General features: G+C 41.5%; 47 protein-coding genes and 1 riboswitch (1 of these 48 running past the window's edge). Of the genes, 16 read left to right on the top strand and 31 right to left on the bottom strand.

The features are described from left to right. Positions 1–58: 58 nt before the first annotated feature. The 4 genes from IZT61_RS01255 (at position 59) to IZT61_RS01240 (ending at position 4,479) form a co-directional block, all read left to right on the top strand. Positions 59–1,078 (top strand): UDP-glucuronic acid decarboxylase family protein, encoded by a 1,020-nt coding sequence (locus IZT61_RS01255; protein ID WP_196099403.1) that lies wholly within the window; start codon positions 59–61, stop codon positions 1,076–1,078. 771 nt (positions 1,079–1,849) lie between these two features. After that, a complete protein-coding gene (locus IZT61_RS01250) occupies positions 1,850–2,590 on the top strand; it encodes a WecB/TagA/CpsF family glycosyltransferase (RefSeq protein WP_196099402.1) in 741 nt (246 codons plus the stop codon). Continuing rightward, positions 2,591–3,595: a Gfo/Idh/MocA family protein gene (locus tag IZT61_RS01245; protein WP_196099401.1), complete on the top strand. Its 1,005-nt coding sequence runs from the start codon at positions 2,591–2,593 to the stop codon at positions 3,593–3,595. A 5-nt stretch (positions 3,596–3,600) separates the two neighbouring features. Next, positions 3,601–4,479, top strand: a complete 879-nt coding sequence (locus tag IZT61_RS01240; RefSeq protein ID WP_196099400.1) for an aldo-keto reductase family protein — start codon at positions 3,601–3,603, stop codon at positions 4,477–4,479. A gap of 286 nt (positions 4,480–4,765) precedes the next feature. On the opposite strand, the gene IZT61_RS01235 is transcribed toward IZT61_RS01240, so the two are convergent. From IZT61_RS01235 to IZT61_RS01165, 15 genes are all read right to left on the bottom strand, one after another. Continuing rightward, on the bottom strand, positions 4,766–5,524 hold the full coding sequence (locus IZT61_RS01235) for a polysaccharide deacetylase family protein (RefSeq protein ID WP_196099399.1): 759 nt from the start codon (positions 5,522–5,524) through the stop codon (positions 4,766–4,768). A gap of 15 nt (positions 5,525–5,539) precedes the next feature. Then, entirely contained in the window at positions 5,540–10,483 is a 4,944-nt protein-coding gene (locus IZT61_RS01230) for a right-handed parallel beta-helix repeat-containing protein (RefSeq protein WP_196099398.1), read from the bottom strand. A gap of 265 nt (positions 10,484–10,748) precedes the next feature. Further along, on the bottom strand, positions 10,749–11,879 hold the full coding sequence (locus tag IZT61_RS01225; protein ID WP_196099397.1) for a glycosyltransferase family 4 protein: 1,131 nt from the start codon (positions 11,877–11,879) through the stop codon (positions 10,749–10,751). Between the two features lie 13 nt (positions 11,880–11,892). Then, positions 11,893–13,011, bottom strand: coding sequence for a glycosyltransferase family 4 protein (locus IZT61_RS01220; RefSeq protein ID WP_196099396.1), 1,119 nt, complete (start codon positions 13,009–13,011; stop codon positions 11,893–11,895). A 13-nt stretch (positions 13,012–13,024) separates the two neighbouring features. Next, positions 13,025–13,888, bottom strand: a complete 864-nt coding sequence (locus tag IZT61_RS01215) for a glycosyltransferase family 2 protein (protein ID WP_196099395.1) — start codon at positions 13,886–13,888, stop codon at positions 13,025–13,027. Next, positions 13,857–15,371 (bottom strand): O-antigen ligase family protein, encoded by a 1,515-nt coding sequence (locus IZT61_RS01210; protein WP_196099394.1) that lies wholly within the window; start codon positions 15,369–15,371, stop codon positions 13,857–13,859. Before IZT61_RS01210 ends, IZT61_RS01215 begins: the two co-directional genes overlap by 32 nt. Further along, on the bottom strand, positions 15,364–16,596 hold the full coding sequence (locus IZT61_RS01205; RefSeq protein WP_196099393.1) for a glycosyltransferase: 1,233 nt from the start codon (positions 16,594–16,596) through the stop codon (positions 15,364–15,366). The genes IZT61_RS01210 and IZT61_RS01205 overlap by 8 nt, the downstream gene beginning before the upstream one ends. 6 nt (positions 16,597–16,602) lie before the next feature. Further along, positions 16,603–17,547 carry a glycosyltransferase family 2 protein gene (locus tag IZT61_RS01200; protein WP_196099392.1) on the bottom strand — a complete coding sequence of 315 codons (945 nt, stop codon included), beginning with the start codon at positions 17,545–17,547 and terminating at the stop codon, positions 16,603–16,605. Positions 17,548–17,556: 9 nt separating this feature from the next. Next, the gene (locus tag IZT61_RS01195; RefSeq protein ID WP_196099391.1) at positions 17,557–18,861 is read right to left on the bottom strand and encodes a lipopolysaccharide biosynthesis protein; all 1,305 of its coding nucleotides are present in this window, start codon (positions 18,859–18,861) and stop codon (positions 17,557–17,559) included. A 6-nt stretch (positions 18,862–18,867) separates the two neighbouring features. Continuing rightward, positions 18,868–19,716, bottom strand: coding sequence for an O-fucosyltransferase family protein (locus tag IZT61_RS01190; RefSeq protein ID WP_196099390.1), 849 nt, complete (start codon positions 19,714–19,716; stop codon positions 18,868–18,870). Positions 19,717–19,749: 33 nt separating this feature from the next. Next, positions 19,750–22,134, bottom strand: coding sequence for a GumC family protein (locus IZT61_RS01185; protein ID WP_196099389.1), 2,385 nt, complete (start codon positions 22,132–22,134; stop codon positions 19,750–19,752). 3 nt (positions 22,135–22,137) lie between these two features. Continuing rightward, entirely contained in the window at positions 22,138–22,890 is a 753-nt protein-coding gene (locus IZT61_RS01180) for a polysaccharide biosynthesis/export family protein (protein ID WP_196099388.1), read from the bottom strand. Between the two features lie 760 nt (positions 22,891–23,650). Beyond that, a complete protein-coding gene (locus IZT61_RS01175; protein ID WP_196099387.1) occupies positions 23,651–24,220 on the bottom strand; it encodes a serine O-acetyltransferase in 570 nt (189 codons plus the stop codon). Positions 24,221–24,255: 35 nt separating this feature from the next. Then, positions 24,256–25,374 (bottom strand): DUF1972 domain-containing protein, encoded by a 1,119-nt coding sequence (locus tag IZT61_RS01170; protein WP_196099386.1) that lies wholly within the window; start codon positions 25,372–25,374, stop codon positions 24,256–24,258. Positions 25,375–25,871: 497 nt separating this feature from the next. Further along, positions 25,872–26,915, bottom strand: a complete 1,044-nt coding sequence (locus IZT61_RS01165; protein WP_196099385.1) for a glycosyltransferase — start codon at positions 26,913–26,915, stop codon at positions 25,872–25,874. A 398-nt stretch (positions 26,916–27,313) separates the two neighbouring features. Here IZT61_RS01165 and IZT61_RS01160 point away from each other — a divergent pair, with 398 nt between their 5' ends. The 6 genes from IZT61_RS01160 to IZT61_RS01135 all read left to right on the top strand — a co-directional run bounded on the left by IZT61_RS01160 (position 27,314) and on the right by IZT61_RS01135 (position 32,719). After that, positions 27,314–27,475 carry a hypothetical protein gene (locus tag IZT61_RS01160; protein ID WP_196099384.1) on the top strand — a complete coding sequence of 54 codons (162 nt, stop codon included), beginning with the start codon at positions 27,314–27,316 and terminating at the stop codon, positions 27,473–27,475. A gap of 126 nt (positions 27,476–27,601) precedes the next feature. Then, positions 27,602–28,429 carry a glucose-1-phosphate cytidylyltransferase gene (rfbF, locus tag IZT61_RS01155; protein ID WP_196099383.1) on the top strand — a complete coding sequence of 276 codons (828 nt, stop codon included), beginning with the start codon at positions 27,602–27,604 and terminating at the stop codon, positions 28,427–28,429. Between the two features lie 34 nt (positions 28,430–28,463). Beyond that, positions 28,464–29,552 carry an NAD-dependent epimerase/dehydratase family protein gene (locus IZT61_RS01150; RefSeq protein ID WP_196099382.1) on the top strand — a complete coding sequence of 363 codons (1,089 nt, stop codon included), beginning with the start codon at positions 28,464–28,466 and terminating at the stop codon, positions 29,550–29,552. Between the two features lie 8 nt (positions 29,553–29,560). Further along, positions 29,561–30,106 (top strand): dTDP-4-dehydrorhamnose 3,5-epimerase, encoded by a 546-nt coding sequence (rfbC, locus tag IZT61_RS01145; RefSeq protein WP_196099381.1) that lies wholly within the window; start codon positions 29,561–29,563, stop codon positions 30,104–30,106. A 32-nt stretch (positions 30,107–30,138) separates the two neighbouring features. Then, a complete protein-coding gene (locus IZT61_RS01140) occupies positions 30,139–31,455 on the top strand; it encodes an NAD(P)H-dependent oxidoreductase (RefSeq protein WP_196099380.1) in 1,317 nt (438 codons plus the stop codon). A gap of 7 nt (positions 31,456–31,462) precedes the next feature. Then, entirely contained in the window at positions 31,463–32,719 is a 1,257-nt protein-coding gene (locus tag IZT61_RS01135) for a class I SAM-dependent methyltransferase (protein ID WP_196099379.1), read from the top strand. 1,365 nt (positions 32,720–34,084) lie between these two features. On the opposite strand, the gene IZT61_RS01130 is transcribed toward IZT61_RS01135, so the two are convergent. The 6 genes from IZT61_RS01130 to IZT61_RS01105 all read right to left on the bottom strand — a co-directional run bounded on the left by IZT61_RS01130 (position 34,085) and on the right by IZT61_RS01105 (position 40,014). After that, on the bottom strand, positions 34,085–34,588 hold the full coding sequence (locus IZT61_RS01130; protein ID WP_196099378.1) for a YMGG-like glycine zipper-containing protein: 504 nt from the start codon (positions 34,586–34,588) through the stop codon (positions 34,085–34,087). A gap of 183 nt (positions 34,589–34,771) precedes the next feature. After that, the gene (locus IZT61_RS01125; RefSeq protein ID WP_196099377.1) at positions 34,772–35,497 is read right to left on the bottom strand and encodes an adenine nucleotide alpha hydrolase; all 726 of its coding nucleotides are present in this window, start codon (positions 35,495–35,497) and stop codon (positions 34,772–34,774) included. Continuing rightward, positions 35,487–36,173 (bottom strand): SIR2 family NAD-dependent protein deacylase, encoded by a 687-nt coding sequence (locus IZT61_RS01120; RefSeq protein WP_196099376.1) that lies wholly within the window; start codon positions 36,171–36,173, stop codon positions 35,487–35,489. Before IZT61_RS01120 ends, IZT61_RS01125 begins: the two co-directional genes overlap by 11 nt. Positions 36,174–36,182: 9 nt before the next feature. Then, a complete protein-coding gene (locus IZT61_RS01115) occupies positions 36,183–37,124 on the bottom strand; it encodes an ABC transporter substrate-binding protein (protein ID WP_196099375.1) in 942 nt (313 codons plus the stop codon). A gap of 397 nt (positions 37,125–37,521) precedes the next feature. Continuing rightward, positions 37,522–38,109, bottom strand: coding sequence for a DUF6580 family putative transport protein (locus IZT61_RS01110; protein ID WP_196099374.1), 588 nt, complete (start codon positions 38,107–38,109; stop codon positions 37,522–37,524). A gap of 36 nt (positions 38,110–38,145) precedes the next feature. Further along, a complete protein-coding gene (locus IZT61_RS01105; protein ID WP_196099373.1) occupies positions 38,146–40,014 on the bottom strand; it encodes a TonB-dependent receptor plug domain-containing protein in 1,869 nt (622 codons plus the stop codon). 97 nt (positions 40,015–40,111) lie between these two features. After that, a riboswitch (cobalamin riboswitch) is annotated at positions 40,112–40,304 on the bottom strand. A 218-nt stretch (positions 40,305–40,522) separates the two neighbouring features. Here IZT61_RS01105 and IZT61_RS01100 point away from each other — a divergent pair. Both IZT61_RS01100 and IZT61_RS01095 read left to right on the top strand, forming a co-directional pair. Continuing rightward, positions 40,523–41,767, top strand: a complete 1,245-nt coding sequence (locus tag IZT61_RS01100) for a serine hydrolase (RefSeq protein ID WP_196099372.1) — start codon at positions 40,523–40,525, stop codon at positions 41,765–41,767. A 113-nt stretch (positions 41,768–41,880) separates the two neighbouring features. After that, positions 41,881–43,290: a sigma-54-dependent transcriptional regulator gene (locus tag IZT61_RS01095; protein WP_196099371.1), complete on the top strand. Its 1,410-nt coding sequence runs from the start codon at positions 41,881–41,883 to the stop codon at positions 43,288–43,290. 355 nt (positions 43,291–43,645) lie between these two features. Here IZT61_RS01095 and IZT61_RS01090 read toward each other — a convergent pair whose 3' ends face one another. The 6 genes from IZT61_RS01090 to IZT61_RS01065 all read right to left on the bottom strand — a co-directional run bounded on the left by IZT61_RS01090 (position 43,646) and on the right by IZT61_RS01065 (position 51,356). Beyond that, positions 43,646–45,433: a chloride channel protein gene (locus IZT61_RS01090; RefSeq protein WP_196099370.1), complete on the bottom strand. Its 1,788-nt coding sequence runs from the start codon at positions 45,431–45,433 to the stop codon at positions 43,646–43,648. Between the two features lie 30 nt (positions 45,434–45,463). After that, positions 45,464–46,186 carry an RluA family pseudouridine synthase gene (locus IZT61_RS01085; protein ID WP_196099369.1) on the bottom strand — a complete coding sequence of 241 codons (723 nt, stop codon included), beginning with the start codon at positions 46,184–46,186 and terminating at the stop codon, positions 45,464–45,466. 514 nt (positions 46,187–46,700) lie between these two features. After that, positions 46,701–47,390, bottom strand: coding sequence for a response regulator transcription factor (locus IZT61_RS01080; RefSeq protein ID WP_090987272.1), 690 nt, complete (start codon positions 47,388–47,390; stop codon positions 46,701–46,703). A gap of 103 nt (positions 47,391–47,493) precedes the next feature. Next, on the bottom strand, positions 47,494–48,606 hold the full coding sequence (locus IZT61_RS01075; protein ID WP_196099368.1) for a TlpA disulfide reductase family protein: 1,113 nt from the start codon (positions 48,604–48,606) through the stop codon (positions 47,494–47,496). Further along, entirely contained in the window at positions 48,606–50,069 is a 1,464-nt protein-coding gene (gatB, locus tag IZT61_RS01070; RefSeq protein WP_196099367.1) for an Asp-tRNA(Asn)/Glu-tRNA(Gln) amidotransferase subunit GatB, read from the bottom strand. Before gatB ends, IZT61_RS01075 begins: the two co-directional genes overlap by 1 nt. Positions 50,070–50,168: 99 nt before the next feature. Further along, positions 50,169–51,356: an ATP-binding protein gene (locus tag IZT61_RS01065; RefSeq protein ID WP_196099366.1), complete on the bottom strand. Its 1,188-nt coding sequence runs from the start codon at positions 51,354–51,356 to the stop codon at positions 50,169–50,171. Positions 51,357–51,520: 164 nt separating this feature from the next. Between IZT61_RS01065 and IZT61_RS01060 the strand changes: the two genes are divergently transcribed. Then, a complete protein-coding gene (locus tag IZT61_RS01060; protein WP_196099365.1) occupies positions 51,521–52,123 on the top strand; it encodes a hypothetical protein in 603 nt (200 codons plus the stop codon). Between the two features lie 135 nt (positions 52,124–52,258). Then, positions 52,259–52,762 (top strand): hypothetical protein, encoded by a 504-nt coding sequence (locus IZT61_RS01055; protein ID WP_196099364.1) that lies wholly within the window; start codon positions 52,259–52,261, stop codon positions 52,760–52,762. 35 nt (positions 52,763–52,797) lie between these two features. On the opposite strand, the gene IZT61_RS01050 is transcribed toward IZT61_RS01055, so the two are convergent. Next, entirely contained in the window at positions 52,798–53,352 is a 555-nt protein-coding gene (locus IZT61_RS01050) for a hypothetical protein (protein ID WP_196099363.1), read from the bottom strand. A gap of 519 nt (positions 53,353–53,871) precedes the next feature. After that, entirely contained in the window at positions 53,872–56,487 is a 2,616-nt protein-coding gene (gene alaS, locus IZT61_RS01045; protein ID WP_196099362.1) for an alanine--tRNA ligase, read from the bottom strand. A gap of 115 nt (positions 56,488–56,602) precedes the next feature. On the opposite strand from alaS, the gene IZT61_RS01040 reads away from it, so the two are divergent. Beyond that, on the top strand, positions 56,603–56,938 hold the full coding sequence (locus IZT61_RS01040; RefSeq protein ID WP_056870367.1) for a MerR family transcriptional regulator: 336 nt from the start codon (positions 56,603–56,605) through the stop codon (positions 56,936–56,938). 73 nt (positions 56,939–57,011) lie between these two features. Here the strand turns inward: IZT61_RS01040 and IZT61_RS01035 are convergent, their stop codons facing one another. After that, positions 57,012–57,281 carry a type II toxin-antitoxin system RelE/ParE family toxin gene (locus tag IZT61_RS01035; protein ID WP_196099361.1) on the bottom strand — a complete coding sequence of 90 codons (270 nt, stop codon included), beginning with the start codon at positions 57,279–57,281 and terminating at the stop codon, positions 57,012–57,014. Then, positions 57,281–57,496 (bottom strand): hypothetical protein, encoded by a 216-nt coding sequence (locus IZT61_RS01030; RefSeq protein ID WP_196099360.1) that lies wholly within the window; start codon positions 57,494–57,496, stop codon positions 57,281–57,283. Before IZT61_RS01030 ends, IZT61_RS01035 begins: the two co-directional genes overlap by 1 nt. 120 nt (positions 57,497–57,616) lie before the next feature. On the opposite strand from IZT61_RS01030, the gene IZT61_RS01025 reads away from it, so the two are divergent. Further along, positions 57,617–57,671, top strand: partial view of a hypothetical protein gene (locus IZT61_RS01025; protein ID WP_196099359.1) — the 5' end (the start) only. The gene runs 746 nt beyond the window's last position; 55 of the gene's 801 nt are visible here — the first part of the coding sequence; it begins with the start codon at positions 57,617–57,619; its stop codon lies off the right edge, out of view.

Genomic DNA, 57,671 nt, shown 5'->3' with positions numbered 1-57,671 from the left:
GACGCTTGCGCCAGATGAGCGCCTAGAGAAAAATTATTATACAGGTTAATAAAAATACATGAACACTGGAATTTCAAATTCCCCATCTGGGGCAAGACGTAAAATATTAATTACCGGAGCGGCCGGCTTTTTGGGGTCTCATCTATGCGATCGCTTCATTAAAGAAAATTACCATGTAATTGGGATGGATAATCTGATTACTGGCGATCTGGCGAACATTGAGCACTTGTTTAGTTTGGAGAATTTCGAGTTTTACAACCACGACGTTTCTAAGTTTGTGCACATTCCGGGCGAGCTCGATTACATTCTTCATTTTGCATCACCCGCGAGTCCGATCGATTATTTAAAAATCCCTATTCAAACGCTAAAGGTTGGTAGCTTAGGTACGCATAACTTGCTGGGACTGGCCCGGGCAAAAGGCGCCAGAATGTTAATTGCATCTACATCAGAAGTTTACGGCGATCCGAATGTCAACCCTCAACCCGAGGAATATTGGGGCAATGTAAACCCCGTTGGGCCAAGGGGCGTTTACGATGAGGCCAAGCGCTTTCAGGAAGCGATTACGATGGCTTACCATACGTTTCATGGCGTAGAGACTCGAATTGTTAGAATTTTTAATACTTACGGACCACGCATGCGCTTAAACGATGGTCGTGTTCTGCCTGCTTTCATTGGTCAGGCACTACGTGGCGAAGACCTTACTGTTTTTGGCGATGGCAGCCAAACCCGTTCGTTTTGTTATGTCGACGACTTGATTGAAGGTATTTACAGATTGCTGATGTCTGACTACGAGAAACCGGTAAACATTGGCAACCCGGATGAAATTACCATTAAGCAGTTCTGCGATGAGATTATCAAACTTACAGGTACAACACAGAAGATAGTGTATAAGGAACTTCCGCAAGATGATCCGAAACAGCGCAGACCCGACATTACCAAGGCTAAGGCGTTGCTAAACTGGGAGCCAAAGGTAGATCGTGCCGAGGGTTTAAAAATCACTTTCGATTACTTTAAGTCTTTACCCCAAGATGCACTCGAAAAGATTGAGCATAAGGATTTTAAGAAGTACAATAAGTAGGGCTAATACCTACTTGTTGTATTTCTGAACAAAGCGAAGACCGCGAAGCAGCTACGAAGTGAATTTGCAGGCTACGGAACGCAAAACGTTAATAAACCCACAGTCTAAAAAGGATTGGGAGACGGCACTGCAATAGGTTCGTTAGGCACTTGCTGTCATTCTGAGCATAGCGACGAACCTGCAAGCGATGAAAAACAGAACGCCAATAAGCAGCGCCAAAAGAGGGCGAGTGAGTGGGCAATGACGGTGAGAGGTAGGTTACGGAGGCTTTCCTGAGAAAATCTAATCGTGTTGACATATCTCCTTCCGCCTGTTCGTCATTCCCGCGCCGGCGGTCCCGAAACTTCGGGATTAATACGGGGCCCTAATTTTTACGCATTAAGATCCCTTCCCGAAGTTTCGGGAAGGATGACGACCGTCCTTGGATAACGCCATAAAATTCTGTCGTTATTTAGATTAATCGTAATTAGAAAACGACGCTTCAAAGATGTGTCCACACCAAAGGAGAAATCGGGACAGGCTGTTCCGCATCATGACAGCGAGGGTTTGCATCCGATAGCTAACTGCCATTTTAGATTGATTTTATAAACAAGCGCCCGTCTGATAAGCCGGGAATTGAAACTCAGAATGACAATAAAACAAAATATGGCCCTATGGGGCTATTGTTAAAGCGTGTAATTACCATCAATTTAGCACCGTCAACTTATTAATATCTACTCCCTATTTTAATAAGTGCAACCACCAGAATTAATCATAAAAAAATATAAGTTGATGAACTCACTCAAATTTGTAGATGTATTGGATTTTAAGGTTTTTTCTGATGATTTGAATAAGATTGAGATCAATAACGGAAAAGCCAGAATAATCAACACCATTAGCCCAAATTCATACGGATTATCGTTGAAAGACGAGGTATTTAAAGATGCACTGGTTGATACCGATTATCTGGTTTTGGATGGTGTGTATTTTGCTTTTGCCTCGTTAATGCTCAAGGGTAAAAACATTAGGAAAAATCAAGGTCCAGAGGTTTTCTACCATTTTATGGAGCGGATCAATAAAACTGGCGGGAAGGTATTTTTTCTGGGATCGAGTGAGCAGACGCTTGAAAAAATCGAAAATCGGATTGATGCCGAATACAAAAACATTGAGGTGATGACGTACTCCCCTCCTTTCAAGGCGCAATTTTCGGCAGAAGATAACCAGCACATGGTAAGCACTATTAACGCCTTTAAGCCCGATATCCTTTTTGTCGGGATGACGTGTCCGAAACAGGAGAAATGGGCAACAGCAGCCAAAAATAGTCTTCACCCCTGCCTCATCATTAGCATTGGCAATGTTTTCGACTGGTTTGCGGGTACCCAAAAAGTTATCCATCCTTTTTGGTTTAAAATAAGAATGGCCTGGTTAATCCGCATTTTTTACCGTCCGGAAATTTTCAGAAGAAACATCAAAAATCAAATGACCTTTTTTGGCGACGTAATATTAATATTCCTTAAATTAAAAAAAATATAAATGATAAAAGTAGCATTAGTAGGTGCAGGTAAAATGGGTGTATCCCATCTCTCAATACTTGGCGCTCATCCCGATGTGGAAATTGTTGGTGTATGCGATACCTCAAAAATTGTCACTGATTTTTTAAGCCGTTACTCAAAGATGGAGTGTTTTTCAAATTTTCAGAAAATGCTCGATAAAATTACGCCCGATGCTATTTTTGTAGCCGTACCTACCAAATTTCACTACGAGATTATTAAGTACGCTATCGAAAAAAATATTCATGTATTTGCCGAGAAACCATTTTGCTTAAATACCGCCCAGGGCGAAGAATTGGTTAAGCTTGCTGCCAAACACCGCATTATAAACCAGGTTGGTTACCACAACAAGTTTGTGGGCACATTTAAAGAGGTGAAACGCCTGATCAACTCGGGTGTGATTGGCGATGTTTATCATTTCCTTGCCGAATCTTACGGCCCCGTTGTTACCAAGGCCAAGCAAAGCTCGTGGCGCTCCAATCCGGATGATGGCGGTGGTTGTTTAATGGACTATGCCTCGCATGTGATCGATTTAGTGAACGATATTATTTCTCCCATTACCGAGGTTAAAGGCGCTACCTTGAAGTCGATTTACTCGCAAACCGTTGAAGATGCCGTTTACGCGGTATTAGAAACTTCGAGCAAGGTAAGCGGGATCCTTTCGGTAAACTGGAGTGATGAAACTTATCGCAAAATGTCGACAACGGTAACCATTATGGGCACCAAGGGAAAAATTATTTCTGATGCAAACGAACTGAAAGTATTTGTTAAGGAAGATAAAACCGGCGGCTATACCAAAGGCTGGAACGTTAAGTACATTACCGATTTAACTGATCAGGTAAACTTTAACCTTCGGGGCGAAGAATACAGCGCTCAGGTAGACTATTTTATTGATGCGGTAATGAAAAGAAAACCGAACACGATAAATACTTTCGAAAACGCCTGGGAAACCGATAAGGCGATAGCATTAATTAAAAAGCATAAATAAACGAGATGGAAAGAATACTTTTTGGCGATAATCAGTTTTTTGCCGTTAACCATATATCAGACGAAAAATCGCGTGCCCAATCCATTCAGTTTAAAAGCGACGATGCGATTATCAAAACGTTAAATCATGCGCAAGACGCGGGATTAAATACTTTTATGTGTACCACGCACGATCGAATTATCGGTATCTGCGATGTAATCAGAAAAAATCCTGAGCAATACAAAGATTTTAAGATTTACCCTTGCATGCCTTATGCGCATAAATATGCCAACGCGGTAACCGAGTTGGGTATTGCAGGAACCATTAAACAATATGTGCCGGGGAATTTATTCGGGTCGATTTTTAAGGGTGGTATGGCGTTGCTGTCTAAAGACTACATTTCGCTGATGGAATTGATGATTGATGCGGAAATGAAAATGTTTAAAGGCATTAATACTCCGGTAATCTTTCTTCAGAATGTAATCACTGATTTGTTGCTTGGTTTACGGGCAGAAGAAATTTTGGTGGCTTTTTATAATCACATCAAAAAGAAGTACAATGCCGAGGCCGGTTTTATTACCATGAACATGCCCAAATTGTACGAAGTATTGGAAAGAAACGGAATCGAAAACCCGATTATCTGTTCATCAATTAATAAAGTTGGTTTTAGAATGTCGGGTTCAATAAAAGCCTACGAAGATGTTTTAAAAACTAAAAAAGGTCGTTTTATTGCCATGCAGGTATTGGCCGGCGGTGCTATCCCACCAAGCGAAGCTTTAGAATATGTTTCCAAATTGCCAAATATAGAATCGATATTGTTCGGAGCATCATCAAAAAAGAACATCGAAAGTACGGTATCGTATATTGAGAAGTTTGATAAGGAAGCCCCACCCGTTGATAAGTAGAAGTTAGGCATGTTCGTTCTTAACCCTCTCCAGAAGGGAGGGTTTGAATAGACAGTGTTTTTAAGCCAGAGCGTTTAGGTAAGTCCAAACTTCTGGCTTTGTTTCCCTCTCCTTCTATCGTACGGGGACATCTTTGAAGAAGGGTTTTATTACATGGGAAGAGCGGCGTTTTCTATGAACGGTCGTCATCCTTCCCGAAACTTCGGGAGGGATCTTAATGCAAAGGACTTATACTTTCGCTTTATGATTCCCGCCTGCGCGGGAATGACGACCCGTGAAAGAAAGGCTACCCCTTTTTGTTCAGATAAAACTTTTTCAGCGCAACAATCGGCGACGCCAGATTTCTGAGCGAGTGAAACGACCTTGAGATTTTAAACGCAATTGCTTTCTTATCGTCGCTTTGGTATATTCCAATTCTTCTTAACGAAAAAATATGTTGTCGTGGCGAATAAATAGCCAGTCCGAACTTATAGCCAGCCTTTTTTAACGATGTTTTAAAGCCCAGCGGAATATCGCCGTACGGATAGGCAATGGAATAGATGCTGCGGTTGAGCGTTTCTTCCAATATTTTTTTCGATTGGTATATTTCGTGGTACGCATCTTCCTCAGTTAAGCTGCCAAGCTCAACGTGATGGTGGCTATGGCTGCCCACTTCCATACCCAGGGCAACCAGCTGGTTGATCTGCTCACCGTTCATGATATCAACCCGCTCTGCACCATTGTTTTCAACATCCCAAATGTTATAAGCACCCATGTGGGCCGTTGGCATGTAAAACACCGCTTTCATGCCCCGCCTGATCAATTCCGGAATCGCAAAGTCGAATAAAGCAACCGGGCAATCATCAAAAGTGATTACAATATGGTTGTGGAGCTCGCTTAATGATAAGTTATTTTCAACGATTTGTTCAAATGTAGTTGTAGTTAGTCCCGCCTCCTCAATGCAATCGAGCATTTCGGTAAATTTCGAACGCGTAAGCGCCCATTCCGCCAGTGTTGGGTGTGGCGAATCGAGCACATGGTGAAGCATTATAACTGGTAAGTACATATAGAGCGTAACTAATTACATTTTGATAAACGTTTTTGCAAATCTATCATTTCCATTCTTAAAAAGAAGAATATAAGTTCCCGTTGGCAAATTTGACACATCAATATCAGTGATTGTGTTTCCGTTGGCAACGGTTGCCCGTTTCACTACCCGGCCATCCATAGCAACCACTTCCAGCGTTCCTTCCTTTTGGGCAGCGGGAAATTTAACATGCAAAGTGGTTTGAACCGGTACAGGATAGATTACAATGTCAGCTTCCAAAAACGCCTGTGCCCGGGTAAAAGCTGGGCTCGATACTAAAATGCTCTCGTTCCTGCCGGCTGCCGCACTGATTTTGAATCTCCAATAACCAATTGGTCTTGCTACATTACCCACATTAATGGTACCTGTATATAACTTGTACTCGCCACCATTCTCACTAACCATAATGTCAGCAGGATAAGTATCATGTGAAGCGGTAAGCGTGTTTGCAGTGTCATCTGCTTTAAGACTTGGTGGAGCCGGGGTTGTTGTTATGATTGTTTCGGTGAAGGAGGGGCTGCTGACAATGTTGCTCTCCGTCCGCCCCTCCCCGGATCGGACTTTGAACTTCCAATAGCCACTCGGTCGGGCAACATTACCCACATTGATCACGCCCGTATATAACTGGTACGTGCCATTGTTCTCGCTGAACATAATGTCAGCAGGGTAATTGTTTTGCGAAGCGGTAAGGGTATTGGCAGTGTCATCTGCCGTAAGGCTTGGTGGAGCCGGGGTTGTTATGATTGTTTCGGTAAATGCAGGGCTGCTAACAATGCTGCTCTCCGTCCGCCCCTCCCCAGATCGGACTTTGAACTTCCAATAGCCACTCGGTCGGGCAACGTTACCCACGTTGATCACGCCAGTATATAACTGGTACGTGCCATTGTTCTCGCTGACCATAATGTCAGCAGGGTAATTGTTTTGCGAAGCGGTAAGGGTATTGGCAGTGTCATCTGCCGTAAGGCTTGGTGGAGCCGGGGTTGTTGTTATGATTGATGTGGTAAATGCAGGGCTGCTGACAATGCTGCTCTCCGTCCGCCCCTCCCCAGATCGGACTTTGAACTTCCAATAGCCACTCGGTCGGGCAACATTACCCACATTGATCACGCCTGTATATAACTTGTACGTGCCATTGTTCTCGCTGACTATAATATCAGCGGGGTAATTGTTTTGCGAAGCGGTAAGGGTATTGGCAGTGTCATCTGCCGTAAGGCTTGGTGGAGCCGGGGTTGTTATGATTGTTTCGGTGAAGGCGGGGCTGCTAACTATACTACTCGCCGTCCGCCCCTCCCCAGATCGGACTTTGAACTTCCAATAGCCACTCGGTCGGGCAACATTACCCACATTGATCACGCCCGTATACAACTGATACGTGCCATTGTTCTCGCTGAACATAATGTCAGCAGGGTAATTGTTTTGCGAAGCGGTAAGGGTGTTGGCATTGTCATCTGCCGTAAGGCTTGGTGGAGCCGGGGTTGTTATGATTGTTTCGGTGAAGGCGGGGCTGCTAACTATACTACTCTCCGTCCGCCCCTCCCCAGATCGGACTTTGAACTTCCAATAGCCACTCGGTCGGGCAACATTACCCACGTTGATCACGCCAGTATACAACTGGTACGTGCCATTGTTCTCGCTGAACATTATGTCAGCAGGGTAATTGCTATGCGTAGCGGTAAGGGTGTTGGCATTGTCATCTGCCGTAAGGCTTGGTGGAGCCGGGGTTGTTGTTATGATTGATGTGGTAAATGCAGGGCTGCTAACCACGGTGCTCTCCGTTCTGTCATTTGAAGCGCTTATTTTAAATTTCCAGTAACCACTCGGTCGGGCAACGTTGCCCACATCAATTGGCCCCGTGTATGGTTGGTAGGCACCATCATTTATGCTCACCATCAGGCCCGAGGCATAAGTATCGTGGCTGGCGGTTAAGGTATTCAATTCATCATTAGCTACAACTTTGGGCGCAGTTGGTGTGCTTACCTGAGTAAATACAGGGCTTACCACAACCTCACTCTCGTTTCTGTCTTTTGCCGACCTAATTTTAAATTTCCAATAACCTTGCTGAACGGAGGCATTGCCAACATTTATCTCGCCGGCATATGGCTGATAGCTTTCGTTGTTTACGCTATATATAATCTCGTTCGGGTAAACGGCGTGCGATACAGACAGCGTGTTCTTTACATCGTTGGCCACCATAACTGGAGGTGTGGGCGTAATCATCTCCATTGTAAATGCAGGACTAGGCACCTCGGCGCTTTCGTTTCGGCCATCGGCCGCCTTGATCTTGAATTTCCAGTAGCCGGCAGGTCTGTCAACATTGCCTACATTTATTGCCGCAGTGTAAGCCTGAAATGCTCCGCCGTTTTCGCTTACTACAATATCCGATCCGTATAAGTCGTGCTTACCCGACAAGATGTTGGTTTTGTCGTCGCCGGTAACAACTGGTGCGGCTGGCGTAACATTTGCCGGTGCAGCCGATGTTCTGATTAAAACAATAGAAGCATATGGCGCAATAGTTACCGAACCCGAATACCGCACATTTTTAGCATCAACATAGGTGCCGTTTAGCGAAATTGATTTAGGCGATTGGCTGGCATTATATTCAAACAGGATATGATCATCGGGGTTGGTGTTGGTTACGTTTGCTTCGTAAAGCTCTACATTATCCAGCCAGTATGTTAAATCATTATTATCAGAACCAAAAGTGATGCAGGCATTGGCCTCGGTTTTAGGAAATGAAAACAAACATTCGTAAGTGTTGGCACTGGTTTGAACTTTTACGGTGCTTACCGATGAAATTGTGCTGTGGGGACTGTTGTACTGCCTTAAAAAAGCGGTAATGTTGGCTTCTTTGTTTCCAATTACGTTAAATTTTAAAATATACTTCTTCGAGGCGTCAACTGCGCCAATATTCAGCAGGAGAAATGATGGTTTGCCAGCCGCAAGCTTAACCGAGCCTCCGGAACCGAGTTTGTTTGAATTATCCCAGGTGGCTGCAGCAGCGCCAGACGATGCGTAAAAAACTGTTCCACCAACATTCCCGTCAAACTTCCCGTTCGGGTATCTGTTCGCCCCCACAAGGTTATTTACTTTATAAGCAGAAAGCTTAACCGGGCTATTTACCGTGCTCAAATCTTGTTTGAAGTTCGATTGCCACATGGCCAAATCGTAATACCTTGAACTGTAAGATGAGGTGTTGGTAAACTGCTCAACGTTGATGATGTTACTTGAATCGAAAGGACGAGGATAATAGTTGTTGTCGTGCTTTCCCATTCCGGCAATGTCTGCATCTTTGTTAGACATTTTCAGAATGTTCTGATCTGCAGTTTTCGAAAACAGAATATTTCCTTTTAACGACACATTGGTAATGGCATTTCCATAATCATCATGGGCGAAAGCTACCTGCGTACCGTTGTTAAAAACGGTGTTTCCGGTAATGTTCATGTTCCGGCCGTTGTGAACAAAAATTCCCTGGTCGGTAATTGATGCAATGGTGTTATTAGAAACCTCGATGCCCGCAGAATTATCATCGGCATAAAATCCTTTGGCGGGCGGGGTTGTTGAGGTAGTTCCCTCTTTTGCCCCAATACCATTTAAAATAATGTTGCCCGTAACCTTTCTGTTGGTATAAGCATAGTTCGAATCGCCACTAAAAGTGTAAATACCACTGCCATCATCTTTAAGCAAACAAAAACCGTCAACAAGGTTGTTTTTCACGTTGATAGATTCACCGGCAAAATAAATTCCAATGTAGCCGGTGTTCATCACCTTGTTGTATTCAACCAGAATGTTATCGCCACCTACATACATTCCAAGTCCTTTGTGGTCGCCATTTTGCCCTAAGCCCGGAAAAGCCATGGTGTTTTGAATGGTATTGTTCCGTACCACTGCCCCATTACATTTTTCGTTCAAATAAACACCGTTATTTTGTGCACCGATAAAATTGCAATTTTCTACTGTAAAATTAGAAACCGAATAGGCGTTCAAACCACAGTTGCCCAGGTATTCAATGTTGCAGTTTCTTAAGGTGTAATTTTTACCGAAGCTGATCGAAACCCCATGGGCGTTGGCGCCTCGCAGTGTCAAATTTTCGAAAGTGAAATTGGTGAACCTGCCGTCGGGCCGATCCGAATAAATCAGGTTATCGAGCGTACTTACCTCAACCGTTGAAGACGAAGGTGGCGTTGAGCCAAAATAAACGGATATTTTCTTCGAAGCCGGATTGTAATACCATTCGCCAAACTTGTCGAGCGTCCGAATGTCGTTTTGTATGAAGTAGCCAAACTTGTTTGCCGGGAAATACCGTCCAACTGGGTCTGTATAAGAAATAGTGGCCCCCGAGTGCGAAGTAATTGGATGCCGGTCTATAATCCAGTGCATTTTACGGATCACCACGTCGGCACCTTTCCAGTTGTTACCCGAATTGATTTTGCTATCGCTTAACGATTTCCCATTGTTCGATTCGACAGTGAGGTAGCCTTTGTTGGCGGCATCAGAATTGGGATAGCGCCCCATTTCCTGTGGCTTGTTATTAATGAGCACAACAGCCACACTCGAGCCAAAGGCTGCGTTGGTGCTTTCGTAAATGCCATTGCCCACGCTTTGCCACTGGCTTACAGTTACAAGAGAGGTAATAATAGGATTGCTCCCTGTACCATAGGCACCGAAAGTGATCGGATTGCCATCGCTACCAGAGCCGTTAATTGAAATGGTGCCGTAAAAGGTTTCATTTCTTTTAAACAACACGTTATCGCCCGGCTTTAAGCTGGCAAAATATGCGTTCAGTTTAGTGATACTTTTCCACGGGGTGTTGGGGTTTTGCGCCTCACTTGCCGACCGGTTGTCATCGCCGGATATGGAAGATAAATAATACGTACTTGCAACGCAGATGTTACAAGTTAGAAAAAAAACCACACCGAGAAAAAATCGGATGTGTGCCATTTTGAGAACGCAATAATTTAGACAATGATCTACGGGAATCTTAATCATTAATAGAAATAATTTGCTGGTGTGGCACAAAGGTAGCAAATTAATATCCTATAAAGAACTAAACAAGAGCAGCTTAAACAATAAATATTTTTGAAAGTTTTAACGAAAAAAATTAAAGACATTTACATGACAATATAAAAAACCGCGTTTTTTTTAAAAATTTCGCCGTTTTGAAATTTTATTTTTTTCATTTTGTATCACAAATAATACAACAAAATTAAATGTTTGAAATTGCCTTTGTGATTATTTCGGAGATATTTTTTTCGAATTTTTCCATGGTGAAATGCTCATCGAATCTCTTTTTTCCTTTTTCGCCCATAATTATCGCTTCCATTGGGTGCGAAGCAAAGTATTCAATGCGTTCGGCGAGCTCGGCAGGGCTTTGCTTATTCACTAAAAAACCCGTCTCCCCATCAACAACTACGTCCGGAATCCCACCCTCTTTCGTTGAAATAATCGGGATGCTGTGCTGCATGGCTTCGAGGTTTACAAGGCCGAAAGTTTCGTAGTGATAAAAGGTTGGAAAAATGAAAACATCGGAGTTATCAAAAAAAGCCAGCTTCTCTTCGGCATACTTTGGCCCGTGGGCCACTACTACATTCTGCAAATCGTGCTTAACCAGATAGTTTTCAAACTCTTCTGGCGTAATGTCGGTCCATCCGCCAACAAAATTGCATTTAAAGGCGATGTTTTTCGATTTTAAGATCGAACAGGCCTCTAATAAAACAAATACGCCTTTCTCAATCATCATGTTTGATAAATAGAGCAGGCTAAGTTTATTATCTGCTTCCTTAAAACCTACCGAATCGCGAACAATTGTGCTTGCGGGGATGCCATAAGGACAATAATAGACATCATCTTCGCTAACATATTTTTCAATATCGGGGTAAAGGTATTTCGATAACAGGATAACCTTTGTGTTTTTGAAAACAAACTTATAAAGCGCTTCATTAACTGCGTTTTGTTTGGTAAAGGAAACGCCTTTGTTGTGAAAATGATAGATTATTTTTTGTTTGAACAGCTTCAGCAAGGCTACCACAATGGCATCCTTATAAAAAGCCGGGCCGCTTGCGGTTAGCGATACGTAGCACAGATCGTATTTTTTGGATCGCAACAGCCTGGTAAGCGTTTTTAGGATAGAGACGAAAGTAATGAGCTTTTTAAAGCTTCCCTTCCCGGTTTGATCCAATACGGTATTGGTTGCCAAACTCACATAATCGGTTTCATGATCGCTATTAACAACCTTACTGTTTTTTATGTAGCTGTTTGCAATTGCTGCGCCATGCACAGGGGGTGGCAAGTGCAACACGAACAAAACCTTGTATTTTTCTTTGCTTTGAGGCTCCATAGCTGAAGGATGATTATAAGTTTAGCGGTGTAAGTGTGGTTTGGTTCTTTTTAGCCGGTTGTGTCCAATTAACTGCCTGCCTTAACCCGTCGGCCGCCTGCTGGTGATTAAATGGCTTTACAATTTCCATTGCTTTTTCGGCGAAGGTTTCCAGTTGTTGTTCATTTTCTAATAACGCCTTAATTGTGTTTGCCCAAACATTTGCGTCTAGTGGCAAAACGTACCCATTTTCTCCGTCTAAAATCAGGTCTCCGGCAACGCCCGCCTCTTTACTGGTAATTACCGGCGTTCCGCTGGCGCAGGCTTCGTTTGCAACAATGCCCCAAACATCATCTATGGTGGTAAATAAAAACACTTTGGCTTTGGCGTAATAAGATAGTAACGACTTTTGATCTAAAAAGCCGGCAAAATGATAATCCACGTTGTTTTTGTCCAATCGAAGCAACATTTCGTCTTTTAAGGCCCCATCGCCAACAATTAAAGCTTTAAAATTTGGGATTTCCTTATTAAGTTTTATGGCCACATCGGTAAATAAAAACGGTAGTTTTCGCTCGGTAATCTGCCCGCAGTACAATATATGATAAGGCCTTTGTTGCATGGGCTGGTATTCGAACTGGGTATTATCTACGCATAAACAGCTCTTAAAGATTTTTTTTTCTGCAACGCCATAACTTTTGTACAAATCTACGGTTCCCTTGCCGGGGGCCATAAAAGCGCTCGTTACCTTATATACCAGTTTTCTGATCAGTTTTTGGGTAAACGAAAGGTGTTGCTCCGAATCGTAGGTACCATCGTTGTACACAATAATTTTCCTGCCCCTCAACAAGCACCAGAGTACGCCATACAGCATTGTTGGTTTAAAAGCTGTTATAATTAAAATTGTGGGGTTAAGTTTATTTAACAACCCCCATACGTTGAGGTTATTGTGGCGAAACGTTTCGGCCTTTTCGGCCAAAAAATACATGGGATAATCGCCATAGCTTAATTTCCATTTGCGGTTCGGTTCTACCTTTGCACAGTAGATGACATCGTAAGAGAAATCGCCGAATTCGGAAACCAACTCGTGCATTCTCTCGCGGTACGGACCGGGAACTTGTGTTAAATAGGAAACATGAACAGGTTTTCTTTCCATTTAATTTTGAGCGTTAATGTGTTGTTTTAAATTTATCCCAAAGAAAGGGAAATAGTGTTTTTAGCCACAGCTTTACAAAAGCCATGGGCAACGAAAGCGGGAAAAAAGTTTTTATTAAGTGCAGGTGTTCGTGGTAGGCTAAACCTTTGGGGCTTTTTAAAAACGTGATGCGTTCTTTAAGCGTTGAGTTTTGCGATGATTTCCAGTTGTTGCCGTGGTCATCGATGCAATGGCCCAAAACCCCGGGCGCTACATACACGCCAAACTTATTTCTTTTTGCCTGCAAAGTATAATCGTAATCGGCAATACCATGGGTATAAACGGTAGATAAAATGCCAATTTTATTTACAATGGCATGCGGAACAAGCATAATGTTCGCATTGCCGAGGTCGCAGGCAACAATCTCCGTTTCGCTAAAAGCGGTTGCATACTTAATATCGTACTTTGAAGTTAATTTTTTGCCACCGTAAGAGATAACTTTCGATTCGCCAAACTCGCTTGTACTGCCCACTATAATGGCCTCGTTTTGAGTTTGCTTATATACGGTTTGGTAACTATTTACCAGCGTACGCAGTGTATGGTTGGCAAGTACGGTATCGTCATTTAACAATAAATAAAAGTCGAACTGAGATTTCAGGGCTTCATTCCACGAGCTTCGCATGCCGCCTGCCCAAAACAATGAGCCGCTTCCCCGTAAAATTCTGGCATCCGGAAAAATTTCTGTCACTGCCTCAACGGTGTTGTCTGCAGAATTGTCATCAGTTAAAAAAACCGTTAATTCAATATCGCCGAGATTGTGCTGAGCCTTCAAACTATTAATGCAGGCCACCGTTTTATCTCGCCGGTTATAGGTTGTGAGTAGTACTGCTATTTTCATAAAATTTAATTTGTTGGGTAGGGATAACGACCACTTTTTTGGATAATAAATGTATAAGGGAGTTATAAAAGGCCAGTAATATCAACGTAAGCATAAAATAGTTTGCATCTCTGATAAACTGGATCTTAAACTGATTGACCATAAAAAACAAGAAAAGCAAATTGAAGCCCAAAAGCAGGTCGACCAGAAAGAAATCTTGTTTTTTCAGCTTAAAATAGAGCCTGAAGCCACGATATAGGCTAAAAAAGAAGAAAAATATCAGAATAAGTGCGCCCAGATACCCCCAAAGCACCACCGCACTCATGTAAAGGTTATGGTAATCGGGAATACCGTTGGGATCTATCTTATCAAAATGCGTAATTACATATTGATTGCGGTTGGTAAAAAAACCTTCGCCCAGAAACAGATTTGCCTTTTGCATTTTTTCGAAGCCATAGGCAAATATCTCACCCCTGTTCATGTCCTTACCACTCATTACACTCTCTAACGTAACATGTTTCATATCAACCTCTTCGCTTCGTTTTGTAAAGATGCTAAAATCTACAATGGTATGTATACTATTAATGATAAAGAAAAGCGTAACGCCTGCGGCACCAATAGCCAGATTCTTAAAACTTGTTCTTTTAGCCAGCAAAAAGATGGTTAATATTACCAGAAACGGCAGCAACAAGATCGACGATCGGGTGCCTGATAAAACAATGGCCAGCAAGGCGAGCCCGAGCAAACCGATGCAAAAAAACATGAACTTTTTACTTACTTTACTGTACGACCCACTTAATACGCCGGGCAGGCATAGTGCAATAAGCGAAATGGAATATTCGGCATAATACTCAAAGTTGCCCAGCGTTCCGGCTGCACGTGGAATATCGAGTTCCCAGGTGGCGTTAGGGCCAACATTTGGAAAGAAATCAAACGGCGATAAAAAATATTCGTAACGCTGATTAAGTGCGTTTACAAACATAAAGCAAAAGTAAATCCCCGTTACCTGAATAATTTTGATGTACTTATCGGCATCGAGCTGTATTTTTGAGGCATAATAAAACAAAAAGAAAAAGTTGAACAAACAGGCGGCCGATGAGATTTTCAGGCTGGTTGGGGTACGACTATAAATAAGGCTGCAGCACTGAATAAACAGAAAAATAACCGTCAATAATAAAATCGGCTTTTTTAACGAGGTTTCGGCAAAATAGCTCGAACCATAGTTGAGCAGGTAAGCCACCAGCGCTATGGTGGCGGCCAGATTAAACGTTCCGCCTATTTCGTAACCATAAGTATAGTGATTGCAGATAAAAAGCTGCATTAAAAACGAGAAATAATCTTTCTTGTAAAGCGAGATAAAAAACAAGAAGATGACCAGTAAAAGTGCAAGCACCACTACGGGCAACGGAAACTTGGTGTAAGTAAACTGCCCGATAACTGCCTGCGCAGCAATTTTTAGCAGAATACTGGCTACCGATCCGGAAGTTTCTTTAATTTTATTCACCAGTTGATGGGTTAAGAGTTTTGTAAATATTAAGGTAGCTTTCGGCCTGTATTTTAGTATTGTATCGTGTTCCGATTTGATTAGCAATTGCTTTTTTATCGAATGAGCCAATATGATCAATGCATTTTAACAAGGCTGCTTTAAGCCCGCTCACGGTAATACTTTCAGAAAGATATCCGTTCACATCATTAGTAATCAAATCTTTGAGGCCACCAATATCGAAACCTACCACGGGCGTTCCGCAGGCGAGGCTTTCCAGCATTACATTAGGAAAATTATCTTCGAGGCTTGGCAGCAGGTAAATGTCGGCCATGTTGTAAATGTCGCTTATTGCCGCTTCCGAGTTCACTTTGCCCAAATATTTTACGCCTTTTACCTTGTCTGATTCTTTAATACTGCCCACGGCAATAAACTGACACTTTTGGGCAATTTCGGCATCGTTCAACAAATCGAGAATGTGGGTAAAACCTTTTCTGATGCTTTTAACAGTCTCCGAAATAAAGAGCACCTTAATTTTGTTACCATCGAGGCGGAAATCGGGCCCCGAAGTTTGTTTATCCTTGAAATAAAAGAGCTGCGGATCGAGGCCGTTCGGAATGTGAACATGCTTAAACCGGCCGAGAATTTCGGAACTTTTTGCTTCGTTGTACATCCATTTCGATGGCGAAACTACAACCAGCTGGCTTTCTTTTATCCGCGAGAGGCCAAGCAGCTTCTGCTGATATTGCTCGTTATTGTATTGATGCAGGTGATCGTTCCTGAAATTATCATCCTTGTAATGAAAACCGCCCTGAAAGGCGTTCATGTCGTGCTGTGTCCAAACGATTGGCTTTTTTACCTGATCAAAAAACGAGGTATAATCTACAAAATTCGGAATCCAGTGCAAATTGATTACGTCGGCCTGCTGCACCAAAGGGTGCGTTGGCAATTCGACGAAAGAAGTTTTAGCAAAAGAAAAATACTCGAAGTTGCCCTTAAAGCCTTTATATAAATTGTCGTTCTTATGTTCGAGCGTTTGCGGTAAGCGCATCTTTTTCAACACCCTCAAAAACAAAATCAGGTATTTATTTTTCTTTGGGTACGCATACACCTCTTCATTATCGGTTCGTTTTTCCATAACCAATAATTTGCTTGCTACGCCAACAGAAAGCAAACCTTTGTGCAGGCGTAGTGCCGCAGCCCCGGCCCCTCCGGTATCAGAAAATGTGATGTGTAAAACTTTCATTAAAAATTAGCTTGACTGATTGTTTTGGTAAACATATTTTATTCTGCCGATGGTTTGGTCGTACGTTAAGCGAAAAACGCTTCTCCCCTCAAGAAAGAACGATTTTCCGTGATATTTGTCAAAACGATAATGAGGGTGAAAATACCTTGGGTGAACGAGGTTTTCGTTCAGCTCGCCTCTGTTTCGGTGGTGCGCTTTTGTAGTTTCGCTAAAGTGCACGCCAACATCGCCAATGTTTGTAACCAAATTTTGCACCGGCGTAGCACAAAGGCCATTATTTTTAAAAACGGCGTATTGCCACTGGTAATCCCAGGTATGTTTGCGTTTTAGCTCATAAATGCTGTTGAACATAAAGTCCCAACGTTTAACCAAAGGGAAATAGTTATCGAGCACATGGTTCAGTATTTTCGAACGGCGAAAATCATTCCAGTCTTCCATTAGGAAATCGTACTTTTCCCAGGCCCTTTTCCACGTTGCCCAGCCCCAAATGTGTGCGTATTTACTAAAGAAATAACTTTCTTCATCAACGTTAAATTCATCGTTCCAACGGGTTCCGGTAATGTGCATTACGCGGCTATCATTTTGGTATTTATGTAAAAGGTTGTTGCAAAAGTTAAAAAACGACATCGATGGAACGCAGTCATCTTCAAGAATAATCAGTTGCTCTTCTGTTTCAAAGGCCCAGTTAATGGCACCCGATACGCCCAAACCGCAACCCTGGTTTTGTTCCATAAATCGGGTAATGAGCTCGCCGCCCCAGTTCAGCTTTTCAAATAGCGCCCGGGTGATGGCAATGTTTTTCGAGTCTTCGTCGAAATTGTGCTCGCGAGGACCATCAGAAAAAACATATAATCGCTCAGGCTCGTATTTAGCAATGGCTTCAAGCACAACTTTCGTTGTATCGGGCCTGTTAAATGTGATTAATAATACTGCTGCCTTTGAGGTTGACATATTGATAATTTAAATGTGAGCGCTTGAAAGAATTTTTATTTTCCGAACCACAAAGGTGGCTTGTAACAGAATGAGCAGGCAATAAGTGATAATTGTTGCAACGGCCACCCCAACCTGTTTAAAGTAAAGACCAAAAACAGAATAGGTTGCCACACAAATAACCGCGATAATGGAATTGATATACAAATGTTTCTTGGTTTCTTGCAGCGCATTGATAATGGCATCGAAAAACGAGAAAATAATCATCAGCCCACTGGTTAGCGCCAAAATATTGGCATAATGCACTGCAGCCAAGTATTTTCCGGCGGTAAGGTAATCGATAATGTAGGGCGAAACAATCCAAAAACCGATTACGCTAACGATAATGAGGGCAATTAAGGCACCACCGGTTACTTTAAGCGATCGGAAGTTACCCTGAACCACATTTTTGTAAATATTTGGCTCAAAAGTTTGATAAAAAGGAAACAAGGCAATATAAACGTAACTGGCAATGCCCTTACCAATGTTGTACAACCCCATTTCGGCACTTTGATTGAGGCGTTCTAACACAATGTTATCGAAATTGCCGAGTGGTAACAATAAAAACGATGCAGGAAACAAGGGCAGAATGATTTTGTACGCCTTTTTTAATACCGACCAATGGATTTTTAAACTTGTGCCCTTGAGTATTAAATACATCGAAAATATTAAAAACAATACCTCAACAATGAAAGCGCCCAACAACCGACCCTGCAATCCCATTTTGGCATAAGCCACAAAATACAGCGAAGCCAGTGTTGATAATACCCTGTAGCCCGAAACGAGCAGCACAAAGGCAATTGGCTTGTTAGATAACCTGTAATTAACCTGAATAAACCCTTTGTAAGTACCCAAAACCCCACCGCCAAGGCAAAATAACGCAAATGGATAAAACGGAATTTCTGAATGGGTGAGTTTAAAATAAAAATAGAGGCCAACGTACGAAAGCGGAAAGAAAACCAGGTTCCACAGTACGTTAAACAAGGTTAAGGTAGAAAGCACCTCTCTCCTTTCTTGTTCGTTCTCTCTAAAATAAACCGACATGTAATAGGTTTGGAACAGCAGGCCGTAAAAACAAGAGATAAAGGTGGCCAACGAGGTAAAATAACCCAAATAACCAAACTCTTGTGCCGTTAAGTAACGCGCAAAAATCGGCGAAGTAAAAATAGATACACTAAAATTTATTAAAGGCACCAAAAGGTACAGGCCAGTTGACTTGAGCTTGCTAAAAAGATCTTGTTCTTTTGCAAACACCTTAAAGCCTTGTATTTTTTTTACGATAATATCGGTTGCCATTTAAAATTAGCTACTGGTTTGCAATGAGATGATCTTTAACGGAATTTTATTCATTCGGGCGGCACGGTCGGAAAAGCTACTTTTATCCGAACCCCAAATTTCTTTGCAACTGCCCAAACAATACAAATCCAGCAATGCCGATCTGATCCCCTCTGTCGAATCTCTTCTCCGATCGGAAACGCCGGTTACCAGCTTATCTTTAAACTGCGTTTGCAACTCTTGCGCCACCTCGGCAGAATCGGTAGAAAGATAAAATTTGTAATCGGGCCATTGCGCCAGGGCATTCGAAATCTGATCCTTAAATAAATGCAGCGGCGAATTGCTTATGGCCTCCACATGATCGGTTCTTCGGATGTGAATGCCTATATCACACTGATTTTTTTTCAAAAAGTCGCTCGCAAATGCCCTTATCGAATGCTTGATGCTAAGGTTAAGGTTATTTAAGTTCGGGTAAAACTCGTAACAGCATTTGATATAAATCCCTTTACCATTAACTGCGCTGTCTACACTTGCCTTAATGGCTTGCGGGTTAGCGCCCAGCTTATCGAAAAGTTCCTCAATTTGCGCATCGCCAATTGCCGACGATGTGTAGCGTTTCTTTAAATAATATTTGTAACCATCCAATAGGCGCCTTTTTACCTTACTGGCCACCGAGGTGCCGTTGTAATTGAGATTAATAACCTCAACGTTGGGCAAGCTTTCAAAACAGTCTTCATAGGTGGCATTTAGCCAGCCGTTTTGCTCCCAAACAACAATTAGTTTCGAATTATTTGCTATGGAAAAATTGTACGCCGACTCTACCGCTCTAATTCTATTGGCAAGGCCCCCCAATGGTTCCAGTATAACAGTTTTCATTTTAAATGTTAAAAATATAATTTGCGCCAGTGGCTAAAACCGACTTCTGAAATCGCTAAAAATAGGCTGTAAAAAGCCGGCCTTGGTGTTGGTATAATAAGACTCGTCGTATTTGTAACCATAACCATATTTTACACGCTCAATAGAGTTGAAAACAATGTTGATGTTTTTCATGTGGTCTTGGTCCTGCAGTTGTTTTAAAAACTTCATTTCGCTTTTTTCAGTATACCCCTGCCTAACAATGTATAAGGTTACGCCGCACAACCGCGAAAGCAGAATAGCATCGGGCACCAAATGCGCCGGAGGACTATCGATTACGATATCATCATACTGCTCTTTCAACGTATCGATAAGCTGAGCAAGGCGTTTTTGCTCTAAAAGCTCAGATGGATTATCGACTAATTGACCGCAGGAAATAATATCGAGATTAGCGTTAGCACCAGAGTTTCTGATAATTTCCGGAAGCGTTGCCTTACCCAACAAATATTCGCTCATGCCCTTATGCTGATCGGTGACGCCAAAATACTGGGCAACCTTTGGCTTCCGCATATCCAGTTCGAGGATAATTGTTTTTTTAAACGCCATGGCCAGTGCCGAGCTGATGTTTACACTTACAAAACTTTTTCCCTCTTTGGATATGCTTGAAGTTACCAGCGTTACGCGTCCCGTTTCTTTCTTATCGTGCAGGTAATAAAGCTTAATTCTTAAAGCCCTGAGCTGCTCACTTATCGCATTTAAGCTGTTATCTTTTATGGCGATATGACTTGTTTTTTTATCATAAGGCAACTCGCCCACGATGGGAATATCTACAGCGTTAGTAATATCGTCGGCATCAATAATCTTATCCGAAAGTGCGCCTCTGCCGTAAACCAGGCTGATTGGCAGGGCCAGGCCCATAAAAATCGAAACAAAATAAACAAGGGCTTTCGGGTCTTTCGGTGTTTCTGCATAAGCATCGTCAACTATTCGGTTGTTCGATAAATTAGAAGCATATTTAACCGCTACTTCTTCCCTTTTTTGAAGCAGGTAAGTGTATGTGTTTTCCTTGCTCGATTGCTGTCTCTTAATGTTTACAAATTGACGCTCCTCAGAAGGAATGTCTCTGATAGACGCCTCAAACCGATTATTATAAGCCTGCAATTTGTTTCTTGAGTTTTGCAGGTTGTTTTTTATGTTTTTAACACTTTCTCTGATGCTGCTTTTTGTGGTTCTGATTTGCCTGTTAATGGGCTCAAACTCAGGGTTTGTTTCTGGCATATTCGCCGCCAATCTGTCGTGATCCAGTTGCAGGTTGCTCAGCTTCTCAATGGAGCTCAATAAAGATGGATCGTCGATTCCGATGGTTGAAGGAATCTTGCCCATATTTTGCGACGAGTTTACATACTGATCGATACCATTGATTACGCTCAACTGCAAATTTACCTCGTTAAGTTTCGAATCGTTCGCCTGTAAATTCTCTAGGCTGATTTTTGTTTGCGAACTAATGTCCGTTAATCCCTTACTCGTTCTAAAGCCCTCAATACCGCGTTCCGCTGTCGAAAGTTCTCCCGTTAACGAAGCCAGTCTTTGGTCCAAAAATTCTAAGGTCTGCTTTAACTCCCGATTTTTTTCTGTAGTCGATGTTTCGTAATAATTGGCAATTACCGCATTTAGAATGTCTTTACCCCTTTTCTCATTTACGTCAGACACTGCCAGATCAATCGAGGTACCGAGCTTGCTCGACAGGCTCACTTCGATAGATTGTTGAACTTCCAAGGTTCTGATCGCTGGCTCCGTAATGCCGATATAAACTGTTTTGCCCTTTGCATCAAGAATGTTTTTGTTCGGTACCAGCTTCCACGTCCCAAACTTATCGCTATAGCTGTCGGCAAACAACAACTGCTTCGACTTACCGCCCCCAAGTACGAGGGTGAAAGATTTATCGTCGATAACTTTAATTTTCACTCCCTGGTTTTCCAGATCGCCCGTACGCTTTAGCAAAACAAACTTAACCGGACTATCGGTATAAACATCCCTTGCATTCAGTCCATCAGTTTCTGTAAACAAACCGTCTTTGCGATAGTAAGTAGTCCAAAGTTGAAAATCGTCGACAATTTTGCTAATCAACTGCCTCGATTTTAATACTTTCATCTCATTTTCGATCAATTCAGATGAACCCGTTAAACCAATCTCATCCAGTACGTTCGATTTTGCCTCAGGCGTTTTCGAATTGTCTTTGATAATCATGGTGGCCTTGATTTCGTAAACAGGTTTAAACCTTTTCATGTAAACGAAAGCAACCGAAAGTGTAAAAATGAGTGCGATTAAAAACAACGGCCAATGGAAAAGATACTTTTTGACGGTTACTTTCCAATCGTCGTTTTTACCTTTGGTTTCGCCAATTATATAAGTTGTAAATTGTGCTTGTTGTGTATTCATAGTTTACCTGTAGATGTTGGATAGAACAATAGCGATGATTGAAAGGCCAGAGAGCACTAACGTAGCCGTTCTGTAACCGCGATCTACCGTTGCATACTTGGTACGATCTGGTTGAACATAAATCTCATCGTTATTTCTGATGTAGTAGTAAGGCGATTCGAAAATCTTTTTCGAAGTAAGGTCAATCGGGATGAATTTGCGCTGCCCCCCCTCTTCCCTAACCAGGATGATGGTTTTACGCATCGCAGTAATATTTAAATCGCCCGCCAAACTCAACGCTTGTGTAATGGTAGTTCGTTCGTTTTGCAAAGTGTATACATTGGGGCGCTCAACATCGCCATAAACACTCACCTTAAAGTTTAAAATGCGCACATTTACAACCGGGTCTTTGTAATAGGTAAGTAACGACTTATTCATCGATTCTTGCAGTTGCGTTGTAGTAAAGCCTGCCGCTTTTATCGTTCCGATAACTGGTAAATGAACATTTCCATTCGCATCTACCTGATAACCCGGAATGGCATCCTGGTTGTTGTTTGGCTCGTAACTAAAAATTGCCGATGATTCTGGCGTTCTAGAACTTACCTTAATGGCCAATATATCGTTAGGGCTAATGGTTAGCGGAGAAAAGTTTGCTACCGTTTCGGTAGTCTGTTTACTTCTTTCAAGATCTTGATAGTAAGGGATATTTTTATATGAACCACAAGAGCTCAACAGTACTACCAAAGTTACGAGAATAAGAAAATAATGTTTGTTCATTAGAATATGGGATAAATAAATTTGACCGTTAGTGTATGACTAATTACTTCTACGAAGTTGATGTTTTGTGACATTGAAAACAATAGCCCCATAGGGCTATAAAGTTTGGAAACGTGGCTGAATGCTATTTAAATGGCATTATTGGGTGAATTAATTTGGTAGAGATCAAGTTTTAAAAGAACAAAGGAGCTGGGATTACAGGTTTTCACCGAATCGTTATTGCGAGGCCGGGTTTGTGCAAGCTGAAGCAATCTGATTTACGAAATGAGATTGCTTCCCCGAGAAGTCCTAACGTGTGGACGCATCTTTGAAACATCGTTTTACAAGCTGAAATAATCAAAATAACAACATATTTTATGGCGTTTTCTAAGAACGGTCGTCATCCTCAGCTTGACTGGGGATCCTAATGCGCAAAAAATTTGGTGCCTTGCAATAGGATTCCCGCCTGCGCGGGAATGACGAACGGCCGAAAGGAAATGTGTTCAAGCGGTAGAATGTATCTGGCCATGCGTTGTACTACCATTAACTTTTTTTTTGCAAGCTACTGTTTTACAAAGCTTAACAGGAACGGGTGTCATGCTATAAAGGCCCTGAAATAAACGGCACAGCCCTCTTGAATGCCATTAAAAACATAAACTTGTTATGAAAAATTCAGGGTGACGAGGCGGTTAACCAGAACGCTTAAGATTCTTTCAGCATTTAACGTCATTCCATATTGATTTTATACACTGAATTAACCCTCATGATAACAGCAATAAAATTAAGCCCCGCCTAAAAGCAAGCTCCGCTCTTTCACATCCGGAAATCCATATACCTTTTTCAACAACTTGGCCGGGTTTCCTACCATTACGCAGTTTTCTTCCACGTCTTTAGTAATTACCGCACCCGCCCCAATGATAACATTATTGCCAATGTGTACATCGCCAATAATAGTTACGTTAACGCCAATATCTACGTTATTCCCAATTTTGGGAGAGGCGCCAAACTTACCGTCGTCTTGCTTTTTGCTGGTAATTGTAGTCAATTGCCTTAAGGTGCAGTTTTCTCCAAAAACGGTAGTGCCGTTAATAACAGATCCATAACCATACTCCAGCTTCAACCCACGGCCGGCTTTTACCTCGGGGTTAATTTCGATATTAAAAAACCAGCCGATTACAAACTTATAAATTGGCAAATACCAGAAAAACAGAATCGATAATGTCGGATTGCCTTTTATTAAAGCAGCAAGCCGATAAAATACCAAAACAATTCTTCCTTTCGTATTCCCAGGGTTATCGGCCCAATCTTGGAAAATCCCGGTCGATTTTCGCTCCTTATTTTTGTTCCTCATTTATAGTATTTAAACGGCATTGATTTCTACGATGGTTAAAGGGCATTAAAAGCAAGATCTTGCTTCACTATTTTCATAAAATGAGCTTCATATAAATCCACTATACGTTGCCAGTTATAAGTATGAAGTATTTTTTTACTGTTGTTGGTTATAAAAGTATCGTGACTCCGATAGCTACGCTTTATTTGGCTTATTTGTTCGGCAACATCATCGGCACAGCGAAAGTAAAAACCGTCATCCTCCAATATCAGTCTGTTAAAATCGTTATCGTGTGCCGCAATCAGACTTTGTGCTGCCATGGCCTCCAAAAGCAAGGGATTGGTTCCGCCAACGGTGTGGCCATGAAAGTAAAGGTTTGAGAAATACCTCAGATTGTTTAGCTTTTCGTTGTCGTAAATACTCCCAAGAAACAAGATATTTTTATGCTCATGGTATTTATGTTTTAGCTTCGAGCCGAGCTTGCTCAAATGGTTGCCCACCACCAAAAAGGGCATCTCGCTTTTGGATTTAACTACGCCATCGAGTATCACTTCAATGCTGTTATCCTCTTCAATACGCCCAACAAACATGTTATAGCCATTTTCGGTAAGGCCATAAGGCTTTAAAAAATGTGCAGTGGGGTTTGAAAACATCTCGGCACCATAGGGAATAAATAGCGCTGCCTTTCCGTATTCACCTTGCAGGTAATCCTGAATTCCGATAGAATCGGCAATGATGTGGGTTGATGTAGTTACGGTATAACGCTCAGAAAGTTTGATTAATTTTCGTACAACGGGGTTGTAACGTTTTCTTTTCCACTCGAGGCCATCGAGGTTGGTAATCAGGGCGGTTTTTTTTGGCACCATCCAATTCCAGATTGAGCTGGTGGTGTAGCCGAGTTGAAGAACAACATCAATATCATGATTACGCAGGTCTTTGATGCAGTTATAATCGTACAGATAATGACCCAACGAACCAAATTTGTATTCCGGATCGTGAATGTGAATTAATTTGATGCCGTTCCAGTGAGTTTTTTGATAAGCATGATTATGGGAGTTGTACACCATTACCTCGTGGCCTCGCCTGGCGAAGCCCAAAGCCAATTGTTCGGCGCTTTTTTCAAAGCCACCATAATTGCTTGGTATCCCTCTCGTACCTAAAATCGCTATTCGCATTAATTTTTTGGATAATTTAGTTGACTAGTTGACTAATCGGCCACTTGAATGCTGTTTTCGGCCGCAATTATCAACATCACTAAATTATCTATTAACGGAGGGCGCCACAATAGCCCTTAAATACTATTATTACAGCGATAATGAGGGGGCCCGACCCAACCCTCCCCGGAAGGGAGGGCTTAGCAGATCGCAAATAGCGCTAGCCAAATTTTTTAGTTTGGGCTTTAGCCTTTAAAGCCCCACCCAACCCTCCCCGGAAGGGAGGGCTTAGCAGTTCGCAAATAGCGCTAGCCAAATTTTTTAGTTTGGGCTAGCCTTTAAAGCCCCACCCAACCCTCCCCAGAAGGGAGGGCTTAGCAGATCGCAAATAGCGCTAACCAAATTTTTTACTTGGGCTTTAGACTTTAAAGCCCCACCCAACCCTCCCCGGAAGGGAGGGCTTAGCAGTTCGCAAATAGCGCTAACCAAATTTTTACTTGGGCTTTAGCCTTTGGGCTTTAAGCTTTCCCCGTAAATTCAAAAAAACAATCCGCCAGTTGCTTCGCCATTATTTTAGTGTTGCACTTTTCGTCGATAAACTGCCTTCCCTTACGGCCCATTTCCGCGGCAATTTCTGGGTGATCCGTTAAATATTTAATCGCATTTATCCAGCCCTGTACATCTTTATAACCAACTTTAATCCCAACGCCTTCTTTGGCAACATCAATAGGAAAATAAGGATTATCGGATACAATAACGGCCTTACCGAGCGCCATCGCCTCAGTTAACGAAGTTAAACCAACGGTATAATTAAACTGCAGGCAGCTAATAACCGCACAGGTTCCGTTGTACATTTCGGTAGAAAGGAAAGTATTCAGCGTAGGGCTGCTTTCTACAATAGTAACCTGTATATTGGGTGTAGCCTTTTCATCCTGCAAAAGAATTTTTTCGTTTTGCATACGTCCATGCTGTCTGGTGGTGTAAATCCTTAAATTACTTCCGGGCAAAGATGAAAAAGCACTTACCAAAGTCGGAAAATCTCGGTTTTCTCTTCCTGTTGAACAGAAGTAATTAGATTTTGATTCGGGTTTTGTTTCTTCTGCTTTTTTAATTATCCTGTCATAATAAGCCGTATCGGGCCCCCATTGCATTTGGGTAACCCGTTCGCTATCGATTACGCCATAAGAAAGCGATTCTTGTACATGCAGGTCGCTAAACATAATCATTTTGTTAAAGCCACTATAATAAAAGCGGAGTAATGCTTTGGAAAAAGAATTGGCAGGTTGCTTAAGGGCACGGTGTTGCCAAACTACAATGGGTTTTCTGAACAAACCAAAACACTTTAATAAAACAATCAGCTCAATACCGTTTGGCGATGAGGCGTAGAGCAAATCGTAAGGTTCTTTCGAAAATATAATCTTACAGGCAATTTTAATACCGCGTAAAATGCGGTTACCTAACGAAGAATCCTCGCAAAATGAAACGTTTATATTGTAAGGATCTAAATCTACTGCGCCGAATAGAAAATGATGAGGAATTGAATTTGCATCACTTCTTTTCAAAAATCTGTGATAAAACTTGACATTCATATAAATAGGACGTAAAAATATGAAGAAACAAGGCTTTTTAAGTAGAAAGTTCTCGAGAGCGTTTGTTTTTTCATAGGGATAAGAAGATGGAACGATTGAATGTAATAACAAACCTGGGTTGCCCCGGATTGCGTACAAATATATATTAAAATTAGATAAGAAAGATTCGATGATGCAATGCCGGCAGCGGTGAGCAATAAACAAAAGCGCATATAAAGTTGCATTTGCAAGTATTTCTACCCGATAAAGGTGAAACAAATTTTCAATTTATATACGCATTGTTTACACTTTTATACACTTGTTTACAAAACGGTCATCATAAAACCGAAAGCCTTTCAAAACGAAAAAACACCTTGTAATTTTAAGCCGTAATGAGAAAACGCTCAATTCATTTTCAGGTTAGCAAAACATTTGCTGTAGATAAGCACAGTAAGCTATTGTTTAATCATCCACAAAAACCAATTGGTTTCGATTATAAATTCAATAGCACCTGTGCTTCAAAGTTCGATCCCGGAATACGCTTACAGCCTTGATGAAGATGTCTTTTTTTTAAACGCAGTTAAACGCTTGCGTGTAGCACACCATATAAAATAAATCGATAAAATATTAATTAACTGAGCGTTGTTGCGCTCTAAAATCTAACTATAAAAACAAATACTATGAAAGCAGTTATACTAGCAGGGGGGTTAGGAACCCGAATTAGCGAAGAAAGTGGCGTGCGGCCTAAACCAATGGTAGAAATTGGCGGCAGACCCATCCTTTGGCACATTATGAAAATATATTCATGCTATGGCATCAACGAATTTATTGTGTGCTGCGGCTATAAAGGACATGTAATAAAGGAATATTTTGCTAACTACTGCCTCAACAACTCCGATGTTACCTTTAATATGCAAGATAATTCTATGGAAGTTCATAAAAATGAAACTGAACCATGGAAAGTAACACTGGTACATACCGGCCTAAGCACAATGACGGGCGGAAGACTGAAAAGGGTGCAAAAATATGTTGGCAACGAAACTTTTTGCATGACGTACGGCGACGGATTGAGCGATGTAAACATTACCGAATCGATAAATCTGCATAAAGCAACGGGATCTTACGCTACACTTACGGCGGTACAGCAACCTGGCCGATTTGGCGTTTTTAACCTTGGCGAAAACGAAAACTTCGTTAATTCTTTTCAGGAAAAACCCGACGGATCGGAAATGCCATGGATAAACGGTGGTTTCTTCGTTTTAGAGCCCGAAGTATTTAACTACATCGAAGATGATGACGCCGTTTGGGAAAAAGAATCGATGGAAATGCTGGCCAGAGAAGGCCAACTGAGTGCATACAGGCACACCGGCTTTTGGCAGCCTATGGATACTTTAAGAGATAAGACCTTTTTAGAGGATTTATGGCATAAAGGCCAGGCCCCGTGGCACGAAGAATCGCTTATGCAAAATATTGCCAATGCGGCGAAAGTGCCAACCGAACAAGTTTAAACAATTTAACGCTTACCTATAAATCTCAAAAATCATGAAAATCCTTATAACAGGAAATATGGGCTACATTGGCCCGGTAGTTACGGCCAATTTGCGCCAGGCTTACCCTAACGCCTACCTCATCGGGTACGATATGGGTTACTTTGCAGCATCGCTAACCCATCCATCGTTTTTGCCCGAAAATCAGTTAGATCAACAAATATTCGGCGATGTAAGAACATTCGACCCAACCGTGTTGGCAGGCGTAGATAAGGTGATTTACCTTGCCGCAATTTCTAACGATGCAATGGGAAACCGTTACGAGAGTGTAACCTACGATATCAATTACAAAGCCGCGATACAGATTGCCAAACAGGCTAAAATGGCCGGTGCAAGTTCATTTGTATTCGCCTCTAGCTGCAGCATGTACGGCAAGGCCGATGACGCCGCAAAAACTGAGCAATCGCAGCTTAATCCCTTAACAGCTTACGCAAAATCGAAGGTGAATGCCGAGCGTGATTTAGAGCCGCTGGCATCCGAAAACTTTAACATTACCTGCCTACGCTTTGCAACAGCCTGCGGAATGAGCCCACGCTTGAGGCTCGATTTGGTACTGAACGATTTTGTAGCAGGTGCGGTGAGTAGTGGAAAAATTAAGATTCTTAGCGATGGTAGCCCATGGAGACCTTTAATTCACATCAAAGATATGGCCCGTGCAATTAATTGGGCAATAAACCGTCCGAGTAGTAACGGCGGCGAATTTTTAGCGGTTAATGCCGGAAGCAGCAAGTGGAACTATCAGGTAATTGATTTGGCAAAAGCCGTATCGCTGGCTATCCAGGGTGTACAGGTAGAAATTAATAAAAACGCAGCGCCCGATGAACGCTCGTACAAGGTAAACTTCGAGCTTTTTGAAAAACTGGCACCAGATGCACAACCGATCTGCAATTTGGCCGAAACCATTCAAGAATTGTACGACGGCCTAATCGCTATGGAATTTGATAACATCAACTTCCATAACTCGCCGTTTATGAGGCTCAGAATATTAAACTCGCTACAGGAAAAAAGCCATTTGGATGAAACGTTGAATTGGACATTCAGACCATCAGTCAAAAAAACCAACGAATCTATTCTAGTTTTTTAAACCCGATCATGAACTTTACAGAAACAAAACTTAAAGGCGCATACATTATTGATGTAAAGCGAATAGAAGACGAACGGGGATTTTTTGGCCGCTCTTATTGCAGCAACGAGTTTACCGAATTCGGCCTAAACACCAACGCTGTACAAAACAACATCAGCTACAACAGCAAAAAAGGCACGCTGAGAGGCATGCACATGCAAAAAGCTCCTTATGGCGAAAGCAAACTGGTTCGCTGTACGCGAGGAGCCATTTATGATGTGATTGTTGATATGAGAGAAGATTCGCCAACCTTTAAACAGTGGATTGGTGTAGAGCTAACGGCCGATAATTACAGGATGCTGTACGTGCCCGAAGGTTTTGCTCATGGCTTTATTACGTTAGAAGACAATACGGATGTAACCTATCAGGTAACACAATATTACACGCCGGGCTTTGAACAATGTTTTAGGTGGGACGATCCGGCCTTCGCCATTCAATGGCCCGTTGAACCTGTGGTAATTTCAGAGAAAGACCAGGCACATGCTTTCCTTTCTGAAGACTTAACTACATCTTAATACTAACCCAAGGAAATTTTAAATAGAAAATTATGATTATCGTTGATAATGCGCTTGCCAGGCTTCAGGCCGAAAACAAACCGATTAAAGTTGGTTTAGTTGGCGCTGGTTTTATGGGCAAGGGAATAGCCCTGCAAATTTGCAAATACGTTCCCGGAATGGAACTTGTAGCCATTGCAAACAGGAATTTAGATAAGGCACGGTTTGCCTATAACCAGGCGGGTGTTGAAGAAGTTTTAGAAGTTTCTACAACAAACGATTTAGATAAAAATATACTTAACGGTGGTTACAGCATCACAAACGATCCGTTGCTGCTTTGCCAGGCCGCCGGTATCGATGCCATCATTGAGGTAACGGGAGCTGTAGAATACGCAGCAACGGTAACCATGAGCGCCATCGAAAATAAAAAGCATGTTATTTTGATGGATGCCGAGCTTGATGGAACGGTTGGCCCTATTTTAAAGGTTTATGCAGACAAGGCAGGGGTAATTGTAACCAATGCCGACGGCGATCAGCCTGGGGTAATGATGAACCTTTACCGCTTTGTAAAAACGCTTGGCGTTAAGCCGGTGCTAATTGGTAACATTAAAGGCTTACACGATCCGTACCGTAACCCAACAACACAGCAGGCATTTGCCGAAAAATGGGGACAGAATCCGATAATGGTATCTTCGTTTGCCGATGGAAGCAAAATCTCTTTTGAACAGGCTATTGTAGCAAACGGAACCGGAATGCGGGTGGCAAAACGCGGAATGTTTGGACCTACAGTTCCATCAGGTACACATTTAAAAGATGTGCTCGATCTTTATCCTATTGAAGAGCTGACACAAGGCCCGGGCATTGTCGATTACATTGTAGGTGCAGAACCCGCTCCGGGCGTATTCGTTTTAGGTACGCACGACGATCCGATTCAGCAGCACTACCTCAATCTGTATAAACTGGGCGAAGGACCTTTGTATCTGTTTTATACGCCATACCATCTTTGCCACTTCGAGGTGCCACAAACTGTTGCCAGGGCAGTGTTATTTAAAGACGCCGCACTTACCCCGTTAGATAAGCCTTACGTAGAAGTAATTGCGATTGCAAAAACAGACCTGAAAGCAGGCGCTACAATTGATGGAATAGGTGAATACATGACTTATGGCGTGTGCGAAAATGCAGACACTACGGCGGCCGAGAACCTATTGCCAATTGGTGTTGCAGAAAACTGTATTCTGAAGAGAGATATTCCTAAAGACCAGGCATTAACTTACGATGATGTGATTCTTCCGGAAGGAAGACTGATAGACCGCCTGCGCAAAGAACAAGCTGAATATTTCAACATTACCGAGAGTTTACTAGTTAACTAATATCAATATGGAATGTAGATTTTGCAAATCAGAACTGAAAAGTGTTTTTGTCGATTTAAACACTTCTCCCCCATCAAATTCATTCTTAACCGAAGATCAGTTAAACGATCAGGAGGCGTACTACCCGCTAAAGGTATATACTTGCGAAGAATGCTTTCTGGTACAGATTGATGAATTTAAGAGTCACGATTCAATTTTCGACGATCAGTACGTTTACTTTTCCTCGTACTCCAAAAGCTGGCTTGCTCATGCCAAAGCGTATGTACACAGCATGAATGAGCGATTTGCTTACAATCCTGATTCGTATGTGGTAGAAATTGCCTCTAACGATGGCTATCTTTTACAGTATTTTAAGGAATTAAACGTACCCGTGCTGGGCATTGAGCCAACCAAGAACACCGCCAGCGTTGCAGAAAGCAAGGGCATAGAAACAGTGAACGAGTTTTTTGGAACGAAGCTTGCAGAACGGTTAAAACAAGAAAAAAAACAGGCCGATTTACTAATTGGTAATAATGTTTTGGCACACGTACCCGATATTGTAGACTTTGTTTCGGGCTTGAAGATTTTGCTTAAACATACCGGTGTGGTTACCATGGAGTTTCCGCATTTGATGCAATTGGTAGAAAACAACCAGTTCGACACCATTTATCACGAACATTTCTCGTACCTATCGTTTTCAACCGTATGGTCTATTTTTAAGGAATGTGGCCTCGAAATGTTTGATGTGGAAGAAATTCCTACACACGGCGGTTCATTGCGAATATTTGCAAAACATATTGATAACAAACACTTAGCGGTTTTACCCAGCGTATATCATCTTTTGAAAAAAGAAGAAGACAAAGGCATGCGCACGATTGAATATTACGAAGATTTTCAGCAGCGCACGCTCAAGGTTAGAGATGAATTTATGCAATTTGTGAACGAACAAAAGCTGGCTGGAAAGAAAATTGCAGGCTACGGCGCAGCAGCAAAAGGCAATACGTTTCTAAATTATTGCGGCGTAAACACCAGCGAAATCGATTTTGTAGTTGATGCCAACCCGCATAAGCAGAACAAATGGTTGCCCGCGAGCCACATACCCGTGCTAGAATCATCAGCACTCGAAAAAGAAAAGCCCGATTATTTGGTCATCTTCCCGTGGAACTTGAAATCGGAGATTATACAGGAGTTTTCGGCGGTAAAACGCTGGGGATGTAAGTTTGTAGTCGCAATTCCATCGCTAACAATTATTGAAGACTATGCAAACCAACTGTTAAATCTTTAGGCCGTTTGTCGTTCTGAGCATCGCGAAGAATCCCTAACCGATTAGCACTAAACCAAAAGCAACCACTGCCCTTATTGGCTGTGCTGTTTTGAAGCCAGTGTTCCATCGCTTGGAGATCCTTCGTACCTCAGGATGACAGCGTTCTGTCATTCTGAGCACAGCGAAGAATCCCTAACCGATTAGCACTAATCCAAAAACAACCACTGCCCTTATTGGCTGTGCTGTTTTGAAGCCAGTGTTCCATACAGCTATTTAATTTGCGGGTTACGCGGCGGAGTAAAACGCCAACTATGAACGGTCGTCATCCTCAGCTTGACTGGGGATCCTAATGCAAAATTAGGCACCTCGCATTAAGATTCCCGCCTGCGCGGGAAAGGCGGCAAGAGTAATAGACGGCGTAGCACTTTTCAGGATGACAGCGTTGCTGAAAGTTCTGTCATTCTGAGCACAGCGAAGAATCCCTAACCGATTAGCACAAAAAGCGAAACAACCACTGCCCTTATTGGCTGTGCTGTTTTGAAGCCAGTGTTCCATACAGCTATTTAATTTGCGGGTTACTCGGCGGAGTAAAACGCCAACTATGAACGGTCGTCATCCTCAGCTTGACTGGGGATCCTAATGCAAAATTAGGCACCTCGCATTAAGATTCGCGCCTGCGCGGGAAAGACGGCAAGAGTAATAAACGGCGTAGCACTTTTCAGGATGACAGCGTAGCTAAAAGTTCTGTCATTCTGAGCATCGCGAAGAATCCCTAACCGATTAGCACTAAACCAAAAACAACCACTGCCCTTATTGCCTGTGCTATTTTGAAGCAAGTGTGCCATACAGCTATTTAATTTGCGGGTTACGCGGCGGAGTAAAACGCCAACTATGAACGGTCGTCATCCTTCCCGAAACTTCGGGAGGGATCCTAATGCAAATTAGGCACCTCGCATTAAGATTCCCGCCTGCGCGGGAAAGACAGCAAGAGTAATAGACGGCGTAGCACTTTTCAGGATGACAGCGGTGCTAAAAGTTCTGTCATTCTGAGCATCGCGAAGAATCCCTAACCGATTAGCACTAATCCAAAAGCAACCACTGCCGTTATTGGCTGTGCTGTTTCGAAGCCAGTGTTCCATACAGCTATTTAATTTGCGGGTTAGGCGGAGGACTAAAAAGCCAACTATGAACGGTCGTCATCCTTCCCGAAACTTCGGGAGGGATCCTAATGCAAAATTAGGCACCTCGCATTAATATTCCCGCCTGCGCGGGAAAGACGGCAAGAGTAATAAACGGCGTAGCACTTTTCAGGATGATAGGCGGGCAAATAAACAAAAAAAGGCTGTGTCGTTTTCGACACAGCCCTTTTGCTTTAAAGCATAATAATTAATTTTTTGGCTGAACACGTCCAGATTTTCTGTCTTCTCCTCTACCGATAAGGTAACCACCACCAGCACCTACCAAACCACCGATTACGGCACCACGGCCTTTTTTCTTATCAATTAATGCACCACCAACGGCACCTGCTGCGCCGCCAATTACTGCACCTTTAGCTGCATCGCTCCAACCTTGTTTTTTCGCAGTTGGTTGTGTACCTCCGTACGAGCTCGAGCTAGTGCCAGAGCTGGTAGATGATCGCGAAGAAGAAGAACGTGATGAAGACGATCTTCTTGCCGCTGCCAATTCGGCCTGGTGTTGGGCTTCTTTCTCAGCCTCAGCCTTTGCGGTTTCAGCCTTTTTAAAGCTATCTAACCTTAAACTGTCTTTAACGGCTTTAATAGCCAATTGCTTTTCGGCCTCTTGTTGTTTCAATGCGGCCTCTTCTTTTGCTCTGTTGTTACAGGCGAACATAATAGAGCTCAATGCGATTACTACAAATATCTTTTTCATATCTTTAAGTTTATCAATCACCAAACGAAAAGCGAAAGCGCTCATTTTCATCGGATAATTGTTTGAATATCGAACCTGCTTTAGCTACCTAACCTCGCTTTGGTGATTCTTAATTCAAGATCTGTGAATTGTTAATTACAGTACTAAAGAAAAAACAGTGCCAAAATGTTTTAAATAGTTAAATTAATTTATCAAATCGATATACCAGAACCCTGAAACGTCTGTGTTTGAGTCAGTTGAATTAAAATCGTTACCAGACGAGTTCGGCGTGTTGTAAGTTCTGTACACCTTCTCGCCGAGTGTAAATGCGATCTCTTTTCTAAATATTGGTCCCGCAAAGGCAAAAGTATGATATTCGCCATTCTCGCCACAGGGGTCCACACCAGCTGGTAAACCGGCAATTAGTTTTGGCGCAATTACTTCTCCGCATATATAAGCCAGATTTTGCTGCGTGCAAACAATAATGGTTTTGTAGCCAAACGCTAAAAAATCGGCGATTAAAGCGTTAGTGTTCTGTTTCCAAAGTGGAAAAATGGCGTGCAAACCCACTTCGGCGAGTTTACGCTCGCGGTAAAGTCTTAAATCCTCTAAAAAGATATCGCCAAATATCGAATGGGTGATGCCCTCTTCTTTGAATTTTTCAAGATGGTACAACATCACTTCATCATAAGCTTCCATCGTGGGCATTTCGCCCAGGCGGATTTGGTATAAAGGAATGCCGATACTTTCTGCCTGTGCAATTAACAAAGCCTCGCGAACGCCATGCATAGAAACACGGTTATATTGTTCGGTAACGGTGGTAACCAGATAGCGTATTTCGATCGTTGGGTCTTGCAACACGTAATGCAAGGCCAGGGTACTATCTTTACCACCGCTCCAATTAAAGATGCAAATCTTCTTACTTTTCATTTAATAAAATTGCCTTCAGTTTAGCCATGCCATTTACGGCGCCATCCTCAATGGTAATTACGTTTTTATAGCGATTTACGTCGGGCGTTCGGGGATCAACGATATATTTTTTCACTGCAGATGGTACAAAATCTATTAACCCCGCGGCCGGGTAAACCGCTAACGAGGTGCCAATAAGCACAAACAGATCTGCCTGTTGGCATATCGTGGCTGCCACTTCTATCATTGGCACGGCCTCGCCGAACCAAACAACATGCGGCCGAAGCTGAGAACCGAGTTCGCACAGCTCCCCCATCTTAATTTCACTTCCTTTAATCGGATATGTCAAGTTTGGTTTCGCATCCGATTGCGATCGGGTAATTATGCCGTGAAGATGAGTAACCTTGGTCGATCCCGCCCTTTCGTGCAAATCATCGATATTCTGCGTAATTATTTCAACGTCGAAATCACTTTCCAGCTCAGCCAGAATTTCATGGGCACGGTTTGGCTTCGCATCCATTACCTGTTGCCTTCGTTCGTTATAAAACTGTTGTACCAGTTCGGGGTTTCGCTCCCATGCCTCGGGCGTTGCCACATCGTAAACGTTGTAGCCTTCCCAAAGCCCATCAGCATCTCTAAAAGTTTTTAAACCGCTTTCTGCACTGATGCCTGCGCCTGTTAATACAACTAATTTCATAAATAAGGTTTAAATGGAAGTTAAAGAAGTAACCAATTGCGAGTAATTGGCAAACTTTCGAGCTATCATTTCATCCGCCTCAAAAATCTCGGGATGAAACATACAAGCCAGCGCTTCAATTCCTTGTACCAAAGTACCAATACTTGGTTGTGTAAACAGATCGAAATCGGCTATATAAACCTGATCTGTTTTAACCGCTTCCAAATCGTGCCAGCCTTTTTTTGAGGTTAGCAAACTCATTTCGGCTACGCTCCTGTTCACGTCGAATCCACACGGTGCAATAACTAAGACCTCGGGATTGTACTTCAAAATCTTGTCCCATTGGGTAACAATTGAATCGCCTGCAGGGTTCGAAAGCATATCTACCCCTCCTGCTGCCGCAATCTGAAACGGAATCCAGTGGCCGCAATTATAAATCGGCTCAATCCACTCCATTAACATTACCCGCTTTAACGGCGCTTTGTTTGCCCTAAGTTTATCTAGAATATGATCTGTTTTTTGCTGTAACCCGGCCAAATAATTTAAGGCAACCTCTTCCTTATCCATTGCACGGGCAATGGTAATGGCGCATTCGAACACATCTTGTAAATTGTCAGGCGATAACGGCACAAGCGTTGGCCGTTTGCTCAGTTTCATTACTGCCGTTTCGGTGCAAACGGTATCAATGTTACACACCTCGCAAACATCTTGTGTAAAAACGATATCGGGCGCTATACTTTCCAGAAGTGCATCATCAACCCAGTACAAACTTTTGCCCTGAGCCTTCGATGCAGAAAAAATTTTGTCGATCTCTATGCTCGAATAGTTTTTACCTTCGAGAATGCAGCGCACAATTTTGGGTTGGTCGGCCGCTTCTTTTGGGCATTCGAACGTTACGCCGTACAAATATTCTTGCAGGCCCATATCGTAAATCATTTTGGTAGCAGCAGGTAAAAAAGATACGACTTTCATGATGTAATGGTTGATTTGAAATTTATTTTATGAAGATAAAAAAATCCTCTTTTGAATTGACTCAAAAGAGGATTTTATGGGATTTTTTCATAGCTGTCATTCTGAGCATAGCGAAGAATCCCCAAGCGATTAAACGCAGAACGCCAAATCCCCACTGCCTAAAGGAGGCAAGTGAAGGGGCAAGGGCGGTGAGATGTAGGTTGCGCCTGCCGTCCGTTTCCCGAGAAATCGGGCCAGACTGTTCCTCAGTATGACAAACTAGTGCTGTCATCCGCAGTTTGACTGAGAATCTTAATTCTAAGGCTTAAGATTCCCGCCTACGCGGGAAAGACGACATGTATAAACGTGACTCTTATTGATTTTTTGCAAGAAATCAGACCCAGGATAACAATACAAACTAAACCCGCTGAGCCTGCAGTTTCAACACCGGATATTTCGCTTTCAATATTTCAAAAGCGCCAAACAAAATAGCGCCATAAATTAACGTACCCTCTAAAAACCTGATCTCAAACGGAATTGCTTTTGCAAGGCACAATAAGTAACCAGACAAATCCTGGGTAAACAACGGGTTGTGATACCACGATCCAAAATCACTCACAATCCAGTGGATAAAAACGATCACCAGTGTAGATAATAGTAAATTGGCTACGGTAACTTTCTTTAACAATGCTTTTCCGGCAAGCACCATCAAGGCAATGGCCAGATAAGTGTATAGCTCCTGCATCAATAACATATCAACATACTGGCTGTAAATAGTGGTGTAAAGTACAATATCGCTGATTAGCAAGCTCAATAAAGGAAAAGCAAATGCCTTTACATTATCTTTAAAATATGCTCCACCAAACAAGGCAACGGCTCCTATGGACGAAAAATTTGCAAATTGAAGTGCATCAGAGTTAAACGTTACCAATAAGCGGAAACCTGTAATTACAAGAATCATCAATAGTAACAGTACTGTACGTGGATTAAATTTTAAATCAGACATTGCTTAATCGGGTTATTTATACAAAGTTAATTTTTCTTAATGGATATTAAAAATCACTCCGGTATTAAAATTGAAACCTAAACTGTTATAGCCAATAATTTCGGTGTATTTTTCATTCAGGATGTTTTTTGCATCGAAGAAGAGCTTTACACGTTTCTTAGCCAGCGCGTATTCGGCGTAGGCATTTAACAATTTGTAAGCGGGCAAGGTATCAACGGTATAGGCATCAAAATTGCCGTCGGTACGTTTACCAAAGTAGCGGTAATTGGCGCTAACAAACAAATTTTCGGTAGCCTGAACGCCAGCTGTTAAGCCAAAGGTGTGCTTTGGCCTGCGAAACAGGTAATTGGCAATGGCATTATCAACAAAGTTAAATTCATTTCCCTCCACATACGCGTAGTAGCCATTAATGCTGAACATGCCAAATTTTGCAGCCGGCTCAACTTCAAATCCCTTCGTTTTTTGGCTTACCTGATTGATGTATCCATCCGGATAAGCGTAAATAATCGCGTCAGTTAAGTCGCGTTTATAACCCGCAAGGCGCAGCGTAAATTGATCATTTGCAAAGCTAAAGTTAACACCAGCCTCGTAGTTCTGCGATTTTTCAGGTTTCAAAGCCAAATTAGCTCCAAACTGACCAAAAAGCATATTCAATGTTGGGATTTTGAACGCTGTTGAAACTGTTCCGAACAGCTTAATTTCCTTTATAATATTAATACTCGGCGTAATGGCGTAAGTGTAATTTTCGCCATATTGCTCGTGCTTGTTGTAACGTCCACCAACCTCTAAATTGAAGATACTCAAATCATGCAAAAACACCGAACCATAAGCTGCAAAAATGTTCGTTTCTGGTTTGTTTGATGCCGATGATAATTTCATCACCCGGTTATCGATACCTACCAATAAATCGAGGTTGTTTCCTAGTTTTTGGTTGTAAAAAACATCCAACATCGATAGTCGCCCTTCATTCGTACCCGGATATTGGCTGTAGCTATCATTCCTTGTGGCCTCATAACTGTAGTTTAACGTCACCTTTCCGGTAGCAAATTCGTATTTGGCATTGGTTCCGGCGGCAAAGTTTTTTAAGATTGAATAGTTGTCTGCATCGGCAAAAGCGCCGCCATCGAACTTATAGTTGCCATAATAATAACGTACAAATGGATTGATAGAGAAATGCTCATCTAACTTTACACCAAAATTTGCATTCAAAGCATCGGTTTTAAATCCGTCTTTATCAAATGCGGTGTTATTGCCAGCAGGGTTTGCCGCTTCCGATATTCCATCGGTTTTTGCGTGCGTATAGTTGATGTTGTACGAAAAACCTTCAACGCCGCCGTTTAAGCCGATGGTACCTTTATAGGTTTCGTAGCTACCAGCGCTTGCAACACCGTAAATTGTGTTTCCCTTGGGGCCACCTTTTTTTGTGATGATGTTGATTACCCCGGCAACGGCGTCAGATCCGTAAATGGTAGACTGACCACCTCTTAAAATTTCGATGTGATCGATCTGATCGATTGAAATTAAACGTAAATCGAACGCACCGCCATTTCCTGATGGATCGTTTTGAACAATACCATCAATTAGCACCACGGCATAAGCGCTTCCGGCGCCCCGTACAAAAACAGATTTGTTTAACCCTGGGTTGCTGCTCGATCCGGCAACAATTATTGCGGCTTGTTCGCTGATTAATTCGGGCAGCGATTTGCCATTGCTCCGATCTAAGGTTTCGCGACTAATAATGGTAACGACCTTGCCTGTTTGCGATTGTTTCTGATCGTTTTTGGTAGCCGAAATGACCACATCTTTTAGCTGTAAGCTGTCTTGACTTTGCGCATTAGCCGATTGGCTAATTGTTAATTGTGCAAGCCCCAGGCCAGCAGCAATTAAAATTCTTTTTTTGTTCATTTGATTGTGAGTTTTGCCCACAGCCAACAGATTAGGAAAGGAAATGAAAATACGAAAAACGTTAAGTACCTCAATCCTAGCTTCAATCCCCGAAAGCTATGAAATTACGCTAAGGCAGGTCTTCTGACTTACTCCCGGTGTTTCTGCCTTCCCAATTCCGGAACGGAAAAAGTGGCTAAAAGAGTGAAAAACCGTTATAGAGCTTACAGCTGCGGGACAGTTGCAGATTTACACTGCATTCCCTTTTAATTCCGGTTGTAAGGCCGGAAACCAAAAGCGCTGCAAAAGTAGTAAAATAAGCGGAAAGAGCAAGGGTAAAGGTGAAAGCGGAAAGGTGAAAGCTTAAAGTTGAAAGACTAAAGCTGTGCCAGCGGCATCCCTTTGAGAAAAGGCGAAAGGTTAACGCGTGCGCTATTTTACGAGCAGTTAAGCCCTCCCTTCCGGGGAGGGTTGGGTGGGGCTTTAAAATCTACTGAAAAATATTACCTTTAAAAATCAATCCTGAACTATGAAGTTGTTTACCATCCCGGCCCTTATTGTAATGAGTTTAACTGCAAATGCCCAAAAAACCGACACGGTATTTCTGAAAAAATTAATGGAATCGAAACCAGAATTATTCGGTTCGATACTGAATCATCCCGACAAAAACCAAGTGCAGATATTGTACACGCAAATAAACAGAGACGCGAAGAACCTACCGCATTTTAAAACCTTTAGCTACAATTTAAATCCACAGCATTATTTTTACCCCGCCAGTACGGTAAAATTAGCGGCCGTTATTTTTGCACTTGAAAAGGTAAACAGGTTAAAAAACACCGGATTAACGGCAAAGAGTACGATGATTACCGACAGTGCATTTAGCGGACAAACGAAAGTTTTAAAGGATGCCAGCGCCGAAAACGGGTTGCCATCTATCGAGCATTACATCAAAAAAATTTTGCTCACCAGCGATAACGATGCCTTTAACCGGTTGTTCGAATTTATCGGCCGTGCCGAGATTAACGAAAAGCTAAAAAGGAATGGCTTAAATAACAGCAGAATCTTAAATCGGTTGGCCATTGGCGATGCAGGCGAATCATCAAAACATACCAATCCGATTCGGTTTTATAACAACAATAATCTTGTTTATGAGCAAGCGCCACAATACGATCCGAAAGATTACGAATTGCCACTAACTAATCTGGTGATGGGAAAGGGTTATTTAGACAGCGCTGATAAGTTGGTTAATAAACCTTTTAATCTGGCCGGGAAAAATGCCTTCGCCATTAATGATCAGCAAAAGCTGATGCAGAAACTGATCTTCCCCGAAGCCTTTGCCGCTAAAGATCGGTTTAACCTTACCGCCAATGATTATAAGCTGATTTATACCTACATGAGCATGTACCCCACCGAAAGTAAGTTTCCGAAATACGATGGAACTGAATTTTGGCCAACCTACGCGAAGATGCTATACTACGGCCGTGAGCACGTTCAGCCAGATCCGAATATTCGCATTTTTAACAAATATGGAGATAGTTACGGTTTCATTATCGACAATTCTTACTTTGTTGATCTGGATAAAGGAATTGAGTACTTTCTGACGGCGGTGGTGCAAAGTAATGAAGATGGCATTTATAACGATAACAAGTATGAATATGAAACGGTATGTTTTCCTTTTATGAAAAACCTTGGAAAATCGATCTACGAAGCCGAATTGCAGCGCACCAGGAAACACAAACCAGATCTAACCAAATTTGAGTTAAACTATCAATAGATTGCAAACCTTTTGAGGGCTTTTGGGTTTATACGCTAATTTATTGTATAAAAAACTATACATTAATTTTAAAGTAATATATTCGCATCGATAATAACACAAATAAATCCCGAATGGCTAAATTATTAATAATCGACGACGAGCGAGCAATAAGGAGTACTTTACGCGAAATTTTGGAGTACGAAAACTACGATGTTGAAGATATCGACAACGGAATTGATGGCCTCGAAATGATAAAAAAGGGCAATTTTGACCTTGTTCTTTGTGATATCAAGATGAATAAGATGGATGGTATGGAAGTGCTTGAGCAAGCGCAAAATATCAAACCTGATTTGCCATTTATCATGATTTCCGGCCACGGAACTGTTGAAACTGCCGTTGAAGCGAGTAAAAAAGGTGCGTTCGATTTCATTTCGAAACCACCAGATTTAAATCGTCTTTTAATTACCGTTCGCAATGGTTTAGATCGCGGCAATTTAGTAACGGAAACCAAAGTTTTAAAACGCAAGGCGAGTAAAACCCGCGAAATTTTAGGCGAATCGGAAAGCATCTCAAAAATAAAAGAAACCATCGAACGTGTTGCCCCTACCGAGGCCCGCGTTTTAATAACCGGAGCAAATGGTAGCGGTAAGGAACTGGTTGCCCGTTGGTTGCACGAAAAATCGAACCGTGCGGATAGCCCACTTATCGAGGTCAATTGCGCTGCAATACCATCAGAATTGATTGAAAGTGAATTGTTCGGCCACGAAAAGGGCTCGTTTACCTCAGCCGTAAAACAGCGCATTGGTAAATTTGAACTGGCTAACGGCGGCACCCTATTTTTAGATGAGATTGGCGATATGAGCCTCTCTGCACAAGCGAAAGTACTGCGGGCCTTGCAGGAGCATAAAATATCTCGCGTGGGTGGCGAAAAAGAAATTGATGTAAATGTTCGTGTTTTAGCGGCCACCAACAAAGATTTATTGAAGGAGATTGAAGCTGGTAATTTCCGTATGGACTTGTACCACCGGTTAAATGTAATCAATATTCATGTTCCGCACTTAACCGAACGCGTTGATGATATTCCGGTAATTGCCCAGAACTTTTTAGAAAGCATTTGTAACGATTACGGCATGCCGGTAAAAAAGATTCACGATGGGGCCATGGCTGCCTTGCAGTCGCTGCCGTGGACGGGTAATGTTCGCGAACTGCATAACATGATCGAGCGGTTGATTATTCTCAGTGATAAAGTGATTACCGAAAACGATGTGCATGCCTTCGCCAACCCAGGTGGTGGCACCAATATTGGGGCAGCAACAAGCACACAGATTACAAATTCGGGTGGCGCCGGCCTTTCTTCTTCATTCGACAGTTTTAATAATTTTCAGGATTATAAAGACCACGCTGAGAAAGAATTTATTAAGTTTAAACTCGAAAAAAATAACTGGAACGTATCGAAAACCGCCGACGAAATTGATATTCAACGAAGCCATTTGTATAGCAAAATTGAAAAATTTGGCCTAAAAAGGGCTGATAACGGTTAGAAGCCTCTCCCCCTGAAAGGCAGAACTAAGGCAAAATTAGCAACAGCCCTCTCCAAAAGAGAGGGTTTTTGTGGTTTGGTGGGTTAAACCAAATAGTTAACACCTAATTTCTGTTTGCTTTCTTTTGAAAAGAGAAGTACGTAACAGTACTAAAAACCACAGACATTAAGAGCGAAAAGTTTTTGGCACAAAATATTGTATTGCAATTAGATAATCGATTTGCTTTGTACCATGGCCTTTTTGTGTTTCGGTAAGTTTAACCCAATGGTTCAAACCACTGAATTTCCGTTCCCTCTCTTCCGGAGATGGATAGCAGCAAAGAACAAAAAGCAGACCTGTTAATAGGGTGAGGCTCTTATAGGTAATCTCCTTGTCGCATTAACAAGGCCCTGTATTTGTTAAAAATTAAGGTTTTAGAAACAAAGCCCAAAAATTGATTTTGGTTGTTAACAACAGGTAAGATCCATGCATTTTCTTGTTCCATTTTTTTCAGAACGATTTTCAAATCGTCGGTTTCGTTAACGACAACAGGTGCTGATTGAACGAAATGCGACACCGTGATTTTATCTTTATCTTCGTTGCTTATCAATTCGCTAAAAATATCCTCCACATAAACAACGCCTTTAAAATCGTCTAATTCATCCGTAACGGCACAAATATTTTTATGAGACTGGATAATTTCATTCATTTTAGTCGCGATTAAATCATCCATAATCAATTTTGGATAATTTTTTTCGGTAACGTATTTCAATTTCATCTGATTTAACACCGTCGTATCCTTATCCTCATGCGATAATAGCTCGCCTTTATCTGCAAGGGCCTTGGTATAAATCGAATGTTTTTGCGAACTTCTGTTTACTGCATACGAAATAGCTGTGGTAATCATCAATGGTACCATTAAAACATATCCACCGGTAATTTCAGCAATCAGGAAAATCCCCGTCAATGGCGCATGCATAATAGAACCTAACGCAGCGGCCATGCCAGCAACAATAAAATTTGAAATGTTTACCTCTGCGAAGCCAGAAAGATTGATTAGATAGGCGAAAATAAAACCGATCAATCCTCCCATAATTAAACTTGGGGCAAACGTTCCTCCATTACCGCCAGCGCCGAGGGTAACTAAGGTAGCAATCGATTTCAAGAAAATGGTTACCACCGTAAACAGCACTACTAAGGCTGGAATATCATTATAATCTGAAAATATACTGTTGTTAATAATGGCTAAGTAATCGCCTTTTAACAGGCTTTTAATGGTGATATATCCCTCGCCATAGAGTGTTGGGCATAAAAAAACCATAGCGCCCAGCATTAACCCACCAATAATAACCTTGGTATAAGGATGCTTAATTTTATAAAAAAATCCTTTTACGGCATAGTTAGCTTTGGTAAAATAAAGAGAAAACAAACCAATTAGCAATGCCAAAACCACATAGTAAAACAAGGCATTAACTTCCCAGCCTTCGGTAACCAGAAAAAATAATTGTTGTGTATAAAATAAACGCGCTACTACTGCGGCGGTTGCGGCCGACAACAGAAGTGGTATAAATGCAGGTATGGTAAACTCCGGCAATAAAATTTCGATAGCAAATACAATCCCTGCAATGGGACTGTTAAATGCACCTGCAATACCTGCGGCTGCACCGCAGGCAACCAGCATGGTTATCTCTTTGTATGACAACCCTAAAAACCGGCCTAAATTAGAGCCTATTGAAGAGCCGCTGGTTACAATTGGAGCCTCTAACCCCGTTGAACCGCCAAAACCCACTGTAATTGCAGCCGTTATAATTTGAGAATAAATGTTATGCGCTTCTACCTTACTCGATTTTTTTGAAATAGCATAAAGTAAAGGCGATAAGCCGGTTTCGAACTTGCTCTTGCGGATAAAATACTTAATATATAAAACCGTTAAAAAAATACCAATCATCGGGAAGACAAAATACAGGTAGTACTTATATTTCCAATGCCAATCTGATTGTAAAAATTCTTCGATATGATGCGTAAGGCTTTTCAGTGCCGATGCGGCCAAACCTGCTAATACGCCAACAATAACAGCCAGTATAATCAGGAAATTACGGTTTGATATTTTTGATTTTCGATATTGATTAATCGTATCAAGGTAATTTACAAATCTGATATACATGTTATTTATATTTTTCTTCTGATGTTAGGTTTAAGCGTCGAATTTATCTAAAAGCTTGATGAGTGTTGCAAAGTCTTTCGGATAAGGCGCATCAATTACAATTTCTTGATCATCCAGTCCCTTAAACACGAGGTGTTTGGCATGCAGTGCAAAGCGTTTCATAATCGGCTGTTCTTCTTCGCCCTTGGTTAACTTATAACCCCGTTTAATTGAGGATAGAAAAACAGGCTTCCCTCTGTACATTTCATCGCCAACAATCGCCGCACGCTGTGTAGCAAGGTGAATGCGAATTTGGTGCATTCTGCCCGTAATAGGCTTGCATTCAACCAAAGTATAATGCTTATAATATTTAAGGGAATCGAAAACTGTTTCAGCCCTTTTGCCCTCAGCCCGATCGATGGTTACATTTTTGTTTCCATCGTTTAAAATAGGCAAATCAACCAATAATTTATCGAAGATTACGTGTCCGTCAACAACGGCGTGGTAGGTTTTATTAACCTTTCTACGTTCGAACTGCATTGAAGCATGGCGATAACCTTCGGGATTTTTCGCAATAATTAAAGCGCCCGAAGTTTCCTTATCTAAACGGTGGCAAACCTGAGCATCGTGGCTGTATTGTTTAGCCAGGCGCAAAACGTTCGTTTCTCCATTCCCACCTCTTTCATCAAGCGAGGCTAAAAAAGGCGGTTTATTAATTACAATGAAATCATTGTTTTCGAAAAGAATAAGGTCTTTAAAATTTGGGTACTTCAACTGTGGTATTGATTAATGAAGTACAAAAATAGGGATTTATTTTTATGGTTTGGAAACTAAGCGGAGATAAATTGGCGGAATGTGGTGGGCGTGTACATTGTCATTCTGAGCGCAGCGAAGAATCTCTAGCCGATGTCAAACGCTAACAAACCACTGCTTAAAATGGAAAGTGAATGATTCAGGAGCACTACAAAATAGGTAAAAAATTCTTCTTGCCTACCATTGATATTATTTGATAACTTACTAGATTACAACTACTTAAATATAAGTTAGCCAAATGGATGGAACGCCAACTACGAATGGCCGTCATTCCCAATTTAATTGGAAATCCTAGAGCGAAAGAAAGGCTTTAGCTTAGCATTAGGATTTCCGCCTGCCCGGGAAAGACGGTAAGAATATAAACGTCGTTCATATGATTTTATTCCAATAATTCCCCTCAGAATGACAAAAACAAAAAAACCGCAGACTTACTGATCAATCAGGTAATCTGCGGCTCCATATTTTATAAGCTACTTTACGAAAGCTCAAACTTATAGCCAACACCTTTTACGGTTGATACATAAGTTTCGCCAAGCTTTTCGCGGAGTTTACGGATATGAACATCGATTGTACGATTGGTTACTACAACCGAATCTTCCCAAATATTTTTGAGAATGGACTCACGGGTGTAAACCTTGCCAGGCTTGGATGCCAAAAGATACAGCAATTCAAACTCCTTTTTCGCAAGAATTACCTTGTTTCCGCCCTGAAAAACCAGATATGCCTCACGGTCGATCACTAAATCGCCTATCTCCAGTTTATTTTCAGAAACTTCTTCCGTTCCGGCGTTTCTTCTTAAAATCGCGTTGATACGGCTAACCAGTGCCCGTGGCTTTATTGGCTTGGCGATATAATCGTCGGCGCCAACATTAAAGCCTGCAATTTCCGAATATTCTTCGCTCCGGGCGGTTAGAAAAACCATGAACGTATTTTTAAACTCGGGAATGGCCCTCATTAATCGGCAAGCCTCAATACCGTCCATCTTCGGCATCATAATATCAAGGATGATCAAGTCTGGATGAACCTTTTTAGCAACAGTTATGCCTTCCTGCCCGTTGGTTGCCGTAAAAACCTGATAGCCTTCTTTTTTAAGGTTGTATTCAATCAGTTCCAGAATATCTGGTTCATCGTCAACAATTAATATTTTCTGACCTGCGTTATTCATAGTTAAATATTTGTTACGAAAATACTGTCTCCGATGTAATTTTCAGTTAACACTAAGTTAAGAAATTGTTAACGACATAAATAACTTTAACATTGAGTTTCTTTTAACGTAACGTTTTGGCCAGAAAGTTGTCTAGCTCGTCTCCACGCAGGTTTTTTGCAGCTATTTTACCGTTCGGGTCGATTAGAAATGATGCTGGTATCGCCTGAACCTGATATTTTTTAACTGTTTCTCCGTTAAAATCTTTCAGTTCCGAAGCGTGGGTCCAAGTTAAGCCATCAGCTTTCACTGCATTTAGCCAGGCATCTTTATCTGTATCTAATGAAATGCCTAAAATATCGAAGTTCTTATTTTTGTACTTGTTATACACTTTAACAACATTTGGATTTTCCTGACGACAAGGCTGGCACCAAGAGGCCCAAAAATCAACCAAAACATATTTGCCCTTGTAATCAGACAGGCTCACTGGCTTACCTTCTGCCGTGTTTACTGTAAAGCCGGGCGCTATCTCTCCTACCTGCACGGTTTTTAGCACGGCCATTTGCTTAACAAACGAATCGACGGTTGCATTGCCCTTAATTTCATTCTTAACTTCCTCAGCATACTTTACCAGCTCGGCCTCATATTCTTGCGGACTTAAGGTATTCATTGCATAAAAGCTGGCCAAAGTTCCCTTATTATCTTGTGCAAACTTGATAATCGATGAATTTAACTCGTTAATATATTTCTCATATTGCGGTTTCATTTCCTCTAAAACTGCAGCTCTGTTTTGGGGCTGTGTAGCTACTTTGGCCTCAAAATCTGCCTGAAGTTTTTCTACCTGCTTGGCAAAGTTATTCCTGATGTCGTTCAGCTCCGCCAATTTTTCTACCTCGTTGGCACCCGATATTTTATAAGCCATTGTTTTATCGGCTAAATCGGCCTCCAGTTTAATTTCATCGCCATTTTTCGCGATCAACATATATTCGTGGTTGCCAATGGAAACCCTAAAAAAATCGACAGACGGTGTTTTACGTACGAACTTAAATTCTCCCTTCTCGGATAAGTTGGTTGAATCAATTGGAACCATTTGGCTGCTTTGCATACCATATAGAAAAACTTTTTTCTCTGCTCCTGCATTTTGAAAAGTTCCGTCAATGGTAAAACTATCTTTTGGTTTACAGGCTGTAAAAGCAATCGCGATCAACACGATAAGGCTTAAATTTTTTAATCTCATTATTTTAATTTTTCAAGTATCAATTCATTTATTTTCTTTGCATCGGCCTTGCCCTTGGCCAACTTCATTACATCGCCGACAAACAACCCTAAAACGCCTTTTTTGCCTTTCTTGTATGCTTCAACCTGTTGGGGATATTTGGCCAATACCGACTCAATAAAGCCGGTTATTTCGTCGCTGTTTTCAGAAATAAGCAGGTTTAACGATTGGGCGAGTGCAGCAACATCGGCATTTTGTTGCACCTCAATTGCGGGCAATAACTGCTGGATAGCGATTTGCTGGGTAAGTTTTTTTTCATCAACCAGGTTAATGGTGGCCGCTAGCTGCTCAGGCGCTACACTATACTCGGCTATGCTTATTCCTTTCTCGTTTAACAATGCCCTAACCGGGCCAATAAGCCAGTTTATCAGCGTTTTTTTAGTGTTAACGAGTGGTAAAGCCCGATTGAAATAGTTTAACAAATCAAAATTTTCGGCAAACATAGCGGCATCAGTTTTGCCAATGCCAAATTCGGAAACCATTTGTTTTGAAATTTCGTTCGGTAAAGCGGGCATGGCCGATTTTATTTCGGCGAGCCAATCGTCGGATATGAAAATAGGCTGCAAATCGGGGTCAGAGAAATAGCGGTAATCATTGGCTTCTTCTTTGGTCCTCATTGGCGATGTTGTTCCTTTTTCGGCATCAAAATTCAACGTACTTTGGATAATTTCCCCGCCAGCGGAAACGACTTCAACCTGACGGCCAAACTCAAAATCCATCGCCCTGCGCACATTACGCATAGAATTTAGGTTTTTTACCTCGCAACGCGTTCCAAATTCGTCCGACCCATTGGGGCGAATAGAAATGTTTGCATCGCAGCGTAAACTGCCCTCTTCCATATTGCCATCGCTCACATTTAAATGGCGAACCAGTTTCCTGATTTCACTCAATAAGGCCGATGCTTCTTCAGCACTGCGAATATCGGGCTCGGTTACAATTTCAATTAATGGCACACCGGCACGATTGAGATCAACCAACGAATAGTTATCATCCTGATCGTGAATGCTTTTACCCGCGTCTTCTTCTAAGTGAATTCTGTTGATACCGATTTTCTTTGTGGAACCATCAGCCAGATCAACTTCCAAAAAACCGTTTACACAAATCGGTTGATTATCTTGCGTAATCTGATAGCCTTTGGGCAAATCGGCATAGAAGTAATTTTTTCTATCAAAGTGATTAATTTGATTGATTGTACAGTTTAATGCCAGCCCAATGCGAACCGCTTTTGATACTACCTCTTTATTTAATTTAGGCAAGGCACCGGGCAAGGCCAAAGAAACGGTAGATATATTTTGGTTCGGCAGCGCTCCAAAAGATGCACTATCAGCCGAAAATATTTTGGTGTTTGTGTTTAACTGAACGTGTATTTCCAGTCCTGAAACCAGTTCGAAATCGGTTTGTGGGCTTGTTTCTTCTAAAAGCATCTATTTTTTATTAACCACAGGTGAATACAGACAAGCACGTGTTGGGGTGTTATCTGTTTTTGATCTTATTGGCAAATATAGTCATTATTTGCACTTTCATTAAAAAAGGCTCGATGGAGAAATTTTTAGAAACTCTTGCCAAGGTAAGCCTCCTGCGCCAACCATAAGAACCTTATCAGGATTATACATTTTACTAAAGACTTCCATTCCCGAAGTTTCCGTTATTAAACCTGTACTTTTAACCTCAATGTCGATAATTTTGCCACGTTTCTCTAAAACAAAATCTACTTCATCGTTTCTGTGACGCCAATAAAATACGTTATAACCTTCAACAAAGGCAGAATTTAATAGGTGCGCTCCTATCGACGATTCGACCATTCGTCCCCATTCAGCCGGTTTCTTTTTTATTTCCTCAAAAAACTCAATTCGTTGTGCGGTAACCAAGGCATTGTTATGTACCTGAAATTTAGGACTGGATGAACGCTTTCTGACTACATCTGCGGCGAATTTTTCAATTCCGCCCAACAATCCGGCCGTATCCAATAACTGCAGATAGTGCGATAAGGTTGTTGTATTCCCGGCATCAGAGAGTTGACCCAAAATTTTTGTAAAAGAGAGAATTTGCCCAGAATAAAGACAACCTAATTCGAATAGTTTTTTCATTAAAGCGGGTTTATCTACCCGGGTGAGCATGAGGATATCTTTAGAAATACTTGTTTCTATTAACGAATTGGAGACATAATTTTTCCAACGTTCTTCATCATTAACCAGCGCAGCTGATCCGGGATAACCGCCAAACCAAACGTATTGGTCTGCTGTGAAACCAAAGGCCTTTTCCATCTCTGTATAAGTCCAATGTCCTAGATAAGTTAATTCAAAACGGCCCGCCAATGATTCAGTTAATCCTTGTTGTATTAATAATCGCGATGAGCCCAGCAAAATTACCTTAATATGTACCCCGTTGCGTTTGTCCTCATCCCATAATCGCTTTATGATTTCACTCCAGTTATCAATTTTCTGAATCTCATCAATCACCAGCAAGTATTCATTAGTGGTAAGCCCCCCAAATTTGTGACGTGCATTATTCCAGATTTTCTCAATCCATGTGTTATCAGTTGCAACAACAGCATCTGCTGATTCAAATGTGTAAGGCATCGAAATTTGCTTAACCAATTGATTGATTAATGTGGCTTTACCTACCTGTCGAGGCCCAACTAACACCTGAATAAACCTGTTTGGTTCGTTCATCACCTTTATAAATCGCTGTAATTCAAATCGTTCAAACATATTCTACAAATTACTCAGTGTATTGAGTAAAATTACTCAATATACTGAGTAAATAAAACTTTAGTTAAAGAATGTTAAAACGAACGCCTTCAATTAAACTACCATTGGCTACTGTTGTCTATTTCGATAATTAACACACAAATGAACATTTAATAATTAAGGTTATGAAAAAGTTAACATTATTTGCTGCAGTTCTGATGGTTTCATTATTCAGCATTAACCATGCAAAAGCACAAGTCAACTTAAGTATAAATATCGGCGCTCAACCGGTTTGGGGTCCGACAGGCTATAACCATGTAGATTACTACTATTTTCCGGATATTGAGGCCTACTACTATGTTCCAACCGGACAGTACATTTACTTGAACGGCAGAAACTGGGTTTCGACTAGTACTTTACCTGCTAAATATCGAAACTTTGATGTATACAACGCTTACAAAGTAGTTATTAATGAGCCAAAGCCATATTTAAGAAATAGTGTATATGTGGCCAGGTACAGCAAATTTAAAAATTATGGCGGCCGTCAAACCATTATCAGAGACAGTCGCGACAGTAAATACTATGTTGTAAAAGGACACCCGAATTATAACAAAAACAAAACAGTGGTTATTAATAACAACAACCGTCCGAGCCGCACACAAGGCAGTGTTGTTAGGGTTAATCAAAACTCAAGAGTCGCTCAAGGTAATGGCCGTGGAAATGAGAAAAATAGCAATAATAATCGCCCGGAAAGAAATGGCGGACAAAAAGGCAACGGCCGTCGATAATAATGGTGAGTTGTGGTAAAGAGTTGTTTTAAGGGAGTTTTCGAAAGAGAACTCCCTTTTTTTATATCTCTGTTACAATAGAAGTTTTGGCACAGCGTTTGAATTTGAATTACCACACACAAAATAGAACCGATTATGAAAAAGTTATTAATCATTTCCGCGATTGTAGGTATCGTGGCTTTAACATCTAATCAATCTAACGCTCAAGTAAGTCTTAACATCAACATTGGTACACAGCCCGCGTGGGTTCCTGCAGGTTATGAAAGTGTTAATTATTACTATTTACCCGAGGTACACTCCTACTATTATGTTCCGCAAAGGCAGTTTGTTTATTTAAGCGGCAACCGTTGGATTAGGTCGAGATATTTGCCTACCCGATACAGAGGTTACGATTTGCACCACGGAAGAAAGGTTGTTGTTTATGGTAACAGCCCTTACCGAAGCTACAATACGCACAGAGTAAAATATTCAGGACATAGCAATGTGGTTCGTTCATCTTATGGAGGAGGCAACAGAGTGCGGTACAGCGCTCCAAGAGGGAACTACAGACCACAGCGTGTAGATTACAGGCACCACGATAAACGCGTTAACTCGAGCTTGTTCTCTCGATCGCACAGAGAAAAGCATGGCAGACATTAACAAAAAAAGAGTCCCGAATTCGGGACTCTTTTTTTTTAAAATCTTTTGCCAAGTGTGATTCCAACCCTTGGGTAAGCTTCTACAGTTCTGTTGCCGCTTAAAAAGCGACCAACTCCGCCGAAAACTTCCCCTAAAAATCCGTTTCGGGTTAAAAACTTTGCACCAACGGCGGCACCTAATCCGAAGTTTACAACGTTTGAACTGTATGCTACATTGAAGCCATTTTGATAGTAAGCCCAATGATCTTCTCTAACTGACCCTACTGCGGCATTTCCTTCAATAAAGAAGCCAGCGGCTCTCTTCTTACCGAAATACAGCCTATAATGGGGAATGGCTAAAAATCGATATTCAGAAAAATCATCTTCATTGCCAATACCAGCTGCCAATGAAATCCCAACGCTCATGTTATCTTCTAAAATGCGTTCGTAACTGATTTCCGGAAGTGCTAAAACTGAAGTAAGTAAATTGATTTTCAACTCATTTTTACCCTTTTCGTTAATGGGATTGGTTACCTTTCCGGTCTCGCCCGTTTGAGCTTTAGCCAGAATAATGGTACTAATTAAAATTGTGGTTAAGATTGTCTTTTTCATTTAGAATGTTTTAGCCTAAACTAATCAATTAGTTTCAATTCCACAATTTTTGGGAATAAAAAAATTAATGTGATAACAACTTCTTTTGAAGTGACAATATTTGTGCTTGGGTGGCTGAAAGCACTATTTTCTTTCAGTGCTAATCGGATAGACCTGCCCGACGCAGGCGGGAATGAGGCTCTTTCAAAAGTGGACTTTTCCCACGGGGATGCCTTTGGCATAGATTTCCCTTCCAAATTAAATTTCGCATAACCTCTCCCTATCAACGTTTGGGTTGAAAGCAATGCCTTTGCTTTCCCTCTCCTCGAGGAGAGGGATGTACAGACAGCGCAAAAACCACCGCCATTAAAAGGGAGAGGTTTAAGGCGCCAAATAAAATTCTTAGGTTAGGGTGTCGTTTTGCTCTTTAATACAGTCGCATGACGGACATTGGCGTCACTTCAAACTAAGATCTATTAAAAATTGCAACACTTCTCCGCTACCGCCAAATCCGATCACAATCGGATGATGAAATAATGCTTAAGATGGTATAAAACCCTCAGCTTTCTCTAATACGGCTTTCAAACCGACAGGATTTTTACCGCCCGCAGTGGCGTAGAAAGGTTGTCCGCCGCCACCGCCCTGAATTTCCTTTCCTAGCTCGCGAACGATATTTGACGCATTCATACCTTTTTTAACCAGATCATTAGATAACATTACCGTAATACCGGGCTTACCATCAATTTCTGTGGTGAAAACCAGAAAAAGATTATCGATTATATCTTTTAGCGAGAAAGCAAGATTTTTAACGGCATCAGCACTTTGCAAATCGATGTGCCTGGCAATTAAATTCACGCCATTAATTCCCCTTACGTGGTGAACGATTTCATGTTTCAAAGCATCTACACGCTCTAAAATGGATTTTTCAATTTCTTTTTTAAGTTTTGCATTTTCATCCAATAGTGCCTGAACAGAAGCCGACAGATCCTTAGAACCGTTCAATAGCGCTTTCAAATGACCTAGTTCCTTACGTTGATCTAAGAAATATTGCTCGGCCTTTTCTGCTGTGATGGCTTCAATTCTGCGAACCCCGGCAGCAACAGCACTTTCAGAAACGATTTTAAAAGAACCGATTTGTCCGGTGGCTTTAACATGCGTACCTCCGCATAATTCTTTCGAAAAATGATCGTCAAAAGTGATCATGCGCACAAAATCGCCATATTTTTCTCCAAATAATGCGGTAACACCGCTTTCAATAGCATCTTGATAAGGAACATTCCTCTGCTCCTTTAACTTGATATTTTGTCGGATCTTTTGATTTACAATAACCTCAATTTGAGCAAGTTCCTCATCGGTTACCTTTGCGAAGTGCGAAAAATCGAAACGCAAATAATCAGCATTCACCAACGAACCCTTTTGATTAACATGCTGACCTAAAACCTGTTTCAAAGCGGCATGTAATAAGTGGGTAGCTGAATGATTATCCGCTGTTAAAACGCGTTGGTCTTCATCTACAACTGCCCAAAATTTTCCTTCTAAACTATCCGGAAGTAGGTCTGCGAAGTGAACTGTTAAGCCGTTTTCTTTTTTGGTATCGGTAATGTCCACCCAAAACTGGCGACTGTGGTCTTCTAAACGGCCCGTATCGCCAACCTGCCCGCCACTTTCGGCGTAAAAAGGCGTTTGGCGCAGAACAATCTGGTATTGCTCTTTTCCTTTCGCTTTTACCTTGCGGTATTTAAGTATCTCAGTTTCAATCTCTAGCTCATCGTAACCTACAAATTCGCTTTGATCATCGGCATTTACAATCACCCAGTCACCAGTATCAATTGCAGTGGCTGCACGCGAGTCATCTTTCTGTTTCTTAAGCGCTTGTTCATATCCAGCTAAATCAACGCTCCACCCTTTTTCACGTGCCATTAATTCAGTTAAATCGATCGGAAAACCGAAAGTATCTGATAACTCGAAAGCGAAACTGCCTTCTACGACGCCGTTTTGGGCCTGGTATTTTTCAAATCGCTGAATGCCTGTAGATAAAGTTCTCAAAAAGGAAACCTCCTCTTCTAAAACCACTTTCTGTACAAAGTCTCGCTGCGAGATCAATTCATCGAAAACGCCCTTAAACTGCTCGGCTAATAGCGGAACCAACTGATTTAAAAACGGTTCTTTGAAGTTTAAGAAAGTATACGCATAACGTACGGCCCGGCGTAGAATCCTTCGGATAACATATCCTGCCTTATTATTTGATGGCAACTGCCCATCGGCAATTACGAAAGCAATGGCACGGATGTGATCGGCCATAACACGCATGGCGATATCCGTTTTCTCGTCAGCGCCGTACCCAATCCCCGATTTTTCGGCAACAAACTGAATCATTGGCTGAAAAATATCGGTGTCGTAATTTGAGGTTTCTTCTTGTAATACCCGTACCAGGCGCTCAAAACCCATGCCCGTATCAACGTGTTTTGCTGGTAAACTTTGCAGCGAGCCATCTTTTAAACGGTTGAACTGCATAAATACGTTGTTCCAAATTTCGATAACCTGCGGATGGTCGGCATTTACCAGCGTAGCACCATCAACTAATGCCTTTTCTTCATCGGTACGGCAATCTACGTGAATTTCCGAACATGGGCCACATGGGCCGGTATCGCCCATTTCCCAAAAGTTATCTTTTTTATTTCCGGGTAAAATGTGGCTTTCATCAACATATTGCTTCCACAGATCGTAAGCTTCCTGATCTTTAGCCAGGCCTTCCTTTTCATCGCCCTCGAAATAGGTAACGTATAATTTATCTTTCGGAATTTTGTAAACTTCTGTAAGTAATTCCCAGCTCCAGGCAATTGCATCTTTCTTAAAATAATCGCCAAAGCTCCAGTTGCCCAACATTTCGAACATGGTGTGGTGATAGGTATCGATACCTACCTCTTCCAAATCGTTGTGCTTTCCCGATACGCGCAGGCAACGCTGTGTATCGGCCACTCTCGAATATTTAATGGCCGCCTCACCCAAAAACAAGTCTTTAAACTGGTTCATCCCCGCGTTGGTAAACATTAAGGTTGGGTCGTTTTTAACCACAATTGGTGCCGATGGAACAATATGATGTTGTTTCTGTTCGAAAAAACTTAGGAACGCTTGTCTGATCTCTTTAGCTGTCATTATTCAAATATTGGAGGAACAAAATTAAAATTTTATTACGTTATTAAGGAAAAATCGAGTTACATTTGAATACTTTAATTAACCGATATAAAACACTCATAATCAAGCACAAATTATGCCGTATAAAGAAAGAGACATTAATAAAATGTATTATACCATGGGCGAGGTGACTGAAATGTTTAACGTAAACGCATCGCAGATCCGTTTTTACGAAAAGGAATTCGATATTCTTCAGCCTAAGAAAAACAAAAAGGGCAACCGATTATTTACTCCGGAGGACATTGAAAATCTGAAGATTATTTTCAATTTGGTCGACGAGAAAGGCTTTACTTTAAAAGGCGCTAAAGAGTACTTAAAAAATAATAAATCGGACGTAAAAGAGAACCAGAAAATTATCGATTCATTGGAAAAATTAAAGGGATTTTTAGTGAATTTGGCGCAGGAACTGTAGTTGTTTTTTTTATTTGAGACAGTTGTAAATATAAGAAGCTGCTCGATTAATTGCCTCTCCAGGCGTTCTGTTGTTAATACACTTCATCATGATTACCAATATCAACCAGCACAGCTTTAACGGGCTTATCACTTGTAAAATAAAACACTACTCGTAAATCGTATTCAATAGAAAAGCTCCATGAGCCTTTGAGTTTTCCTGAAAGTTTATGTGTTTTTAATTTCGGATTAAACGGGTCTTCAGTAAAATAATTTAATTTAATCCAGAACGCGGTTTCGACAGGTTTGTTAAGGACACGCTTTTTAAATGCTTTTTTAAAAGGTTCGCTGAACGCAACTTCCATTATACCATTCTTTTTAACTCAGTAATATCCGAAGAAAATTTGAGCGAACCATTTTTAAGCGCCTTTTTCGAAGCCTTGATGTTCTTTGTAATTTCATCTCTTCGCGAATCAGCAATATTGTGTTCAAGAAGTTCTTTCAGCTCTAACCTATCTTCCAAAGGCAAACTGTACATCGTATCAACAAGCGTATTGAAATCAACATTTAATTCATCCATATTTCAAATTTAACCAATTAATATCTTAAACACAACCTTTTTAATTTGGATTTAATTTTCATATATTAGATCAATTAAAGAACAATCACTCCTATTTTTTTAACGGCTTAACGCTCTTTTATGAAAATTTGGATTGTATTGTTACTTTTTTTTGCCCCGATTTATTTGCCTGCCC

Source organism: Pedobacter endophyticus, from assembly GCF_015679185.1.
In the GTDB taxonomy this organism is placed as follows: domain Bacteria; phylum Bacteroidota; class Bacteroidia; order Sphingobacteriales; family Sphingobacteriaceae; genus Pedobacter; species Pedobacter endophyticus.
Note: the sequence above shows the minus strand (reverse complement) of the source record. Positions and strands in the feature narration are given on the sequence as shown.

Excerpts from the sequence above, each read along its gene's own strand:
- IZT61_RS01250 (WP_196099402.1), top strand. The coding sequence starts at position 1,850 with ATGAACTCACTCAAATTTGTAGATGTATTGGATTTTAAGGTTTTTTCT.
- IZT61_RS01090 (WP_196099370.1), bottom strand. The coding sequence starts at position 45,433 with ATGTATATCAGATTTGTAAATTACCTTGATACGATTAATCAATATCGA.
- IZT61_RS01130 (WP_196099378.1), bottom strand. The coding sequence starts at position 34,588 with ATGAAAAAGATATTTGTAGTAATCGCATTGAGCTCTATTATGTTCGCC.
- IZT61_RS01075 (WP_196099368.1), bottom strand. The coding sequence starts at position 48,606 with ATGAGATTAAAAAATTTAAGCCTTATCGTGTTGATCGCGATTGCTTTT.
- rfbC (WP_196099381.1), top strand. The coding sequence starts at position 29,561 with ATGAACTTTACAGAAACAAAACTTAAAGGCGCATACATTATTGATGTA.
- alaS (WP_196099362.1), bottom strand. The coding sequence starts at position 56,487 with ATGACAGCTAAAGAGATCAGACAAGCGTTCCTAAGTTTTTTCGAACAG.
- IZT61_RS01030 (WP_196099360.1), bottom strand. The coding sequence starts at position 57,496 with ATGGATGAATTAAATGTTGATTTCAATACGCTTGTTGATACGATGTAC.
- rfbF (WP_196099383.1), top strand. The coding sequence starts at position 27,602 with ATGAAAGCAGTTATACTAGCAGGGGGGTTAGGAACCCGAATTAGCGAA.
- IZT61_RS01065 (WP_196099366.1), bottom strand. The coding sequence starts at position 51,356 with ATGTTTGAACGATTTGAATTACAGCGATTTATAAAGGTGATGAACGAA.
- IZT61_RS01040 (WP_056870367.1), top strand. The coding sequence starts at position 56,603 with ATGCCGTATAAAGAAAGAGACATTAATAAAATGTATTATACCATGGGC.
- IZT61_RS01180 (WP_196099388.1), bottom strand. The coding sequence starts at position 22,890 with ATGAACAAACATTATTTTCTTATTCTCGTAACTTTGGTAGTACTGTTG.
- IZT61_RS01175 (WP_196099387.1), bottom strand. The coding sequence starts at position 24,220 with ATGAGGAACAAAAATAAGGAGCGAAAATCGACCGGGATTTTCCAAGAT.
- IZT61_RS01125 (WP_196099377.1), bottom strand. The coding sequence starts at position 35,497 with ATGAAAAGTAAGAAGATTTGCATCTTTAATTGGAGCGGTGGTAAAGAT.
- IZT61_RS01255 (WP_196099403.1), top strand. The coding sequence starts at position 59 with ATGAACACTGGAATTTCAAATTCCCCATCTGGGGCAAGACGTAAAATA.
- IZT61_RS01160 (WP_196099384.1), top strand. The coding sequence starts at position 27,314 with ATGAGAAAACGCTCAATTCATTTTCAGGTTAGCAAAACATTTGCTGTA.
- IZT61_RS01140 (WP_196099380.1), top strand. The coding sequence starts at position 30,139 with ATGATTATCGTTGATAATGCGCTTGCCAGGCTTCAGGCCGAAAACAAA.
- IZT61_RS01035 (WP_196099361.1), bottom strand. The coding sequence starts at position 57,281 with ATGGAAGTTGCGTTCAGCGAACCTTTTAAAAAAGCATTTAAAAAGCGT.
- IZT61_RS01050 (WP_196099363.1), bottom strand. The coding sequence starts at position 53,352 with ATGAAAAAGACAATCTTAACCACAATTTTAATTAGTACCATTATTCTG.
- gatB (WP_196099367.1), bottom strand. The coding sequence starts at position 50,069 with ATGCTTTTAGAAGAAACAAGCCCACAAACCGATTTCGAACTGGTTTCA.
- IZT61_RS01080 (WP_090987272.1), bottom strand. The coding sequence starts at position 47,390 with ATGAATAACGCAGGTCAGAAAATATTAATTGTTGACGATGAACCAGAT.
- IZT61_RS01110 (WP_196099374.1), bottom strand. The coding sequence starts at position 38,109 with ATGTCTGATTTAAAATTTAATCCACGTACAGTACTGTTACTATTGATG.
- IZT61_RS01200 (WP_196099392.1), bottom strand. The coding sequence starts at position 17,547 with ATGTCAACCTCAAAGGCAGCAGTATTATTAATCACATTTAACAGGCCC.
- IZT61_RS01230 (WP_196099398.1), bottom strand. The coding sequence starts at position 10,483 with ATGGCACACATCCGATTTTTTCTCGGTGTGGTTTTTTTTCTAACTTGT.
- IZT61_RS01115 (WP_196099375.1), bottom strand. The coding sequence starts at position 37,124 with ATGAAAGTCGTATCTTTTTTACCTGCTGCTACCAAAATGATTTACGAT.
- IZT61_RS01185 (WP_196099389.1), bottom strand. The coding sequence starts at position 22,134 with ATGAATACACAACAAGCACAATTTACAACTTATATAATTGGCGAAACC.
- IZT61_RS01220 (WP_196099396.1), bottom strand. The coding sequence starts at position 13,011 with ATGGAAAGAAAACCTGTTCATGTTTCCTATTTAACACAAGTTCCCGGT.
- IZT61_RS01095 (WP_196099371.1), top strand. The coding sequence starts at position 41,881 with ATGGCTAAATTATTAATAATCGACGACGAGCGAGCAATAAGGAGTACT.
- IZT61_RS01100 (WP_196099372.1), top strand. The coding sequence starts at position 40,523 with ATGAAGTTGTTTACCATCCCGGCCCTTATTGTAATGAGTTTAACTGCA.
- IZT61_RS01225 (WP_196099397.1), bottom strand. The coding sequence starts at position 11,879 with ATGGAGCCTCAAAGCAAAGAAAAATACAAGGTTTTGTTCGTGTTGCAC.
- IZT61_RS01245 (WP_196099401.1), top strand. The coding sequence starts at position 2,591 with ATGATAAAAGTAGCATTAGTAGGTGCAGGTAAAATGGGTGTATCCCAT.
- IZT61_RS01105 (WP_196099373.1), bottom strand. The coding sequence starts at position 40,014 with ATGAACAAAAAAAGAATTTTAATTGCTGCTGGCCTGGGGCTTGCACAA.
- IZT61_RS01195 (WP_196099391.1), bottom strand. The coding sequence starts at position 18,861 with ATGGCAACCGATATTATCGTAAAAAAAATACAAGGCTTTAAGGTGTTT.
- IZT61_RS01135 (WP_196099379.1), top strand. The coding sequence starts at position 31,463 with ATGGAATGTAGATTTTGCAAATCAGAACTGAAAAGTGTTTTTGTCGAT.
- IZT61_RS01240 (WP_196099400.1), top strand. The coding sequence starts at position 3,601 with ATGGAAAGAATACTTTTTGGCGATAATCAGTTTTTTGCCGTTAACCAT.
- IZT61_RS01190 (WP_196099390.1), bottom strand. The coding sequence starts at position 19,716 with ATGAAAACTGTTATACTGGAACCATTGGGGGGCCTTGCCAATAGAATT.
- IZT61_RS01215 (WP_196099395.1), bottom strand. The coding sequence starts at position 13,888 with ATGAAAATAGCAGTACTACTCACAACCTATAACCGGCGAGATAAAACG.
- IZT61_RS01235 (WP_196099399.1), bottom strand. The coding sequence starts at position 5,524 with ATGTACTTACCAGTTATAATGCTTCACCATGTGCTCGATTCGCCACAC.
- IZT61_RS01120 (WP_196099376.1), bottom strand. The coding sequence starts at position 36,173 with ATGAAATTAGTTGTATTAACAGGCGCAGGCATCAGTGCAGAAAGCGGT.
- IZT61_RS01205 (WP_196099393.1), bottom strand. The coding sequence starts at position 16,596 with ATGAAAGTTTTACACATCACATTTTCTGATACCGGAGGGGCCGGGGCT.
- IZT61_RS01170 (WP_196099386.1), bottom strand. The coding sequence starts at position 25,374 with ATGCGAATAGCGATTTTAGGTACGAGAGGGATACCAAGCAATTATGGT.
- IZT61_RS01060 (WP_196099365.1), top strand. The coding sequence starts at position 51,521 with ATGAAAAAGTTAACATTATTTGCTGCAGTTCTGATGGTTTCATTATTC.
- IZT61_RS01150 (WP_196099382.1), top strand. The coding sequence starts at position 28,464 with ATGAAAATCCTTATAACAGGAAATATGGGCTACATTGGCCCGGTAGTT.
- IZT61_RS01055 (WP_196099364.1), top strand. The coding sequence starts at position 52,259 with ATGAAAAAGTTATTAATCATTTCCGCGATTGTAGGTATCGTGGCTTTA.